The organism is Anaerostipes stercorihominis (genome assembly GCF_057535655.1).
Genome location: NZ_BAAJCL010000002.1, coordinates 226,959 through 284,629, shown reverse-complemented (window position 1 = coordinate 284,629; position 57,671 = coordinate 226,959). Strand labels below are relative to the sequence as shown.

General features: G+C 42.4%; 54 protein-coding genes (2 of these 54 cut by a window edge). 1 reads left to right on the top strand and 53 read right to left on the bottom strand.

What is annotated here, in order from left to right; genetic code table 11:
- The 51 genes from ptsP to glf form a co-directional block, all read right to left on the bottom strand.
- On the bottom strand, positions 1–1,663 hold the 5' portion of the coding sequence (gene ptsP / locus AC27EF_RS03470) for a phosphoenolpyruvate--protein phosphotransferase (protein ID WP_487108864.1). It extends 50 nt beyond the left edge of the window; 1,663 of the gene's 1,713 nt are visible here — the first part of the coding sequence; it begins with the start codon at positions 1,661–1,663; its stop codon lies beyond the left edge, outside the window.
- Between the two features lie 56 nt (positions 1,664–1,719).
- Complete coding sequence (locus tag AC27EF_RS03465; protein ID WP_006568975.1) at positions 1,720–1,983, bottom strand: HPr family phosphocarrier protein; 264 nt, start codon at positions 1,981–1,983, stop codon at positions 1,720–1,722.
- Between the two features lie 187 nt (positions 1,984–2,170).
- Positions 2,171–2,698, bottom strand: coding sequence for a CAT RNA binding domain-containing protein (locus tag AC27EF_RS03460; RefSeq protein WP_487108863.1), 528 nt, complete (start codon positions 2,696–2,698; stop codon positions 2,171–2,173).
- An 11-nt stretch (positions 2,699–2,709) separates the two neighbouring features.
- A complete protein-coding gene (hflX, locus tag AC27EF_RS03455) occupies positions 2,710–3,948 on the bottom strand; it encodes a GTPase HflX (RefSeq protein WP_487108862.1) in 1,239 nt (412 codons plus the stop codon).
- Positions 3,949–3,954: 6 nt separating this feature from the next.
- A complete protein-coding gene (locus AC27EF_RS03450) occupies positions 3,955–4,395 on the bottom strand; it encodes a hypothetical protein (protein ID WP_487108860.1) in 441 nt (146 codons plus the stop codon).
- Positions 4,396–4,634: 239 nt separating this feature from the next.
- The gene (locus AC27EF_RS03445) at positions 4,635–5,456 is read right to left on the bottom strand and encodes an aldo/keto reductase (RefSeq protein WP_487108859.1); all 822 of its coding nucleotides are present in this window, start codon (positions 5,454–5,456) and stop codon (positions 4,635–4,637) included.
- 78 nt (positions 5,457–5,534) lie between these two features.
- Complete coding sequence (locus AC27EF_RS03440; protein WP_487108858.1) at positions 5,535–6,350, bottom strand: SDR family oxidoreductase; 816 nt, start codon at positions 6,348–6,350, stop codon at positions 5,535–5,537.
- A gap of 225 nt (positions 6,351–6,575) precedes the next feature.
- Positions 6,576–7,424 carry a MurR/RpiR family transcriptional regulator gene (locus AC27EF_RS03435; RefSeq protein ID WP_487108856.1) on the bottom strand — a complete coding sequence of 283 codons (849 nt, stop codon included), beginning with the start codon at positions 7,422–7,424 and terminating at the stop codon, positions 6,576–6,578.
- Between the two features lie 14 nt (positions 7,425–7,438).
- Positions 7,439–8,695, bottom strand: a complete 1,257-nt coding sequence (locus AC27EF_RS03430; RefSeq protein ID WP_487108855.1) for a zinc-binding dehydrogenase — start codon at positions 8,693–8,695, stop codon at positions 7,439–7,441.
- Positions 8,696–8,709: 14 nt separating this feature from the next.
- On the bottom strand, positions 8,710–9,531 hold the full coding sequence (locus AC27EF_RS03425) for a PTS system mannose/fructose/sorbose family transporter subunit IID (protein WP_487108853.1): 822 nt from the start codon (positions 9,529–9,531) through the stop codon (positions 8,710–8,712).
- 14 nt (positions 9,532–9,545) lie between these two features.
- Positions 9,546–10,364 carry a PTS mannose/fructose/sorbose transporter subunit IIC gene (locus tag AC27EF_RS03420; RefSeq protein WP_487108852.1) on the bottom strand — a complete coding sequence of 273 codons (819 nt, stop codon included), beginning with the start codon at positions 10,362–10,364 and terminating at the stop codon, positions 9,546–9,548.
- Positions 10,365–10,387: 23 nt separating this feature from the next.
- Entirely contained in the window at positions 10,388–10,867 is a 480-nt protein-coding gene (locus AC27EF_RS03415; RefSeq protein ID WP_487108851.1) for a mannose/fructose/sorbose PTS transporter subunit IIB, read from the bottom strand.
- Complete coding sequence (locus AC27EF_RS03410) at positions 10,864–11,298, bottom strand: PTS sugar transporter subunit IIA (RefSeq protein ID WP_487108850.1); 435 nt, start codon at positions 11,296–11,298, stop codon at positions 10,864–10,866. Before AC27EF_RS03410 ends, AC27EF_RS03415 begins: the two co-directional genes overlap by 4 nt.
- Before the next feature lie 207 nt (positions 11,299–11,505).
- On the bottom strand, positions 11,506–12,162 hold the full coding sequence (locus tag AC27EF_RS03405) for a tetratricopeptide repeat protein (RefSeq protein WP_487108849.1): 657 nt from the start codon (positions 12,160–12,162) through the stop codon (positions 11,506–11,508).
- A gap of 139 nt (positions 12,163–12,301) precedes the next feature.
- Entirely contained in the window at positions 12,302–14,071 is a 1,770-nt protein-coding gene (locus tag AC27EF_RS03400) for a ComEC/Rec2 family competence protein (protein ID WP_487108847.1), read from the bottom strand.
- 250 nt (positions 14,072–14,321) lie between these two features.
- Positions 14,322–16,781 carry a glycogen/starch/alpha-glucan phosphorylase gene (locus tag AC27EF_RS03395; RefSeq protein ID WP_487108846.1) on the bottom strand — a complete coding sequence of 820 codons (2,460 nt, stop codon included), beginning with the start codon at positions 16,779–16,781 and terminating at the stop codon, positions 14,322–14,324.
- Positions 16,782–16,909: 128 nt separating this feature from the next.
- Complete coding sequence (locus AC27EF_RS03390; RefSeq protein ID WP_487108844.1) at positions 16,910–18,604, bottom strand: S8 family peptidase; 1,695 nt, start codon at positions 18,602–18,604, stop codon at positions 16,910–16,912.
- A gap of 28 nt (positions 18,605–18,632) precedes the next feature.
- Positions 18,633–19,088, bottom strand: a complete 456-nt coding sequence (locus AC27EF_RS03385) for a threonine/serine exporter family protein (protein ID WP_487108843.1) — start codon at positions 19,086–19,088, stop codon at positions 18,633–18,635.
- Entirely contained in the window at positions 19,085–19,846 is a 762-nt protein-coding gene (locus AC27EF_RS03380; RefSeq protein ID WP_487108842.1) for a threonine/serine exporter family protein, read from the bottom strand. The genes AC27EF_RS03385 and AC27EF_RS03380 overlap by 4 nt, the downstream gene beginning before the upstream one ends.
- Positions 19,847–19,965: 119 nt before the next feature.
- Positions 19,966–20,829: a DegV family protein gene (locus AC27EF_RS03375; protein ID WP_487108992.1), complete on the bottom strand. Its 864-nt coding sequence runs from the start codon at positions 20,827–20,829 to the stop codon at positions 19,966–19,968.
- A gap of 74 nt (positions 20,830–20,903) precedes the next feature.
- Positions 20,904–21,485, bottom strand: coding sequence for a nucleoside triphosphate pyrophosphatase (locus tag AC27EF_RS03370; protein WP_487108841.1), 582 nt, complete (start codon positions 21,483–21,485; stop codon positions 20,904–20,906).
- A 116-nt stretch (positions 21,486–21,601) separates the two neighbouring features.
- Complete coding sequence (locus tag AC27EF_RS03365; protein ID WP_487108840.1) at positions 21,602–23,692, bottom strand: polyribonucleotide nucleotidyltransferase; 2,091 nt, start codon at positions 23,690–23,692, stop codon at positions 21,602–21,604.
- Positions 23,693–23,913: 221 nt separating this feature from the next.
- A complete protein-coding gene (gene rpsO, locus AC27EF_RS03360; protein ID WP_487108839.1) occupies positions 23,914–24,180 on the bottom strand; it encodes a 30S ribosomal protein S15 in 267 nt (88 codons plus the stop codon).
- 129 nt (positions 24,181–24,309) lie between these two features.
- The gene (gene proC / locus AC27EF_RS03355; RefSeq protein WP_487108838.1) at positions 24,310–25,113 is read right to left on the bottom strand and encodes a pyrroline-5-carboxylate reductase; all 804 of its coding nucleotides are present in this window, start codon (positions 25,111–25,113) and stop codon (positions 24,310–24,312) included.
- A 15-nt stretch (positions 25,114–25,128) separates the two neighbouring features.
- Complete coding sequence (locus AC27EF_RS03350; protein WP_487108990.1) at positions 25,129–26,010, bottom strand: RluA family pseudouridine synthase; 882 nt, start codon at positions 26,008–26,010, stop codon at positions 25,129–25,131.
- 32 nt (positions 26,011–26,042) lie between these two features.
- Positions 26,043–26,540: a signal peptidase II gene (gene lspA / locus AC27EF_RS03345; protein WP_487108836.1), complete on the bottom strand. Its 498-nt coding sequence runs from the start codon at positions 26,538–26,540 to the stop codon at positions 26,043–26,045.
- A 4-nt stretch (positions 26,541–26,544) separates the two neighbouring features.
- Positions 26,545–27,630, bottom strand: a complete 1,086-nt coding sequence (gene aroB / locus AC27EF_RS03340) for a 3-dehydroquinate synthase (protein WP_487108988.1) — start codon at positions 27,628–27,630, stop codon at positions 26,545–26,547.
- Entirely contained in the window at positions 27,620–28,204 is a 585-nt protein-coding gene (locus tag AC27EF_RS03335) for a DivIVA domain-containing protein (RefSeq protein ID WP_487108835.1), read from the bottom strand. Before AC27EF_RS03335 ends, aroB begins: the two co-directional genes overlap by 11 nt.
- Positions 28,205–28,213: 9 nt before the next feature.
- Complete coding sequence (locus AC27EF_RS03330; RefSeq protein ID WP_487108834.1) at positions 28,214–28,969, bottom strand: YlmH/Sll1252 family protein; 756 nt, start codon at positions 28,967–28,969, stop codon at positions 28,214–28,216.
- Positions 28,970–28,977: 8 nt separating this feature from the next.
- Positions 28,978–29,517, bottom strand: coding sequence for a cell division protein SepF (locus tag AC27EF_RS03325; RefSeq protein ID WP_487108832.1), 540 nt, complete (start codon positions 29,515–29,517; stop codon positions 28,978–28,980).
- A gap of 13 nt (positions 29,518–29,530) precedes the next feature.
- Positions 29,531–30,226, bottom strand: a complete 696-nt coding sequence (locus AC27EF_RS03320; protein WP_487108830.1) for a YggS family pyridoxal phosphate-dependent enzyme — start codon at positions 30,224–30,226, stop codon at positions 29,531–29,533.
- 15 nt (positions 30,227–30,241) lie between these two features.
- Positions 30,242–31,615: a biotin/lipoyl attachment domain-containing protein gene (locus AC27EF_RS03315; RefSeq protein WP_487108829.1), complete on the bottom strand. Its 1,374-nt coding sequence runs from the start codon at positions 31,613–31,615 to the stop codon at positions 30,242–30,244.
- Entirely contained in the window at positions 31,616–32,560 is a 945-nt protein-coding gene (gene mnmL / locus AC27EF_RS03310) for a tRNA modification radical SAM protein MnmL/YtqA (protein ID WP_487108828.1), read from the bottom strand.
- A gap of 1 nt (position 32,561) precedes the next feature.
- Positions 32,562–33,539, bottom strand: a complete 978-nt coding sequence (locus tag AC27EF_RS03305; RefSeq protein WP_487108827.1) for a D-alanyl-D-alanine carboxypeptidase family protein — start codon at positions 33,537–33,539, stop codon at positions 32,562–32,564.
- Positions 33,540–33,573: 34 nt separating this feature from the next.
- A complete protein-coding gene (locus AC27EF_RS03300) occupies positions 33,574–33,966 on the bottom strand; it encodes a methylglyoxal synthase (protein ID WP_487108825.1) in 393 nt (130 codons plus the stop codon).
- A 13-nt stretch (positions 33,967–33,979) separates the two neighbouring features.
- Positions 33,980–35,095, bottom strand: coding sequence for an FtsW/RodA/SpoVE family cell cycle protein (locus tag AC27EF_RS03295; RefSeq protein ID WP_487108824.1), 1,116 nt, complete (start codon positions 35,093–35,095; stop codon positions 33,980–33,982).
- 13 nt (positions 35,096–35,108) lie between these two features.
- Entirely contained in the window at positions 35,109–35,369 is a 261-nt protein-coding gene (gene minE, locus AC27EF_RS03290) for a cell division topological specificity factor MinE (RefSeq protein WP_412233072.1), read from the bottom strand.
- 13 nt (positions 35,370–35,382) lie between these two features.
- Entirely contained in the window at positions 35,383–36,168 is a 786-nt protein-coding gene (gene minD / locus AC27EF_RS03285; RefSeq protein ID WP_487108822.1) for a septum site-determining protein MinD, read from the bottom strand.
- A 19-nt stretch (positions 36,169–36,187) separates the two neighbouring features.
- Positions 36,188–36,922, bottom strand: a complete 735-nt coding sequence (gene minC / locus AC27EF_RS03280; protein WP_487108821.1) for a septum site-determining protein MinC — start codon at positions 36,920–36,922, stop codon at positions 36,188–36,190.
- A 21-nt stretch (positions 36,923–36,943) separates the two neighbouring features.
- Positions 36,944–39,859, bottom strand: a complete 2,916-nt coding sequence (locus AC27EF_RS03275) for a penicillin-binding transpeptidase domain-containing protein (protein ID WP_487108820.1) — start codon at positions 39,857–39,859, stop codon at positions 36,944–36,946.
- On the bottom strand, positions 39,859–40,374 hold the full coding sequence (gene mreD, locus AC27EF_RS03270) for a rod shape-determining protein MreD (RefSeq protein ID WP_487108819.1): 516 nt from the start codon (positions 40,372–40,374) through the stop codon (positions 39,859–39,861). Before mreD ends, AC27EF_RS03275 begins: the two co-directional genes overlap by 1 nt.
- Positions 40,375–40,386: 12 nt before the next feature.
- The gene (gene mreC, locus AC27EF_RS03265; protein ID WP_487108818.1) at positions 40,387–41,253 is read right to left on the bottom strand and encodes a rod shape-determining protein MreC; all 867 of its coding nucleotides are present in this window, start codon (positions 41,251–41,253) and stop codon (positions 40,387–40,389) included.
- 10 nt (positions 41,254–41,263) lie between these two features.
- Positions 41,264–42,235, bottom strand: coding sequence for a rod shape-determining protein (locus AC27EF_RS03260; protein ID WP_487108816.1), 972 nt, complete (start codon positions 42,233–42,235; stop codon positions 41,264–41,266).
- Between the two features lie 10 nt (positions 42,236–42,245).
- Complete coding sequence (radC, locus tag AC27EF_RS03255; protein ID WP_487108815.1) at positions 42,246–42,944, bottom strand: RadC family protein; 699 nt, start codon at positions 42,942–42,944, stop codon at positions 42,246–42,248.
- A 118-nt stretch (positions 42,945–43,062) separates the two neighbouring features.
- Entirely contained in the window at positions 43,063–44,367 is a 1,305-nt protein-coding gene (locus AC27EF_RS03250; RefSeq protein ID WP_487108814.1) for a methionine gamma-lyase family protein, read from the bottom strand.
- Complete coding sequence (gene miaA / locus AC27EF_RS03245) at positions 44,342–45,304, bottom strand: tRNA (adenosine(37)-N6)-dimethylallyltransferase MiaA (RefSeq protein WP_487108986.1); 963 nt, start codon at positions 45,302–45,304, stop codon at positions 44,342–44,344. The genes AC27EF_RS03250 and miaA overlap by 26 nt, the downstream gene beginning before the upstream one ends.
- A gap of 3 nt (positions 45,305–45,307) precedes the next feature.
- A complete protein-coding gene (cdd, locus tag AC27EF_RS03240) occupies positions 45,308–45,679 on the bottom strand; it encodes a cytidine deaminase (RefSeq protein WP_487108813.1) in 372 nt (123 codons plus the stop codon).
- A gap of 9 nt (positions 45,680–45,688) precedes the next feature.
- On the bottom strand, positions 45,689–47,527 hold the full coding sequence (gene mutL, locus AC27EF_RS03235) for a DNA mismatch repair endonuclease MutL (protein ID WP_487108811.1): 1,839 nt from the start codon (positions 47,525–47,527) through the stop codon (positions 45,689–45,691).
- A gap of 3 nt (positions 47,528–47,530) precedes the next feature.
- The gene (gene mutS / locus AC27EF_RS03230) at positions 47,531–50,149 is read right to left on the bottom strand and encodes a DNA mismatch repair protein MutS (protein ID WP_487108809.1); all 2,619 of its coding nucleotides are present in this window, start codon (positions 50,147–50,149) and stop codon (positions 47,531–47,533) included.
- Positions 50,142–51,554, bottom strand: a complete 1,413-nt coding sequence (miaB, locus tag AC27EF_RS03225; RefSeq protein WP_487108808.1) for a tRNA (N6-isopentenyl adenosine(37)-C2)-methylthiotransferase MiaB — start codon at positions 51,552–51,554, stop codon at positions 50,142–50,144. The genes mutS and miaB overlap by 8 nt, the downstream gene beginning before the upstream one ends.
- A 135-nt stretch (positions 51,555–51,689) precedes the next feature.
- Positions 51,690–52,787, bottom strand: coding sequence for a UDP-galactopyranose mutase (glf, locus tag AC27EF_RS03220; protein WP_487108807.1), 1,098 nt, complete (start codon positions 52,785–52,787; stop codon positions 51,690–51,692).
- A 154-nt stretch (positions 52,788–52,941) separates the two neighbouring features.
- Between glf and AC27EF_RS03215 the strand changes: the two genes are divergently transcribed.
- Positions 52,942–54,600 (top strand): Na/Pi cotransporter family protein, encoded by a 1,659-nt coding sequence (locus AC27EF_RS03215; RefSeq protein ID WP_487108806.1) that lies wholly within the window; start codon positions 52,942–52,944, stop codon positions 54,598–54,600.
- A gap of 134 nt (positions 54,601–54,734) precedes the next feature.
- Here the strand turns inward: AC27EF_RS03215 and AC27EF_RS03210 are convergent, their stop codons facing one another.
- Both AC27EF_RS03210 and AC27EF_RS03205 read right to left on the bottom strand, forming a co-directional pair.
- Positions 54,735–56,702: a glycoside hydrolase family 13 protein gene (locus AC27EF_RS03210; protein WP_487108805.1), complete on the bottom strand. Its 1,968-nt coding sequence runs from the start codon at positions 56,700–56,702 to the stop codon at positions 54,735–54,737.
- 36 nt (positions 56,703–56,738) lie between these two features.
- A protein-coding gene (locus AC27EF_RS03205; protein ID WP_487108804.1) for a glycogen/starch/alpha-glucan phosphorylase crosses the window boundary here: on the bottom strand, positions 56,739–57,671 show its end. The gene runs 1,518 nt beyond the window's last position; the window shows 933 of its 2,451 coding nt (coding positions 1,519–2,451); the start codon falls outside the window, past its right edge — the gene reads right to left on this strand; the stop codon is at positions 56,739–56,741.

Below are 57,671 nucleotides of genomic sequence, written 5' to 3'. Positions count from 1 at the left end.
CCAGCTGCATAACTTCCTCTGCCAATGCCTGACACTCATCCATGGTCCATAAAGACATTACTTTTCTGGTTGCAAGGATTGCCGTAGCACTTACAGAAAACTCATTTAATCCAAATGCCAGTAATACCGGAACTAATAATGGATCACTTGCTGCTTCACCACACATACCTGCCATGATGCCCTCTTTGTTTGCAGCAGAGATAATATTTTTAATAGAACGAAGCACTGCCGGATTATATGCAGAATAAAGATATGCCACATCCGCATTTCCTCGATCTGCCGCCATCGTATATCCTGTCAGGTCGTTGGTTCCAATACTAAAGAAATCAGCTTCTTTTGCAAGAATATCGGCAATCAAGCTGGCTGCCGCTGTTTCCATCATAACTCCAACCTGAATATCTTTATCATAAGCAATTCCTTCTGCGTCTAATTCTGCTTTTAATTCTTCGATGATTGCTTTTACTGCACGAAGCTCATCCACACAGGTTACCAGAGGAACCATGATGCGGATCTTTCCAAATGCACTTGCGCGAAGAAGGGCGCGAAGCTGCGGTTTGTAAATATCATCCTGTCTCTTTAAGCAGAAACGAACTGCTCTGAATCCAAGGAACGGATTCTCTTCTGTCGGAAGCCCAAGATACGGAAGCGCTTTATCTCCTCCGATATCCAATGTACGAATAATGACAGGTTTGCCGTCCAATGTCTCGGCAACCTTTTTGTACGCTTCAAACTGAGCTTCTTCTGTCGGAATATCGTTGCTTTCCATAAATAAAAATTCAGATCGGAACAGTCCAACACCTTCTCCGTCACGTTCCAGAACTCCCTCTGCCTCATCCGGTCCTCCGATATTGGCAACCAATTCTACCACATGACCGTCTGCCGTCTGGGATTTCTGGCCGACAAACTTCTGGAGAGCTGCTTTTTCTTCTAAATATTTTGCTTTCTTCTCCTTAAATTCTTCCATCACAGAAGCTTCCGGATGAAGATAAGCCTCTCCTGTAGATCCGTCAATGATGACTTCATCTCCATCGTTTACAATGGAAACAATATTTTCAACGCTAAGTACCGCAGGAATTTCCATAGATCTGCAGATAATCGCAGAGTGAGAAGTCTTTCCTCCGATCTCTGTCAAAACACCTTCTACATTGGCAGGATTGATTCCTGCAGTCATAGATGGAGTCAAATCCTCTGCAACCAGAATGGTTCCTTCCGGAACAGCGCTGATATCTACTTCCTCAATACCAAGTAAAATCTTAATCAAACGAGTCTTAATGTCGCCTAAGTCAGATGCCCTTTGCTGTGTCAGCTCGTCCTCTGCCATAGCGAAAATCTGTGCAAAGAAATCACAGGCTTCTTCTACCGCAGCTTCCGCATTGATCTTTTCACCATCAATCTTTGCTTCAATCTGCTCTGTGATGGCAGGATCCTGAATCATCATAATGTGGCCTTCCAGAATTTCAGATTCCTGTTCTCCGGCTGTAATCTTCATTGCCTCCACCATCTTTGTGGTTTTCTCAATGAAAACTTCAATCGCATCACTTAAACGTTTCTTTTCTGCTTCTGCATCTTCAATGGAAGTTTTTGTGTAATTAAGTTCTTCTTCCTTGATTTTCACAATCTTACCAATTCCGATTCCAGCAGACGCTCCTATACCTTTATACATATTGCCACCCGTCCTTTATCAAATATTCGTTTCTAATCTGTTGTGAAAACCGGCTCTTACTCACCTAATCCAGACTCGATTAATTCTGTTGCATGTGCAAGCGCTGCTTCTTCATCAGGACCTTCACATACTAATTCGATTTCAGAACCACATTTGATACAAGCACCAATAATGTTTAATAAGCTTTTTGCATTGATTTTTTTATCTTCAAATACGATCGTTACGTCAGATTCAAACTTTGTAACCGCTTTCGCTAAAACTCCTGCCGGTCTCATGTGCAATCCCTGTTCGTTTTCAATGACAAATTTCTTTGATACCATAATTCTTCTCCTTCTTCAACATAAAATTATTAAAATAAAATATCTAAGATGTAAACCGGAAAGTATGCTTTCTTTGTCTATTTGTATGAAAAAGCATAAAAAAAGACCTATTAACAAATGCCTCCACTTATTAAATAGGTCTTGCCTGCCTTACCAGTCACAATCCATTCTCGATAGACTCATTCTATCAAATTTCCTGCGATAAGTCAACCTGATTTCGTCCGATTTGCCCGCTTTCCAAAATCAGTCTTTTTACGTAAATAATCAAATACATTTTCTCATCTGCCGATAATTTACAGTCATAATGCCCCTCAATATGTTCCACAATCTTCTGACTGCAAACATAGGCTTCGGGATATTTTTTCTGATTTCGCTCATAGAACTCCACATCAGCCTCTTCATCCTCATCCGGCACATGCTTTTTTGACAAAATCTCTGATTCCAAATATTCCAAATGTGTGGCAAATCTCTGATATGCCGGATGATCATGATTTAGGACAATCTCATAGAATTCCTGAATGATTGCCATAACTTCCTGCACAAAGGGAGATTTTTCTCTCTGATCCAACGTAAAAATCTTCTCAATCTTATTTTTATCCAGCTCATCACCCGCTTTTTTGCGAAATCCGATCCCCTTGCCCATTAAAATAACTTCCCTGCCATTGGCATCAAAAGTACTGACTACATTATTATTAATCACCTTTTGAATTATCATTCATGTTCCTCCTAAATACTCCCCAAAATTTCTTTCGGAATATACGCTTCTACATAAATACCTTCCTCCCGGTACTCTTCTTTCAGAAGCTGTCCATAGCTTCGGATGATCTGAATTTTTCCCGCTTCATCATATCCGTACAGTTTTTCCAAATATAATTTTTGTTTTTGCAAAAGATCTCCAATTGTGGAGAGAAGCACATCCACACCTTCTCCAGTCTTTCCCGAAATTCTAACCGACGCTTCTGCATGGGGATCTTTTAAAATTTCTTCTCCGGATAACCGGTCGATTTTATTAAAAGCCGTGATCACAGGGGATTCGTCAGCTTTTAATTGTCTGAGAGTTTCATACACCGCCTCCATTTGTTTTTCTCTTTGCGGGTTGGAAACATCCACCACATGAAGAATCAAATCACTGTACTTTGTCTCTTCCAACGTGCTGCGAAAAGCATCAATCAAGTGATGAGGAAGCTTTCGGATCAATCCTACCGTATCGGTAATTAAAATGGTTTGCCCTCCGTCAACTGTGAGACTCTTTGTTGTGGGATCAAGCGTTGCAAAGGGCTGATCCTCTTCCAGAACTCCGGCGTCTGTCAGGTAATTTAACAGTGTTGACTTGCCGGCATTGGTATATCCCACGATGCAGACCACCGGAAGATGATTTTTCCGACGCTGTTTTCTCTGGATTTCCCGATGCTTCACAACATCCCGAAGCTCCGCTTTCAGCTTGGAAATTCTTTGACGAATGAAACGACGGTCCATCTCAAGTTTCTTCTCTCCGGGTCCTCTTGTTCCGATTCCTCCTCCGAGTCTGGAAAACGCGGTTCCCTGCCCGGTAAGCTTCGACGCACGATATTTTAACTGCGCAAGCTCTACCTGAATCTTTCCCTCTCTCGTCAAAGCCCGCTTTGCAAAAATATCAAGAATGATTAACGTTCGGTCCATAACTTTTGTATTCAATTCTCGTTCCAGATTATGAATCTGCGCCGGTGAAAGTTCGTCGTCACAGACAATTCCCGTGGCATCTGTCCCAAGCAGTAAAGTCTCGATTTCCGCAGTCTTTCCTTTTCCCACATAGGTTCCCGGATGCGGAGCTTCTCTGACCTGTATGACCTTTGCCGCAACTTCAGCTCCTGCGGTTTTTACCAGCTCCTCCAGTTCCTCCAGAGACTCTTCTGTCTCCCGGATCTCCTGCTGTGCGACTGCCACTAAAATAACTTTCTCTTTTAATTCCTGTCTAATTTCTTCCATATTTTATTACTTTCCTGTCAATTGATTTAGAATTTGACCGACTGCCATGTCAAATGCACACTCTTTTGAATTTTTTGGCTCCAAAGCATTTCTCATCAAAAGATCCTGTTCCTTTTTTTCTTTTTCATGATCCACATATTTTTTCAGATCCATTCCGATATATTCTTCGCAGACGCGTCCTTCCAATTCCATTTCCCGATCTGTCACAGACCATGCATCCACAACTCTGTAATCCCTTCCAACCGCCAGCATTAAAACTATGGGCTTTGAAAAAAAATTAGTCTGGGCATATCCCAGAGCAGTTTTTGCCGTGTCTCTGTATTGTTCCTTAAACTCCCGGTACATGTTGGAAACATATTTCGATCTCTGATTTTGCATGTAAGAGTAACCAATGAATCCAAGAAGAGCAAGCACAAGCAATCCAATTCCAATAACCAAAATCATCATATTTTCTGTACCCTTTCTCTATCCTTTCCAAGGCTAACGTCATTATACAACGAATCTCTGATTCTGACCAGATCAAAAAACTGACAAGATATCAAAAATACCTTGTCAGCTTTCCATCATCCTTTTTTCAACCATCTGTAAATCTTTTTCATCAACCATAAAAAACCGGACTTTGGCTCATCGCTATCAAAAAAAGAATCTTTATAGAATTTCTACAAAGATTCTTTTTATTTCATCTCTTAATACTCATACTCTGCCGGATAGCCTCTTCCGGTTTTCTCTCTTCCATCCATAGAATACATCATTTCCATATCTTCCTGTGATAACTCAAAATCAAAAATATCCGCGTTTTGAATCATGCGCTCTTTGTGAACAGATTTCGGAAGACTTACGATCCCTCTTTGCAGATGCCAGCGAAGAATCACCTGCGCCGGTGTTTTTTCATACTTCTCGGCAAGCTTTACAATCTCCGGCTCCCCAAGCTGTCTTCCTTTTCCAAGAGGTCCCCAGGCTTCCACAACGATGTTCTGTCCCTGACAATATGCAACCGTTTCTTTTTGCGTTAAAAACGGACAAATTTCAATCTGATTGACCGCCGGTGCAATGTTGGCTGTAACTTCCAGTCTTTTCAGATGTTTTTCACGAAAATTACTAACGCCGATATTTTTTATAAGTCCCTGCTCATAATATTTTTCTAATACTTTCCAGGAACCTGCCACATCATTGATCGGCCAATGGAGAAGATACAGATCCACATAGTCAAGCCCCAGCTCTTTTAAGGTCTTCTCAAAAGCAGCCTCCTGCTTTCCTTCCACCATATCATCATACCAAATTTTACTTGTGACAAAAATTTCTTCCCGCTTGATGCCACTGTCTCTTATTGCAGCGCCGACTTGCGCCTCATTTTCATAATAGCTGGCCGTGTCCAGATGGCGGTATCCCACGTTTAACGCTTCCAGACATGCCTGATACCCTTCTTCTCCGCGGCTGTCCCAGCTTCCCATCGCCATCACCGGAATTTGATTCCCATTGTTCATCTGAAATGTTGATTGTAAATCCATATGGTAACCTCCTGTCTCTCCTGGTTTTCTGCTTCATTACCTATTATACAGCAGATCCGCGCTTTGTTCCAGCGCCGCCTATCCTCTTGTTTTTCCTCCGGCTACATTAATTGTCACGCCATGAACATAGGAAGCACGCCTGCTTGCCAGATATACGCACATATCTGCCACCTCAGACAATTTTCCGGATCTTCCCAGAGGAGTGGTGGATGTCTTTGCGTATCCTGCTCTTAGATCGTCCACTGTAATACCTCTTGTATAAGCCAGCGCTGATTCATAGGCCAAAGTGCGAAGCCCTGTTGCTTCCATAATTCCCGGTGCCACACCTACAACGCGAACCCCTTGTTTGCCCAGTTCCTTTGCCCAGGATCTTGTCAGGGAATTCACTGCATTTTTCGTTGCCGCATAAACACTCTGACCTTCTGATCCTTCCAGACCGCTCTCAGAAGACATGTTAATAATAACGCCCTCTCCTTTTTCTGCCAGGACTCTTCCTACCGCCTGCGCACAGAAAAAAACACCCTTTAAATTCACATTACAAACTTTATCCCACACAACCTCATCCAATTCATACTGTCCCTTCGGGTCCTTTGGATCAACCAAAAGTCTCGGAATGTTAATTCCCGCATTGTTAACCAGCACATCCACAGTTCCAAAAGTATCTTGGGCTTTTTCCACCATCGCTTCGACCTCGGAAGGTTTGGTCACATCCGTGGGAATATAAAGAAATCTCCCTGCTGTCTCACCCATTTCCGGCGCTTCCGGTGCCATATCTGAAATTACCACATTCGCGCCCACCTGCAAAAATTCCGCTGCCACGGCTTTGCCGATTCCTGACGCTCCGCCTGTTACAATTACCGTTTTACCTTTTAAACCTAACCAATCTGTATTCATCTGATTTCTCCTCTATTTCATATTTTTTCTTTTCCATCAGAGCATTTTCCTAGCAATCATCGGAAGTGCCAAAAGGCACATTCCGGGATTGTAAGCGGCCGCCAAGGTCTCGGGCAAGCCCGGACTTTGGCTCATCGCTATCACAAAAAAAGAAGCATCCGATCTTATGATGCTTCTTTCCTAATCTTTTCACATTCTTCCAAAGAATTTCCGATTGTGAAAACTTTATAGCTTTTCCTCTGCAACAGATCGCTCATGGACTTCCACATGTTCAAAGGAATCCCATTTTGTAGAGAACAGGAACAAGAACAGGGTGTCGATCACAGACATGGCAGCCATCCGCGTAAAACTCACCTGATCGTGAAAAATATGCTCTCTGGTGGCTGTCAGCAACACATAATCACACGCCTCCGCCAGAGGTGATTTCGCCTGATTGGTCACTGCCACCGATACAACTTCATTTTCTTTCACAATCTTTGCCATCTTCAGCAGACGTTTGGAAGCGCCGGAAGCGGAAATCGCAAAAAATACATCTCCCTTTTGCAGAGTTCTCGCAAAAGCTTCCTGTGTTTCCCAAATTGTGGAGCTGACAGCCCGAAGACCCAGCTGATTAAACTTGTAAGCCCCGTCCAAGGCCACCGGAATGGTATTTCCCATTGCCGCAAATTCTATCGTCTTGGCTTTTAAAATCAAATCAATGATTTTCTGAAGCTCATCAATCTTAAAATTGTGAAACGTGGCTTTGATTTCTTCCACCTTGCTGACCATAATATTATGAATGGACTGTTCCATGTTTTCTAAGTTGATTTCACTGGAAATCACCTGATCTTCCTGCTGACGCTGCTCTCCTGCCAGCTTAATCTTTAACTGATGAAATCCCTTGCATCCGATTTTTTTGCAAAAACGAACGATGGTTGCCTGGCTGGCGTCACATCTGGATGCCAGTTCTGATACCGACATCTCAATCGCTTCCGTCGGATGACTGATTAAATAATCTGCTACTTTCTTTTCCGCATCATATAAACTGTCATATGTTGAAAAAATTTGATCTCTGACTGATATATCGCTGCTCATTATGCTCCCTTCCTTTAGATTACAGGAGCATTCTGTAAGAAATACCTTTCTGCCTCATCACTCCATAAATCTCCATGACGTTGTAAGATTGGTTTCAATTCGTTAATAAATTTATTATCGCTTTTTTCTCCAATCTTGTCAACTTCTGTCAATGGGAATTTCTTATGTGTATAGACAATTTTCTTTCCTCCGCCGAGCTCCGGCAGAGCCTTTGTCACTTCCGCCACATGATCCAGTCCTAAAATATGGGTTGCAATTTTAGCTGCATTGACGATTTTTTTCTCAATCAATTCAATGGACTGCTTCATATCTTCTGTATTTCCGCCGCTGGTTCCGACAAAATGTGTCGAATCATAGTGAACATGATAAAAATTAACCTTAGCGGAAAACTCCTGATCCGCCGGACCCGAGAAGAAATTCAAACAGCCGTCATAAGCAAGCATCTTTGTTCCGTAGGTTACCATCTCTTCATTCGGCGCAAAAATCATCACGTCGTCAAAACCCTTTGGGGAATATTTGCGAAGCTCTGTGTTTACATCTTCCAAATCTCTTGTATTTACATAGACCAGACGCACTCCCTGTTTCTTTGCTTCTTCCGCCGTATAAAGTCTGGCCGCCATATCCAGTTTTTTCTGGGTTCTTCCGGTAACCACCAAGACTGATGGTTTTTTCGGACCGTGAATCGCAAAATCAATTGCCAGAAATCCCATTGGTCCGGTAGCTCCCAGAAGCGCCATAGCGCCGCCTTCTTTGATTCCCATGACATGCTCGTAACTATACATTTTCTTCATATGATACTGAGCATTGAAGGCTCCCACAACACAAGACAGTGGTTCCACCAAAGATCCCTCAAAAAATGAATCTCCATTATACTTCAATAAGGAACCGTTTTCCATCACCTGATTTGAAAAAATGATGGTTGTGGCATCTCCTCCCATATAGCGATAGGAATATCCCGGAGCATATCCTTTTTCATCTCCGATATTCGGCTGAATCACAAATTTATCCCCCTCTTGGTACTGGTGTTTCCATTTTTCTCCTACCTTTAAAATAACGCCGCAAAATTCATGTCCGAGGATAATTGGATGTTCTCCAATATCCTCCGGTACCTTTTTATGTTTCTGCGCCTGTGAGATTGCCTTGTAACTGGACATACAAAGACTGTCCGTTACAACTTTCGCCATAATCTCATCATCTTTCATTTCCGGCAGTTCAAATTCATCCAGTTCTAATTTCATTTCTCCATAAAGTCTTACTGCCTTTGTTTTCATGAGCTCCTCCTAACTTAGGCTAAAATTCCCAATCCATATCCTACAATTCCTACTGCAAATAAGATAAAGATAATTGCAATGGGACTGATATTTTTCTTTAATAATTTTGATACTGCCAAGGTTAAAATAAGCGCCAGCAATCCCGGAAGCAGTTGATCTAAAATATCCTGAACCGTTGTGACGGTTGTCTTTCCATTGGTTGTCACTTTTGAAACTACCAGAGGAACATTGATTGTGGTCCATTTGGATACCAGAGCACCCATCACAAACAATCCGAGAATGGAAGCTCCCTCTGTCACTTTCTGAAGCATATTTCCTGCCAGATGCTTCACAAAATCCAAGCCCTTTTTATAACCAAATTCCAGGCCGAAATAAAGTGCAGCCATACGAACAAGATTAAAAGCAAAGAAGAATAAGATCGGTCCTAACGCGCTTCCTCCCAGAGCAAGAGAAGCTCCGATTGCAGCGGTGATCGGACGCAGCGTTCCCCAGAAAATCGGATCGCCAACTCCGCAAAACGGTCCCATCAAACCAATTTTGATACTTCCGATGGTTCCCTCGTCAATATCAGCGCCATTTGCCTTAGATTCTTCTAACGCTGCCGTCACTCCAAGAACCGGTCCTACAGCGCCCGGTGTTACATTAAAGAAAGTCAGATGACGTTTTAATGCCGCAACCCGTTCCTCTTTTGTATCATATAATCGTTTGATTGCAGGAACCATATCAAATGCCATTCCAAGACCGTGCATTCTTTCATAGTTGAAAGATGCCTGCTGCAAATTGGTTCGCAAAAACATATTAATTCTATCGCCTTTTGTTAATTTCTTTTCACTCATTTTCTTTCCTCCTCTTAATCCAGCTCATCATCTAAATCATCGTCCAAGTCTACCGATGCCGTATCCGCAGCTGCAGCCGGTGCTGCTTTCACTTCCGCGAATTTCGGATTCAGCTGTACATAGATAATCGCAAATACTGCGCCCATAATTCCAAATGCTACCAGATTAAATTCTGTAAATGCAGCAATCACAAATCCAAGGAAGAAAAATGGCATCAGATATTTTGCACCCATCATATTGAGCACCATCGCATAACCTACAACGACGATCATTCCTCCGGCTACGGTAAGTCCTCCGGTAATCACTTTCGGAATGCTGTCAAGCAGTGTCTGAACTCCGCTCGGGCTGACTACCGCCGCTACTAAGAAGGTCGGAACCGCTACACGAAGCGCCTGAACAGCCAGCGCCGCTACATGGCAGATATCAATCATTCGGAAATTGGCATCTTCTGCATATTTATCTGCCGCATGCTGGAAGAAAATTGTTACGGTACGTGCAAAAACCGTTAAAACCTGTCCTGCCACAGCCACCGGAAGCGCGATGGCAATTCCATTGGCTACAGACTGATTTCCCACAATAACAAGAATTGTGGAAATAATACTTGCCATGGCAGAGTCCGGAGATTGCGCAGCGCCGATATTCATCCACCCAAGAGCAATCATTTCCAGAGTTCCCCCCAATAAAATTCCTGTCTTTACATCACCTAAAATCAGACCTACGATGGTACATGCGATTAGCGGTCGATGTGTCTGGAAAGAATCCAGAACACTTCCCATTCCGGCAATGCACCCAAAAATAACTAATAGAATAATTTGAACTGTTGATAAACCCATTTTTAAATCCTCCTTGGTTTTCCTTATTCGTCGATCTTACTCATAAGATCCACTTTTTTATCCGTTGCAACCGGACGAATTTCCAACTCAATTCCCATCTCATGAAGTTTCCGAAAGGCTGCCACATCGCTGTCATCTACGGAAACCGCTTTGGTAATTTGACGCTTTCCGGTCTTAAATGCCATTCCTCCGATATTTACGCTCTGAATCGGAACTCCTGCCTCTGCCATGCGCAGTACATCCTGAGGACATGTGTATAAGAAAAATACGGTATCCTTTTCATACTTCGGATTGTTATAAACACGAACCGCTTTCGCCACATCAATGACACTCACCTTAACTCCCGGAGGTCCCACCTGCAGCAGCAATGTCTTTCGGATCTGGTCTTTTGCCACTTCGTCGCTGCAAATAATAATTCTTTCTGCATTGGCTTCTTTCGCCCAAACAGTTGCCACCTGTCCGTGGATCAACCGGTCATCAATTCTTACTAAATTAATTTTCATAGCTCATCTTCCTCCTCTGTATCACACGTTGTATCCTCTAAGGTTTTCTTTAAAGATTTGATATAAGTTTCATCGGATAATTTGTCAAACACCTGACTGGCTTTGATGTGTTCTTCCATGGTCCTGATTCCCACAATATCAATCAGCATTGGCAGACTTAAGCCGGTAATGACATCCATTCGTTCCTGTGTCATAGCTGTTTCAAATGCCGCATTATAAGGACTTCCGCCAAACAAATCTACGAGAAATAAAATTTCACAGTCATCTGCATATCCGTCAATTAATTCCTTATATTTTGCTTTCAATGTTTCTGCATTTTCCCCTGGAACAAATGTTACCACATCCAAATCTTCGATCTGCCCAAACACCATTCCTGCGGAATTTACAACCTCTTTTGCCAGCATGCCATGAGCTGCTAAGATCAATTTCATTTTTGTTTCTCCTTTATACAAAACTTAGTTTCTCATTTTCTTTTCGCGCGAAATTTTATTTTGTATCTTTATCATACATTCAAAATATAATTTTGTCAATATTTTTTTTGTGAAATTTTATTTTTTATACAGTCGTCGTGTACATCCCGAAAAAAAAGGACAGAAACCTTTCTTCAAGGTTTCTGTCCGAATGGAATCTTATTTCTTTCATGATCTTGTTTCTAAAAAGGTCAGCTCCTGCTTCCCTTTTGAATCGTTGGGATACATTTTTACATATTCTTTTGCATACCGATATGCCTGATCAAAATCAAACATCGCCTCATAAGCGCTGATTCTGGCAAATAGTACCTCTTTTTTTTGCTGAAGGTTTTCCTGTTTTAAAGCTCCTTCTAAAATTTGCAATCCTTTTTCGTACTTTCCCTGTTTTGCGTAAATACCATACTTGGCGCTGTAAAGATCTCCGGCTTTTGGAAGCTCTTTGATTCCTTCATTGCACACAGACAACGCCTGCTTTGTGTTTCCCTGTCTCATAAGGCAGTATGCTTTCATTGCATAAGCCCGGCTCTCTCCCCGATTTGCCAATTTATCATAAATTTCTATCGCATCCTCATAACGCCCCATCTGATAAAGCGCTTCTCCTTCATAAAAAAGAACGTCGGTTTTCTGCTGAGTAAAAAGCAAAGTAAATTTTCCGGAAGCTTTATGAAACTGTTCATAGGCTTTTTGATATTCTTTCTGATTGATATACGAAATTCCCTTATTTGCCGTCATCTTTTGACTGATATACCCATAACCGCAAACTGCTGTCAATACAACAGCGATGGCAATCGCTGCCGCTAAAATACCTTTTAATCTACGATCCATTTTATTTCTCCTATTCTGCATGTTTTGCATCATTGATGTAAAAATATTTTTCGCATTGTATGAATCTTAGTATATCAAAATCTCTTTCATCACACAAGAAAGAATCCTGCTTTCGCAGAATTCTTCCTGTATTCTCAGTTTAATATTTCGTTAAATAAAATCCTTTGGTTTTTCTCGTTGTAATATTTCCGGATTTGTCAATCCAGCGCACATAAAGGCGTACTTTTTTATTGCGTTTTTTATAGGTTACGCTGTTTCCAGTCTTCCACTTATATTTTGTATTCTTTTTTCCCTTTGGAACAATTTTATACTGAATTTTTGACTTTCCACTGGTTCCATAAGAAGCGCTGAATTTAAATTTGACTGATTTGCATCTGCGCAGTCTTTTTGTATAGCTGTTTTTTGCCGAAGTCTTCACCGTCTTAATTCCGGATCGGCTTGCTTTAATTTTAACGCTGGTTGGCGCTTTCGTGTCAACGGTAAATCCCGGCAGTTTTAGATCGGTAGAACCAAACGGCGTATTGTATCTTACATAGATTCTTCCTACGTTTCCGTTTTTTACCGTGTAAGAGGTTCCGGTTTTATAAGGAACCGTTCGGTTATCCACGCCTTTTTTTACAAACTTATACTGAATGCCGGTCAACTTTGTAAACGGATTGGCAGTTCCGTAAAATCTAACCGTAATATTCTTCTTCTCATAGATTTTGTAGGAATTTGCCGCGCTGGTCAGTGTCGGCGCCAATTTTTTTGTATTATTTGAGGTTACGCTCATCTGCTTCATATAAGGAGAGGCTGTGGTTGTCTGACTGCCTTTATGACTCGGCGTTTTCCCGCCTTTTTCCGTGGACATGGTCAGGTAGGTTCCGTCAGAATTTACCACAATGGTTCCTTTGTCACTGGTCTGATAAACGTCCAGTTTGGATAAATCCTTCAGCACCGTTGCGTAAGGCACACCGCCTTTGCCTGCCACATTTTTATATCCGTTGCTGATAATTGCAATGTTCGCCTTACTCCGGTCAATGACATACTTATGATCCGAATAGTTCTGTCCTGAATTTATATCCTTCTGCGTTACATCATTGAACCCGTGATGGGGTTCCTTTAACACCTGAGCCGTCAGATCATAGCCTTTGGCAGCAATTTTTTCCATGGTTTCCTGCTGGGCATCTCCGGTCATTAAAAAAGAATTCTTCCCATAGGTGATTTTGCAGACAATGGAATATTTATTTTCCTGTCTTGTATCCAAATCCACTCTCCGCCCATATTGATAATCATTTTCCAGCGGACCGTAAAACGTTAACCTTGCTTCTCCCAGCTTCACCGGACTTCCGGCTTGGGGAATCTCATAGACCTCGTCCACATTTTTTCCGATCTTCTGACAGTATTCCTCTAATTTTCCTTGAAAGGTTTTAAATACCTCTGTATCCACCGTTGTCCAATGGGTCTCGGCAGTTTCCTGGGCTTCTCCCTCCACACCGGTCTCTAAATACTGCAAATTCAAATCATTTCCATAGATCTTTTTAATCTCAATCTCCTCATTGATCGCAGCATCTAAAATCTTCTCCATTCCTCCGATATGATCCTGATGCGGATGAGTGATCAATACAAACTCCAAACAGTCTATATTATGTTTCTTTAAATACTCATAAGCAGGAAATTCCTTTTTTGCATATGCAGGGTCTGATGTCTTATGGTAGGTACGCGCTCCCGCATCAATCAACGCATATTTTGCGCTACTTCCTTCTCCGTATTGCAACAACGCTGCGTCTGCCTGTCCCACGTCAATATAATGAATTTTAAAATTCACTGCCGCATCGACTGCTCTTGTTTTTCCGCCGGACAACCCCAATCCCCAGATCAGGCAAACCAGCAGAACACAAGAAATCAGCTTCCCCAAGTTCTTTTTCATAAGTCCACTCCATTTCTCTTCTGATTCACTTTCATAGCATTAAAAATTTAACATATTTTTAATATTTATGCAACTATTTTGCAATATTTTCTCAACTTTTTCCTCAAAAAAGAAAATCATTATCAGCCCAAAGCGGAAAAGTCCGCCTCAAACTCCCTGAATGCTTCAATCCTTTTACCATAAAAAACCAGAGAATTCCGGCATAGAACTCTCTGGTTTCCTACAGCACAATCTTAAATTGCTTTGATATTTACGGACGAACGCGATCCAGCTTCCAAATATCGTCTACATACTCCTGAATTGTACGATCTGACGAAAATTTGCCGCATCCTGCAGTATTTGTCATCGCCATCTTCGCCCATCTTCTGGTATCACGATATGCTTCTTCCACTTTTTTCTGTGCCTGCGCATAGGAACGGAAATCTTTCAAAATAAAATACATATCCGCCTGACTTCCGGTGTCTCCAAACAGCAGACTCTGATACAAATCCTTATAAAGCTCCGGATCTCCGTCGGAATACGTCCCATCCACCAATTGATCTAAAACTTTATGGATTTCTTCATCCTGCTGATAAATCTCATATGGATGATAGCCGCCGTAATTTTCATAATTGATCACTTCCTCAGAACTCATGCCGAAGATAAAGGCATTCTCTTTTCCAACCTCATCTACGATCTCCACATTGGCTCCATCCATAGTTCCGAGAGTTGGTGCACCATTTAACATAAACTTCATGTTTCCGGTTCCTGAAGCCTCCTTGGATGCAGTGGAAATCTGTTCGCTGACATCTGCTGCCGCAAAGATCAGCTCTGCATTCGAAACGCGATAGTCTTCAATAAATACTACTTTTAACTTTCCTTTAATGGAAGCGTCATTGTTTACTTTATCAGCTACGGCATTAATCAGCTTAATCGTCTGTTTCGCTCTCAAATATCCTGCTGCCGCTTTTGCTCCAAAAATAAAGGTTCTCGGATAAAACTTCATATTTGGATTCTTCTTTAGCTGATTGTAAAGATACATCACATGCAGAATATTCATTAGCTGACGTTTGTACTCATGGAGACGTTTTACCTGCACATCAAAAATTGAAGTCGGATCTACTTTTATTCCATTATGCTTTAAGATATAATCTGCCAGACGTTTTTTATTCTGAAGTTTAATGTCCATAAATTCTTTCTGTGACTTTGGATCAGAAACATATTTTTTCAGTCCGGACATCAGAGACAAATCCATCGCCCACATATCAGTACCCAGTTTCTTTGTCACCCAGTCTGCCAACAGTGGATTTCCATGCATCAGGAAACGTCTCTGTGTAATTCCGTTGGTTTTATTGTTGAATTTCTCCGGCATCATCTGGTAGAAATCTTTTAATTCCTGTTTCTTTAAAATCTCTGTATGCAGCTTTGCAACACCGTTGACGGAATATCCTGCTGCAATTGCCATATGTGCCATTCGAACCTGACCATCCCAGAGAATTGCCATCTTGCGAACCTTTTCTTCATTTCCCGGATAAGTACTGCGAATCCGTTCTACAAACCGGCGATCAATTTCTTCCACAATCTGATACACGCGGGGAAGCAGCCTTGAGAACAAATCAATCGGCCATTTCTCCAGCGCTTCTGCCATAATCGTATGGTTGGTGTATGCACAGGTCTTTGTCGTTACTTCCCATGCTTCATCCCATCCGAGGCCTTCTTCGTCCATGAGAATTCGCATCAATTCCGCAACGGATACTGTCGGATGCGTATCATTCATCTGAATTGCAACCTTTTCATATAACCTGGTAATATCGTCATGTTGTTTCTTATATTTTTCCACGGCTGCCTGAAGGCTGGCTGATACAAAGAAATACTGCTGTTTTAGGCGCAGTTCTTTTCCTTCATAGTGATTATCATTTGGATAAAGAACTTCTACAATATTCTTTGCAAGATTCTTCTGTTCTACTGCCTTATCATATTCTCCCTTGTCAAAAGAATCCAGCTGGAAGTCTGTGATCGGCTCAGCATCCCAGATTCGCAGTGTATTGACAACATGATTTCCATATCCCACAATCGGATAATCATATGGTACTGCCAATACAGACTGATAATCTTTCTGTACAAAATTCATTCTTCCGGTCGCTTCCTCATAAACAGTCTCAATATGACCGCCAAAACGAACCTCTTTTGCATATTCCGGACGCTTCAGTTCAAAAGGATTTCCATCTTTCAGCCATGTGTCCGGCACTTCCACCTGATATCCGTTCTCAATTTTTTGTTTGAACATTCCATACTGATAACGAATTCCGCATCCATATGCGGCATATCCTAAAGAAGCCAGGGAATCGAGAAAGCATGCCGCCAGACGCCCCAATCCTCCGTTTCCCAACGCAGGATCCGGCTCCTGATCTTCTACCATATTCAGATCTACGCCTAATTCTTCCAGCGCCTCTTTCACTTCCTCGTATACGGACATATTAATCATGTTGTTTCCAAGAGCTCTCCCCATCAGGAATTCCATGGACATGTAGTATAAAATCTTCGGGTCTTTTTCATCATATGCTCTCTGTGTATCCATCCAGTCTTCGATCATCCATTCCTTAATGGCATAAGCAACTGCCTGATAAATCTGCTGCTCAGATGCTTTGTCAAGCTCTACGCGGAACTGAGTCTTTAAGTTGTTCAGCACTTCCTGCTTGAACAGTTTCTTTTCAAATCTTCTTTTTTTCATTCTAATATTGCCTCTTCCTTTCGTATTTCCTAACATATAAAGTTTAACATATAATTTAAGAATTTAATAGGATTATTGTCAATGTATTGTGTATTTTTTTTAAGTCAGAATCGTTTTTCTTCTCTGTCCTACGGAAGACTTTCCCTAGCGCACAGACGCCCGTAGCCCACCTGATTGTTGGGGTATTCCGAAAATCCTTCCAACCTTCTTGCTCCTCGGTGCAGATATGCCCGAATCCTTTCCCCATAGAAATAGGGGTCATTTCCTTTCACAATTCCCCATTCCATAAAAAGCGCCGATGCTCCCGTTACAAAGGGAGTTGCCATAGAGGTTCCTGACATCACGGTCTCGCCTCCTCCAGGCGCCGCTCCAGCAATTCCCACTCCGGGAGCCACAAGATCCGGTTTCGGAGGGCACAAAAATTCCTCTCCCCTCCCGGAAAATTCCGCGTAAGACTGATATGTCAAATGATACGCTCCCACCGCAACGATTTTATCTGCAGTCGACGGAATTGTCAGCGTAAACGCTTTGCTCGGCTCCAAAAACCTCGTCTCAGAATTGGTACCTGCCGATACCGGAAGCCACATTTCATATCTTCCACTGACAATCACTCCCGGCGTCAGCCGCAGTCTCCATTGTCCGCTTTCAATCATCGTTTCCTGTGGAACAAAGGAAAAGTAAATTTCCTGTCTTACATTGTAGGGCGGCGGTGTTCCATAATAAACAAAGACACTGGTTGCTCCATACTGATATGCTGACGTACCCGGCTGATTTAAAATCCTGTGACTTCTTCCCGATGGAGAAACCAATTCTATCTCAAAATCATCTGCAAAGTTTTTCCAGATCTGCAGATTCATATTGGGTTCAAAGGGAGCGATGTCAAACAAAATTTCCTCTGTGTCATTCTTTAATTTCCCGTGTCTGTGCCGTCCGGTGTCTCCCTCATTGCCCGTGCCGATACAAATCACATTTTTCCATTGATCCGACATCCTTGTCAAAAACGTTTCCAGAAGAGAGTTTCCCCGATGATCTCCATAATTATGCCCATAGCTTATGTTAATTGCCAGAGGTTTCCCCGCCTGTTTTGCCGCATCCATCACAAACTGGACAGCCATCATTAATTGCGTCGTTCTTGGAAATCCCCGCTCCCTTGCAGCCGCAAGCTTGACAATCAACAATTCAGATTGCGGCGCCACCCCTCTGGTTCCCGCGCAAATGGATGCCACATGCGTTCCATGTCCGGATGTATCTCTGCTGGGAACGATCGAACTTCCGTCTTCACTGCGGATTGCCAGGTTGATCTGTTCCCTGTTATAAACCGTTCCCATCGTAAATGGTTCCGGCGGATTTCCCGGAATTGACTGATCCCACAGGACCGCAATTCTTGTGTTTCCCTGATCGTCACGAAAATCGGGATGAAAAATGTCAATTCCGGTATCAATGACCGCAATAAAAACTCCTTCTCCCGAAAGCCCCAGAGGCGGCGCCTGAACTGACAAAATGCAGGAGGCAGCAATCCCGGCTCGTTGTTCTAACAGCATTGCCTTGGGCTTTTCCATAAAAATCACCTGAGGAATCCTTGAAAACGCCGCAATCACCTCCTCCCGCAAATATGCAATGGCATACCCTCCGCTCAGAGGCTCAATTTCCACACCTTCCGGAAATAAAATCTCATCAAGGGAACCTGCATATTGAAAGATAATTTCCCATTTTCCACTTTCTTCCTCATAGCCTACGTTTAAGTCCATTGCTTTTTCCCGCTCTTCCTCCGGTATTTCCAGTGCAAGATTCAATTGACTGTCAATCTTTTCATCCCCGTCCATCCCATCTTTCCCTTCTCTTTTTCTTCCTTCATCTTATGTGATATTTCCGGTAATAATGCAAAAAAGCGGAACAGAACCCGTAAATGGAAGATGCGGCAATGATTCCTGCTGCAATGGAAATGGCTGTCAGCAGCGTCTGCTGTCCATAATAGGAAAAGAACCCCCATTCTTTTGCAATCGCATAATTCATCGTATAGTACAGCCCTCCGCCGGGAACTAACGGGATGATTCCGGTAATCAAAAATACAGTAACCGGCGTTTTTAAAACCCTCGCCATAACTTCTGCATAAACCGTTGCCGCTGCTGCGGCTGCCAGGTTGGCAGTAAAGACGTCCGGGATTTGATGCCATACTGCCAGATACGTCATCCACGAAACCATTCCTGCAAGACCTGCCATCAGCAATTTTTTCCCCCGAAGATTATAAAGAAGCGCAAATCCCAAACTTCCGATAAAACTTGCAGCAATCTGAATCAATTCTCTCAAGACCATACACCTCCCCAAAAAAACAGGGCGAGAAAGGATCCTCCCGCTAAAAAAACAGCAAGAACTACGGACTCACACAATCTTAGAATCCCAGACATCATGTCTCCCCCGATCATATCCCGAAGCGAATTCACAAAAGCAACTCCCGGTACTAACAGCATCAGATTTCCAATAATTATCGTTCCGTAATCTGAAGTGATTCCGACTTTTGCCGCCAAATATGCTCCCGATGCCACAAAAAAGGATAAAAGGAAATTAAAAACCATGGAGTTGGGCGCAAAAACTTTCAGATATTTTGAAATCACGGTCATAATCCCTCCAATACAAAAACCCAGCATTCCCTCTATCACCCCGCCGCCGAAAAATAATGTAAATGCGGCTGCAATCACCGCCGATGTCATATTTTCCATCACAGGAGAAACAGTCTTCCCCTGCTGAATCTGGCGGATTCGCTCCTCTACTTCTTTTTCTTCCGGCAGGCATCGGCACATATAGCGCGACAGCTGATTTAATTGATCCAGTTTCCAAAAATCTGTGCGATAGCTGCGAATTCTCTTGGTCTGGGTCCAGACCTCTCCCTGGAAGTCTGTAATAGATGTGACAATACTGGAAGTAATCGAAAAAACTTCTGTCTCCTGCGCTCCATATGCCTGGCAAATCCTTGTGATCGTATCCTCCACTCTTGAAACTCCGGCGCCGGAAACCAGCATGCTCTCTCCGATTTCCATTGCAAAGGCAAGTACTTTCTTTAACTCCATCTTATCCTCCTTTCCTCTATATCTTTTTCACTGTGAAGGTATTTTAGCACAAAGAAAATCCCTGTGCCACAAGCACACAGGGATTTCACTTAAATTTCATATTCTCTTTACATCATTTTTCAAATTTTATGGGTCCATGCAGCGGCAATCGCTCCCGCTCCGATATGACATGCCACACTTAAGGACAGCGGATCCATATGAAGTTCCATTTCCGGAAATTCCTCTCTCAGCTCCTCTTCCCACTGCTTTGCAGCTTCCTCATCCTTTGTATAGGCAGCCTGAAGATACGCATGTTCTCCGTAATTGCCATCTGGAAACCGTTCTTCCAATTCTTTTCTAATCGCTCCGATCATCTTTTTCTTTGCCAGCTTTACGCCTCTTGTCTTCGCAAAAGCATCCAGCTTTTCTCCGTGAATCTGCAGCACCGGTTTAATCCCAAGAACCGTTCCGATGGCAGCTCCCGCCGCAGTTACTCTGCCGCCTTTCTTCAAATATTTCAAAGTGTCGACCATAATATAAATACCGGAATCCAGTTTTTCTTTCTCTAATATCTCCCGGATTTCCCGGGCACTCTTCCCTTCCTTTGAGAGACTGACCGCATCCATTACAGACTGTCTCTGTGTTACAGAAATTCTCTGATTATTGACAACCTGAACCTTCCCATCGTAATCCTGCGCCAGCATCGCCGCAGTCTCACAAGAACTGCTTAATCCACTGGACATTGGAATATGAACAATTTCATCATGTGTTTCCAGAAGACGATCCCAAAGATCCAGCACATCTCCCGGTGCCGGCTGAGAAGTTTTAATGTCTCCGTCCTCCTGAAGTTTCTCATAAAACTCTTCCTGTGAAAGTGTAATATCCTCAAAATATAATTTTTCATTAATATAAAACGGCATCGGAATTACTGAAATTCCAAGTTCTTCTCCCTGCTTCTGAGTAATTCCGCTGTTACTGTCCGTTACAATCGCAATCTTGCTCATTTTGTAAATCCCTTTCTTTTCTGAATCCTTGACCCTGCCGTGTATCATCTTAAATTTTCCTTCACATTTTAACATCATACCAGATGATTCGCCTGTTCGTCAAAGATTTTTATCATTTCCTGATAAAACCTTGAAATCGGAAAGCCAACGACATTATAATAATCTCCCCGAATCTCCCGAATAAAAATCGCCGCTTTTCCCTGAATTCCATATGCTCCCGCCTTATCCATGGGTTCCTCTGTGTCAACATAGGCGTCTATTTCCTCCGGTGACATTGGATAAAACAAAACTTCTGTTTTCTCGTAAAAAATATGTTCTGTTCCTTCGCGGATCACCGCAACTCCTGTATATACCTGATGGGCGGACCCGCTTAACATCGAAAGCATCCGAACCGCATCCTTTTTACTTTTCGGCTTTCCAAGAATTTCTCCGTGATAGGAGACTACGGTATCTGCCCCGACCACCGCTGTATTTTTTCCTGTTTTTTCCCAGACATCTCTGGCTTTCTGTGCCGCCAGCTCCATTACAACCTCTTGGGGAAGTTTTTTCGTTATCACTTCTTCCACATTGCTTGGGCAAACTTCAAAGGAAATTCCGACAAGCTCCAGAAGCTCCTTTCGTCTTGGAGAGCCAGAAGCTAAAATTATATGTTCCATACTATTTTCCCTCCCGCGCGAATGCAGCGCAGCTTTTCATATACTTTCGGATATGATAAAACAGCTTTTCATATACTTCCGCATACAAAAAGCTGCTTCGTTATGGCTTCTTTTTCTTAATCTTCGATTTTCTCTTCTAATTTCAAATTAATGCGGCCCATCTTATCTATTTCCAGTACTTTTACTGCCACTTTATCTCCAATATTGAGAACATCCTCGACCTTTTCCACTCTTTCCTTGGAAAGCTTGGAAATGTGGATCATTCCGTCTTTATTCGGGGACAACTGTACAAAAGCGCCGAAATTCATAATTCTTACGACTTCTCCCTCATAGATATCTCCTACGTTTAACGGCTCCACAATGGATTTGATAATACGGATGGCTTTATCAATCATTTCCTGATCTTCACTTAAAATATCCACACGACCGCTTTCATCAATATCAATTTTCACACCGGTCTCATCAATGATGCCATTGATGGTTTTGCCCTGTTTTCCGATGACTTCTGAAATTTTTTCAGGATCAATGGTATATTGTGAAATTTTCGGAGCATATTTTCCCACATGATCTCTTGCCTGTCCGATCACAGGATTCATGACTTCATGAAGGATATAAGTTCTTGCTTCTTTTGTTCTTGCAATCGCCTCTCTTATAATCTGCTCCGTCAGTCCATGAATCTTAATGTCCATCTGGATTGCTGTGATACCTTTGTCTGTACCTGCTACTTTAAAATCCATGTCACCGAAAAAGTCTTCCAGTCCCTGGATATCCGTAAGAATGATGTAATCATCATCGGATTCTCCTGTCACCAATCCCACAGAAATTCCCGCTACCGGCGCTTTTGTCGGCACTCCTGCCGCCATCAGAGACAAAGAGGAAGCGCAAATACTTCCCTGAGATGTGGAACCATTGGATTCCATAATCTCAGATACAGTACGAATCGCATACGGAAACTCCGCTTCTGTCGGAAGTACCGGTACTAAGGCACGCTCCGCTAAAGCTCCGTGTCCGATTTCACGACGTCCCGGACCTCTGCTTGGTCTTGTCTCTCCTACAGAGTAAGACGGGAAATTGTAATGATGCATGTAGCGTTTTCCTGTCTCTGCCACATCAATTCCATCCAGTCTCTGAGCTTCGGATAAAGAGCCTAAAGTCGTGACTGTCATAACCTGTGTCTGTCCTCTCTGGAACAAAGCAGAGCCATGAACCCTCGGCAGACAGTCAATCTCTGCATGAAGGTGACGAATTTCTTTGATATCGCGGCCATCCGGACGCTTTTGATCCTTTAGAATCATTTTTCTTACGGTCTTCTTCTGGAATGCATAGACAGCCTCTCCAATCTGAGCCAGCCACTCTTCGTTATCTGCATAACGTTCTTCTAATTTCTCTTCAATCCCACGGATATTCGCTTCTCTTGTCTGCTTGTCATCAGTAAATACAGCCTCTTCCATAGCTTCCGGTGTAATGAACGCTACCATATCATCGTACATTTCCTGATCTACCACATGATGTTCATAATCATGCTTTTCTTTTCCGCATTCTGCAACAATGGTATCAATAAACTTGATAACTTCCTGATTTACCTCATGTGCCTTAAAAATCGCCTCCAACATCACATCTTCAGGAATTTCATTGGCTCCCGCCTCAATCATAATGACTTTCTCTCTGGTAGATGCCACCGTCAGCGCCAGATCTGAAACATCTTTTTGATCAGCAGTCGGATTTATTACAAATTCTCCATCCACCAATCCTACCATTGTCGATGCTGTCGGTCCATCAAACGGAATATCCGAAATTGCCGTTGCAATAGCCGAACCAAGCATTGCAGTCAGCTCAGGACTGCAATCAGGATCTACAGACATTACCAGGTTGTTTAAAGCCACATCATTGCGGTAATCTTTCGGAAACAGCGGGCGCATCGGACGGTCAATCACACGGTCTGTCAAAATTGCATTTTCAGACGGCTTGCCCTCTCTTTTTAAATAGCCCCCCGGAATCTTTCCAACTGCATATAATTTCTCTTCATACTCTACACTTAATGGAAAAAAGTCAATTCCATCCCTTGGTTTTTCAGAGGCAGTTGCTGTGGATAATACAACCGTATCTCCATAGTGCATCAATGCCGCACCATTTGCCTGTGCTGCAACACGTCCCACCTCAACCATCAGGGTGCGTCCTGCAAGTTCCATACTAAACTGTTTTGTCATAGTTTCGTCTCCTTTTTATTTTCTGTCTTAAGGCGCCGAAACAACTGAAAAACCGGCTGCGCACACTCTTCCAGCCGACTTTTCAGTAGTCTCGGGAAACGCCTCAATAACTTAGTCAGTATAACATAATTTTCTTTCCATGACCAGTAATTTCACCAGATCCAAAAGAAAAAAACACTTATGCTGCATAAAAATACAGCAAAAGTGTTTTCAACCTTTGATTATTTTCTTAATCCTAATTTTTCAATCAGAGCACGATATCTTTCCACATCTTTGCTCTTTAAGTAAGCTAATAAATTACGTCTCTTACCAACCATTTTCAGAAGTCCTCTTCTTGAATGATGGTCTTTCGGATGCATATTGAAATGCTCCTGAAGTTCCTGAATTCTTGCTGTTAAGATGGCAATCTGAACCTCCGGTGAACCTGTGTCATTGGCATCTTTTCCGTACTTTGCTACAATCTCTGCTTTTTTTTCTGATGAAATCATCTGTTTTTCCTCCTTAAATCTTTTGATACCGCCATATACCAAGAAAGGGTCGGAGTGCCCAAATCCGGGTATCGGCTTTCTAACTTTTTCAGTATAACATATTCATTTTTACTTTGTAAAGAAGTATCTCTATTTTTTTCCCAATTTGTGATTCACTTCCGCCGCCGCATTCACTGCCTCCATCACAGCGCTTCTCATTCCCTTTTTTTCAAGGACTCTGACTGCCTCAATGGTTGTTCCTGCCGGTGAGCAGACTGCGTCTTTTAATTCTCCCGGATGTTTTCCGGTTTCCAAAACCATCTTCGCACTTCCCAACACTGCCTGGGCGGCAAAGGTATACGCCTGAGCTCTTGGTAACCCCTGCTGTACGGCAGCATCTGCCATTGCCTCAATAAACATATACACATAGGCCGGAGAGCTTCCGCTGACTCCCACTACGGCATCCATTAAATTTTCTGTAATTTTTTCTGCTTTTCCAAAACTCTCAAAAATATGTAATACCTGATCAAATTCTTCGGGCTTTACATATTCATTACAGCAAAGTCCGGACATTCCCTCTCCAACCAATGCCGGCGTATTCGGCATAACGCGGACAATTTTAACCTCCTGTCCAAATTGACGCTCTGTTTTCGCCATAGAAACCCCGGCGGCAATGGTGACAATCAGCTGCTTCTTGCGAATGTCCTCTTTGATCTCTTTAATCACAGCCGGATACACCTGTGGTTTTACAGATAATACCAGAATCTCTGCCTCTTCTGCAACTTTATGATTCTCTGTTGTGGCTTCGATTCCGAACTCTTTTTTCATCTTTGCAACCTGTTCCTGTCTCGGATCAGAGACGATCAGTTCTTCTTTCTTATACACTTTCTGTTCCAAAATTCCGGTGATCATGGCCTGCGCCATATTCCCGCATCCGATAAACCCAAGTTTCATGGTTTCTTCCTCCTGTCATTGGTCTAATTTCTCTATAAGTTCTTCAAAATATGCCGGAAGCGGAACTTCAAATTCCAGATACTCTCCGGTTCTTGGATGCACAAATCCCAAAACCTTGGCATGAAGGCACTGTCCTTCCAGCATATATTTTGATTTTTGGGGACCATACACCGCATCACCCAAAAGAGGATGACGGATGGATGCCATATGGACCCGAATTTGATGCGTCCTTCCTGTCTCCAACTGACATTCAATGTATGTAAATCCCTTTTTCAGCCGCCGCAGTACCCGATAATGGGTCACCGCATGCTTTCCGCCCGGAACAATGGCCATCTTTTTGCGATCCTTGGAACTTCTCCCAATAGGTGCATTGATTGTTCCTTCCTCTTCCTTGATGTTATCATAAACAATCGCATGATATTTTCTTGTAATCGAATGATCGTAAAGCTGCTTTGCAATGGATTGATGCGCCTCATCATTTTTGCATATAATCAAAATTCCCGTAGTATCTTTATCAATCCTATGGACGATTCCCGGTCTTTGCACACCGTTGATTCCGGACAAGTCATCCTTACAGTGCGCCATCAGACCATTCACCAACGTTCCGCTTTGATGTCCTGCCGCCGGGTGAACCACCATCCCCTTTGGTTTATTAATCAAAATGACATCCGAATCCTCATACACAATCTCAAGTTCCATTGGCTCCGGCAGAATCTCAAGCTCCTCCGGAAGCGGAACCTCCAGAGTAATATGATCTCCCTCTTTGCATTTCTTATTTCCTTTGGAAATCCGACCATTCACTTTTGCCATGCCTTCTTTACAAAGTTTGGAAATATAGCTTCTGGTCAGGTCCTGACTTTCCTCTGCCAAAATCACATCCAGACGTTTTCCGTCCATATCTCCGATTACTGTAAATTCTACGTTCTCTTTCACGAAGCTTTCCTCCTGCCAAACACTGCAAGATCTTCCTCTTTATAATAGAACAGCAGCAAAATTAAAAGAACCGCTGCCGTAACTGTTACATAAATATCTGCCACATTAAAAATCGGAAAATCAATGAGACGAAAATAAAGAAAATCAACTACATATCCCCGAACCATACGATCTATCAGATTCCCGACGGCTCCCGCCATCAATCCCACATAACACCATCGAAGGGGAAGATATTTCTTTTGAAATGGCATCTTCCTGTAAAAGTAGGTCAAAAGTATAAAAACGATCAATGTCATGGCCAAAAACAGACGCTGATGATTTTGCAGAATTCCAAATGCAGCTCCCCTGTTTTCCAAATATTGCAGTTCAAAAACTCCCGGGACCAGAGAAATCCCTGTTGTCGGCTGCAAATATTCCAGAGCCCAGAATTTTGTCGCCTGATCCAGCGCTAAAAGTATTAAGATCATGAAAAAAATATGAATCTGTCTCTTCATTGTTCTAATCCCACTGCTCCAATGCTGTCATCATTTCTTCTTCCGCCACCTCCAGGTCAAGATATGCCTCGCCCACAGATCGCAGCAAAACAAACTTTATCCGATCTCCTACCATTTTTTTGTCTGATTTGGTCGTCTCGATGATCTCCCTGGAATCCAGATCTTTTAACGATTTCCAAAGCCCGAATTCCCGGAAACTTTCTTGAATTTCCTTCTTTTCCCCGGCTGTAATGTTTCCTTTGATCACAGAAATCTCCGCTGCAAGCTGACAGCCCACCGCTACACATTCCCCATGCAGCCATTGAAAATTCATCTGTTTCTCAATGGCGTGTCCGAGCGTATGTCCGAAATTCAATAAAGCTCTCTCTCCCTTTTCCTTCGGATCGCGCTCCACGACACCACCTTTGATCTGACAGCTTCGACAGATCATCTGCCCAAGCGCCTTATGATCCCGGTGTTTAATCTCGGAGCTGTGATCCCGAATCCATTGCCAGTAGTCCCGGTCTTTGATCAGTCCGTGCTTGATTACCTCTCCCATTCCTGAAAAATATTCTCTCTCCGGCAAAGATCTTAAGGTTTCTGTATTGATATATACCAGTTTGGGCTGATGAAAGGCTCCAACCATATTTTTATACTGTAAAAAATCAACGCCGGTCTTTCCTCCGATACTGCTGTCCACCTGTGACAGCAGGGTGGTAGGCACCTGAACAAAATCAATTCCTCTGAGGTACGTTGCCGCTGCAAACCCTGTCATATCTCCTACAACTCCGCCGCCCAATGCAATCAATAGATCCTGACGGTCAAAATGATGCTTGATCAAATGTTCATATAGAGTTTCTATGGTTTTTAACTGTTTATTTTCCTCTCCGGCAGTAAAACTAAACGTTATGGTCTTTGCCGCCCGCCCGGAAATCAGCGCATAAACCTCCCTTAGATAAAAGGGCGCCACATTGCTCTCTGTCACAATACATACTTTCTTTTTGTCCGGTTCCAAAAAGTCCATGGCTTTCACAAAATCGTCAAAGGAATCTCTGAGCAAAATATCATAGAGTTTTTTTCCCTCACTGCGAATTTCAATGTTACTGCTCATTTCCAAACTTTTCATAAGCTTCATCCTGCTCCTCTTTTTCTTCTTTCCCTGCAATCTGGAATTCCATTTCATACACAGGGTTTTTTAAAATATCCATCTGCCCGCCGATAAACTGCATCATTCTGGATTTATAGCTGTGATAGTCGCTTTCAAGCTTCCCGATTAACTTTTTGTAATTCTCAATCTCTGCCATCTGCTTAGCTTTCTCTGCTTCAAAATCCTCTTTGGCACTGACTGTAATCTGCTCCGCTTCCCGCTCTGCCTGACGCACAAGCTCCGTTGCGTTTCTGGAAGCCTCTTCTTCCATAGACTGTGCCGTCTTATTTGCATTTTCAATGGTCTCCTTAGAAGTTTCCTCCGCCAGAACCAAAGCCCGTTTCAAAGACTCTTCAATGGTCCGGTAATGGTTTAAATTTTCTGTCAGGGCAGATACCTTTTCGCGCAGCTCGTTATTTTCTTTATAAACCTTCTCATAATCTCTTGCAAGGTTCTCTAAAAACTCGTCCACCTCCACGGCTTTATATCCAAATCCTCTTTTTAGTTCCTTTCCCAATACTTCAACTGGTGTAATCATACTATCCTCCTATTGAAACACCGCCAGTGTTACGAACTGACGCCCTTTCTTCGACTGTTTTCCTAAATTTTCTACCAGAAATTTCCCATAACCTCTCACTGATATGACATCCCTCTGTTTTATCTTTTGTCCTCCGGAAATACAAAGTTTTCCATTGCAAAATACTTTTTGTCCTTTCAAAAGCCGATCGCTTGCGGTTCTTGAAACACCAAACGCCATGGAAATGAGAACATCCAAACGCATAGAAGCCGCAAATCCTTCCTTTTTCAGATACTTTTGCACAAAGCCCGTATCCTTAAAGATCACTGGTTCAGCATGGACGCTGGTGTGACGAACTTTTAAAAGCTGCTCCTTTAAGATTTTCCCAATATGCGAAAAACAAAAAACATAGGCATCTGCCCCATCTACCAAAATATCTCCAATCTGATGCCGCTCAATGCCCAGATTCATCATAGCGCCAAGATAATCTCTGTGAGTCAGATGTTCCGCATATTTTTCAAAAACAGGTGAGACTTTGGCACATGCCAACACCGTCTCACCTGGATACCCAAATAAATTTTCAGATCCAAACATCACAAAAGCTCTCGTAAAATGCTCATGCCCTCCCACCAGAGAAGGCTCGGCATAGGAAAGCTCCCGTTTCATCCCTCTATAGAGACTCTGCTCATATTCATTGAGAAAATGCGTATATGTATATACATTTTGACTGTAAGCTTTCTCTGCCAGCTCCCCGAGCCGCTTCTTTAACAACTCTTCTTCCTTCATAGCTCTTCTTACTTTAATTGAGGTGAGATCGTATTCTTGTTCATAATCTCATTCTTTAAATCCCCGTTGATTTCAATACTGTCCGGTGCCGCAATAAAAATATTATTGGATACCGCCTGAAGCGTTCCGTTGATGGCATAGGTTGCCCCGCCGATAAAATCAATACTTCTCTGCGCAATGGTAAGCTCTACCCCTTCCAGATTAATCACAACCGTTCTTCCTTCTCTCAGAAAATCCGCTGCGGTCTGTGCCTCTGCAAAATCCTGAGGCTTAATTACATAAACTTTGACTCCTCTTCCGTTCATAGAAACCACCTTACTGCTTCCTGTGCTGGCAAACTTACGTTTTCTCGCTTCTCTGCTTGTATCGAAAGGCTGGCTGACAACATTTGTCTCTTCCTCTATTGGTTGTTCCTTTTTCTTAAAAAACGAAAATCCGGAGCGTTCTTCTTCCTCCTCTTCGTCTTCATATTCTTCAAACTCTTCATCGTATTCTTCATCTTCTGTAAGTTTCATAAAGTTCAGCAATTTGTCAACTGTACCCTTCATTGATCTTCCTCCGCTAAATGCTATAATTGCGCTCTCCAAAAATCGCCGTTCCAACTCGAATCATTGTGGCGCCTTCCTCCACTGCAATCTCGTAGTCGTTGGTCATCCCCATGGAGAGGATACTCATATCTACATTATCAAAGTTTTTCCCGTTGATGTCAACAGATAATTGTTTCATTGCCCGAAAATACTTCCTGTTCTCCTCAGGATTCTCTGTAAACGGAGCAATTTGCATCAGTCCTTTGATTTTTACATGTTCCAGCTTCGATATTTCTTCGATCAGCTTCACGGCTTCCCCGGGAGTACAGCCGAATTTGCTCTCCTCCTGAGCAAAATTCACCTGAATCAGTACGGGAACCTCTCTCATCTGATGCTTCTGCGCCTCACGGTCAATCATCTGCGCAAGTTTGAAGGAATCCACAGAATGAATCAATGCCGCCTTATCTACAATATATTTGATCTTGTTGGTCTGGAGATGTCCGATCAAATGCCATCGAACCGGCCAGCTGATTCTCTCATATTTATCTTTTAATTCCTGAACCTTATTCTCCCCAAAATCCAGCACCTTATGCTTTCGCAGTTCTTCCACCATCTCCAGAGGCTTCGTCTTGCTTACGGCGATAATTGTCACCTCTTTTGGGTCACGTCCTACGCGCTCACACGCCTCTTCCACATGCTTTTTTACTTCCTGATAACGATCCATCAGCATATTTTCACTTCCTTTTTAATAAATCATTTGATTTTCTTTTATCGTGGTACTGTCAAGAACTACAAAGTCATAACGCCCGATTCCATACTCTGTGTCGCCTTTAATGATCGAGTAATCATCCTTTTTTGTAAGAATTTCAATGGGACGGAAATCTGCATACCCCTGATTTGTACAGTAGACCCCATTCAGGCTTTTTGTCGTTTCCACCAAAAATGTCCGATCGGAATCCATGGACTGCAATACAACATTTTCCCCCACTTCTTCCGGATCCAGATAACAGTAGTTCTTGGTCTTTTTATATATTTTATAATTTTTTTGTTCTACAGTGATTTCTCCGTCTTCATTGGTCGTGCGGACACTGAATCCCTCTTTGGCATTGTTGTTTCCCTTCGATAGAAAGCTGACCGGAACCTGATAAAATCTTTTCTTGGCAATGGCTGTATTGGGAATTTTCAAGCCTTTATAAGAATCCAGCGTAAGATCAATTTCCAGAAAACGCTCGCTGCTGTAACGGACTGCATAATCGTCAAAGCTTAAATATGCAAAATAATGCTGTCCTTTCTTTTCCACCTCCACTGCAGCACTGGCTTTTGTCTCATCTTCCGCAAACCTTACAGACACCTGATTTTTATCTTTCAGCATTCGATATTCTTCTGCACTGACCGGAACGACAACCGTCCAGTTCTCATCCTGAATAATTCTGGCAACAACCTCACCCTTTTTCACTTTATGAGAAGAGTTATACTGTGAAATTCGATATTTTGTCTGATCAAAATCCGAAAATTTAATATCCTGTGCCGTCTTTTGGTCAAAATGATCCGAATAGAAAACAGCGATTCCGCTTGCTGGGCTTTCGACAGTCTGAAAGCTTTCCATTCCCATCTGCTGTTCCACCGCACGAATTACGGTTTTCATGGACTTCTCATTTAAATTCAAAATAACATTTTTCAAGTCGTATTTCAAATTGTAGACATCCGAGAAATTATGGTCGCTGTAAATGGATTGGTACTCTGCAATTTTTTGCCGCACTGCCTGATCGTCTGTCACCTTGCCCCTGCGCTCCAATTCCTCCACCTGTTCTGCAAAAGCCTCCTGTACTTTCTTGTCTTTATCCAAAGTAAACAAAGTTCCTGTTTTCTTAACACGCTTCCCCTCTTCCACATAATAAGTAATATATCCGCTCTGCGGTGCTTTCACAAGCTTTTCCTCTCTGAATGCAATGCCGGTCAGAGACAGGGTATTGGTTATCTTATCTTCCTCAACCCGATATACGGTCAATTTCTTTTTTCCCAAAAATATCACCACATTGATCAGCAAATAAACAAAAATTACGGCAAAGATCACCAGCCCGACATTCCAATGTATTTTTTTTCTTCTTCTTTTTGCCATCTATGTGATCCTCCATTTTCTGAGGGCTGCTCCGTTTAAATAATCTGCTTTGCATCCCTGCCGCCATCCACCTGCCGCCATTCTCTGCTCAAACTCGTCTCTGAGCTTCCACCAGCTGATTCCCCAGTTGGAAAAGGAAGCATCCTCCTTCGGCACACGGCTGAATAAGCGCTCAATGACCATATCCTCTCGAGTATAACAAATAAACTCGCAAAGCCTTTGCAGATATTCGTCTGCGGAACATAATTCTATCTTACCATGTTCAAAATCCTCATACAACTGAGAGCCTTTTGGAATGTAAAGAGAATGGAGTTTTACAATCTGTACCGGAAGCGCCGAGAGAATCTTTGCCGTCTCAACAGTATCCTCCATTGTATCTCCCGGTAAGTTCAAAATCACATGAGTACAAATATCAAACCCATATGGAGCGGTCATTAAAACCGCGTCTAAATACTCTGCCAGAGTATGCCCCCGGCTGATCTGACACAGGGTTCGATAGTTGGCTGTCTGAAGACCATACTCTACTGTCATTTGAAGATGGAACTCCTCGGCAACCTGCCGCATCACATCCAGATATTCTCTCGTGATACAGTCCGGTCTTGTGGAAACCGAAATTCCAACAATATCTTCGGTCTGCGCCGCTTCCAAAAGATAGGACCGAAACCTGGAAATCGGAAGAAATGTGTTTGTATAATTTTGAAAATATGCCAGAAATTTTTCTGCTTTATAGCGTTTGGATATTTTTTCTTTTGTGGCAATCAGCTGCTCTCTTACAGAATTTCGGGAATCCATTGCCTCAAATCCTGTCCCGGCACCGCCGCAGAAGCTGCATCCGTTTCCGTCCATTCGGTTGGGACAGGTTACCGGAAGATTCACCGGAAGCTTATATACCTTCTTTCCATATATTTCTTTTAGATACTCACTGTAAGTCCTATATCGTTCCATTCTAGTTTTCCTTTGATAAAAGATCCGTCATTGTATGATACAGCGCCGATTTTGTTTCCCCTTTTAAAACCACAGAAATAAATTCTTCTCCCTCTTCATTTTTTGTCAGCAAAATCAGACAGGACCCGGCTTCTGTGGTCGTACCGGTTTTTCCTCCGATCATATAAACCTGCTGAGGGAGATTATACTCTCCTGCAATATACTGATTGGTCGTGGACATATCATATCGTTTCACCTGTCCATCGGAACCTGTATATTCAATGGAGCTGCTGGATTTCTTCGCAATATCAAAAAATTCATTGTGTTTGGTCAGCTCCCTGAAAATCAAATACAAATCATAGGCAGTCGTATAATGGTCGCTGAGGTGCAGACCATTGGGATTGGCAAAATGAGTCTTTGTCGCCCCAAGCTGTTTTGCTCTCTGGTTCATCATCTTTACAAAAGCTTTCTCACTGCCTGCAATTTCTTCTCCCAACGCTACCGCCGCATCATTGGCTGACATGACAATCAATGCGTTTAATAAAGCTTCAATGGTAATTTTGTCTCCCTTTTTTAGGTGAATCGAAACTGCCGCTGCATCTTCAAAGGTAATATCATGTCGGATTGTTACTGTTTTTTGGAGATCACAATGCTCCAAAGTTAATAACGCTGTCATAATCTTTGTGGTACTGGCAGGATACGCCCGATCAAATACCTTCTGGCTGACCAGTGTCTCATTGGTCGTATTGTTGACCAGCAAAACTTCCTTTGCACTCTTATAATCGTGATTTTCCGCCCGATGCTTTGAAATGACAGCAACCTCAGAACCCTTGGACTGCCAGCGGTCGGAAAGCGCAGCATTTTTAATTTTTTCTTCTGTTTTTGTATAATGGCTGTCATAACTGGTTGTCAAGCCCAATGCCCGGTCTGTAAACTGACATCCCGGAAGAAACACCAGAAGACTCGCCATGATCAAACAAACAATTTTTTTCTTCATCATTCTAATCTGTAAAAAAAGACCGTCCCGTGACAGCCTATTTGTACATATTCCTCCAATCTAAATCTCCTCGATCCAACGCCAAAATCAATACTTCTGCAGTTGGCAGATTTGTAGCGCACGGAATATTATACTGGTCACAGAGATTCAAAACATTATAAAAATCCGGGGTTCTTTTTTTATTGGAAGGATCCTGCAAAAAAATCAAAAGATCCATTTCATTGTTGGAGATTTTAGACCCCATTTGCTGCATACCGCCAAAATGTCCTGCGAGTAATTTATGAATTTTTAAATTTGCAACGTCCTCTATCATCTGCCCAGTCGTGCTGGTTGCATAAAGCTCATGTCTTTTCAGAATATCCTGATACGCAATACATAAATTCTGCATCAGATTTTTTTTCCCATCGTGAGCAACTAATCCTACATTCATATCCCTAGACCTCCTAGTGTCGTTTTCTTTGCAAATGAATATTCAACAGCAGCCCGATTGCAATCGAGGCCGACATCAATGAACTAATTCCATAACTGATAAATGGCAATGGCTGCCCTGTATTGGGCATTGTTCCGGTTGCCACTGCAATATTAATGAAGGATTGAAATCCCATATATCCCGCAACCCCCGCAGCAACATAGCATCCAATCAGATTTCCTGCCTTTTTCGCTGTCTGAATACACTGATAAACAAGCAGCGCCAAAACCCCAATGACAATCAGGCAGCCTACAAATCCGAATTCCTCACCGACAACTGAAAATATAAAGTCCGTCTGACTCTCTGACACCAGATTGACATCACTGGCGGATATATCTGAAATCGTGTTGCTGCCGAATCCTTTTCCAAACAGTCCGCCGGAACCAATTGCCATAATGGAATTATTGGTTTGCAGGGCAGTGGAATCCGCATAGTTTTCCGGATGCAGAAACGACATAATACGAGCCACCTGGTGGGGTTTTAACAAAATCTGTCCGGGGGTCTGCACATACCAGAGGAAAACCGCCAAAAGCGGGATTCCGATGACCAGACACCGCACAATCAGCTTTGAAGAAAGCCCTGCCACTAACAGCATTCCTAAAATAATAAAACAAATATCCAGTGCGGAGGACAGACTTGGCTGATCTAAGATCAGATAAAGAGGAGGAGCGCACAACAGCGCCAGCTTCCCAAGAGTTTTTGGCTCATTTAAATCATCCTGATGCATGACCAAAAAATCAGCCACCACAATGATCATAATTACCTTACTAAATTCCGATGGCTGCAAAGTCCCAAAGGGTCCCAGAGAAAACCATCGTTTGGCATTATTCACACTCTTTCCAAACAATTTCACCCCGATTAACAGTACCAGATTTATGATATATAAAATTCTCGAGCTTCCGGTAAAAACCTGAAAGTCAATCACAGATACGACTACCATGACACAAAAGCCCAGAATAATTCCAAGAGCCTGCTTTGTCACAAAGGATGGATTCGCACTATGAATAAATACAAGCCCCATTGCTGCTAAAACCAGTACATTAAAAATCATCTTAAAATTGTAGTTTTTCAGTCGGTAATTTCTAAACATTTTTCACTCCATATTATTTGCGAAGTTCACGAATCGGGATATTCGCATACAATGCAGGTCCCTCAGATTCTTCGCTATTTTGTGTAATCTGAATATCCAGTCCTTCTGCATCAATTTCCATATATTTGGAAATCACCTTAATAATATCATTTTTTATCAGCTCCATCGTCTCCGGAGAGCAATTGGAACGATCGGAAACCAGCAAAAGCTTCAAGCGGTCTTTTGCAACTTCCCCCGAACTTTTCTTCTTAAAAAAATTATCAAATAAACCCATCCTTCATTCCTCCTTACTTTTTAAATACACTTGCAAGTCTCTGGAAGAACGTCGGTCCGGTGATTTCCATAAACGGCACCTCTTTTCCCATAACGCGGGAACAAATATTTTCATAAGCTTTTCCTGCCGGTGTATCGCTGCCAACCAGCGGTTCTCCCTGATTGGTAGAAATCACAATATTTTCATCGTCCGGAACAATTCCAATCAAATCCACAGCCAGAATATCCAGCACATCTTCTTTTGACAGCATATCCCCCCGATTTACCATATCCATTCGGATTCGGTTAATTACAAGATCAATCTTATGTATTTCGTTGGCCTCCAAAAGCCCGATAATCCGGTCCGCATCCCGAATTGCAGACACCTCCGGTGTTGTGACAATCAGCGCGCGGTCTGCACCGGAAATTGCATTTTTAAATCCCTGTTCAATTCCCGCCGGACAGTCCAAAATAATATAATCAAATTCTTCTTTTAATTCCTCAACCAGCTTCTTCATTTGCTCCGGTGTGACCGAAGTCTTGTCTCTTGTCTGTGCAGATGGAAGAAGAAATAAATTCGGATATTTCTTATCTTTGATCATCGCCTGCTTCATTCGGCAGTTTCCTTCTACCACATCGACCAAATTATAGACAATTCGATTTTCAAGCCCCATCACTACATCCAGATTACGCAGTCCGATATCTGTATCAATCAATACAACCTTTTTCCCTTCCTTCGCCAATCCAGTTCCCACATTGGCTGTGGTCGTTGTCTTTCCGACACCGCCTTTTCCGGATGTAATTACAATAACTTCACTCATTTTTTTCTTCCTCCATTCACTAAATTATGATTTCATTTAAGAGCGCTTTCGATATGGGCTCGATATATATATTTTCATCTTCTACAAATGCAATTTGCGCCTCCATCGGCTGATGATCATTTCCCTTGGCTCTCTTAAATCGTTTTTTCTTTTTTTCTCGGTCACTGTCAGAACATCTGGCAAGACGGCTTCCGATCCGAATTTGCATCGGCTGCATGTCCAGAGCCGCCACAAACGAACGTTCATCTCCATCGCTTCCTGCACAGAGATATCCCTTGGCGCATCCCAAAACTACAACATTTCCTTTGGCAGTTACCGATGCTCCCGGATTAACATCTCCGATGACGACAACACTTGCATCGGAGGTCAGACTCTGTCCGGAGCGAAGCGTCCCTCGATAAAATTGACCAGAGGCTTTTTTTCTCATGTCAATGGACCGGTCCTCACTCTCCGGTTGAAAGACTTTCCTCGCAGCCTCCGCAAACGAAGTTTCCATCATTTTGTCATCTTCGATGACATAAGCAATGAGCAGAGAGCTCTTTTCCGAGATCAGATCTATCAATTCTTTTGTCTCCTGAGAATCCAATTTCCTTCCTTCGATTTTCACCGCAATCTGTTTTTGATTATTGAAGAAATCTTTTGCCTGTTCAAATTTTTTCGCTGCCGCCGTCTTAAGATCTTCAAAGTCAATCTCAGGGTCCAGCACAATGGTCAATCCAAAACTATTTCCTTTTAACAATATTGGATCTTTCATATAATCCCTCTCTTCTAAAATCTAATCTCCTGCCGCTCCGTAATTGGATGCTGATGCAGTGTGATTGCTTTTTTCTAATTTTTTCTTTGTCTTGTCATTTGCAAAATAATACTCATATATATCTTTCGCTGTGGATGCAGCATTGGATGAGGTATATCCAAACGGAATTACAACCGTGGTTGTGATCTCAGGTTTTTCATAAGGACCATAGGAAATAAATAACGCGTGATTCGGTCGCTTCTTATCTTCCTGGGCAGTTCCTGTCTTTCCGGCAATATTGACCTTCATTCCCTTAAAAATCTGGCTGACAGAGCTGTCGGCTCCGCTCACAACTCCTCGCATTCCGGTTTGCACTGCATCCCAATATTTGCTGTCATAATGCAGCTGATTTTTTTTCTTCACTCCGTATCTTTTGACTGTTTTGCCATTGTCGCTGGTAATTTTATCTAAAATGCTCAAATCATAAACGGTCCCTCGATTGGAAAGGGTCGTCACATAATTGGAAATCTGGCTTGGCGTAAAACTGTTTCGGCCTTGCCCAATGGCAGAACGAACGGAAGTTTCATCCGATACCTGAGGTAAGGCTTCATCCAGCTCAATGCCCGATTTTTTATTTAATCCCAGCTCCGTCGCATATTGTTCCAAATATTTCAGACCTTCCTGACTGCTGTAAGACCCAGATTTATTCCCTAAACGATATCCTACCTCATAAAAGAAATAATTACAAGATGCCTCAATTCCGGTCGTGACCGTTCTGGCCCCATGACTGCTTGGATATTTCCAGCATTTTGCCGGCGGCGTAATCTTATCATAAAGTCCTGTACAATCAATGACGGTTCCCGTGGTAATCACCTTTTCATTCAGTCCCGCCAAAGCAGCCAGCGGTTTAAAGGTTGAACCCGGCGCGGTTTTATGGTTCAAAACCTGATTATACAGCGGTGTGGATGTAGAATTTACTAATTGGCGGTAATACCCGGAATCTGTTCCATTGGACAGACGATTGCTGTCATATCCCGGATAACTGACCATTGCCTTCACCTTTCCGGTATTCGGATCGGTAATAACCACAGACCCGGAACATGGGTCCAATCCCAGCTGTGCCGGTGTAATTTCTAAATTCTTAAGCTTCTTATAAATAAAGTCGTAACTGCTCATAGATCCGTTTTTCAGCGCCGTGTAATCACTGTCCCCTTTTTTCTTTAAAATGTCCTGTTCATAAAGAAGAAGACAGACTTCCCTGCCGGACAGTTTTCCACTTAAAATCTTCTGTTCACAGACGGTCATGTCAAAATCATCTGCTTCAATCAGCTGATTTTCCACATAATCCGCAAGAGATCGCATAATTTCTTCCGTATCGTTGTATTTGCCGTCAATCTTCAAAGAAGAAATATCAATCCATTCCTTGTTAATCGCATATCTTAAAAATTCCCCCAGTCCGATTTTTTCATCTTTCCAGCGCTGATACGTCTGATCGGAAGTATCAATCGAACTGCTTAACAGCACCTTGCGTTCTGATAACATGCTGTAAATATAAGAAGCATATGCCTGTTTTTCGTCGCTTTCGTCTTTATAAGCCTTTGTGCTGTTCAGCATCATACTCTTTGACATGGAAATCGCCGAATCTTCCAGCTTTTGAATTTTGCGGTACATGGATTTCTCATAGGACGTAGCAGTCTCCCCATTGAGATTTTCCAAATCAATAATTCCATTCCCGATCAGGGCATAATACGCCTCTTTGATCGGAATCCGAATATCGTCGCTGCTCTCTCCCTTGCTGTCGGCAGTGGTAAGCTTTGATAATACAATTCCCGCGATTTTCTTCTCCAATAAATTATAAACATATTCTTGAAGCTCACTGTCTATGGACAGCGTCACATTGTTTCCGGTTCCTGCCTTGACTGTTTTTGTCGTTTGAATCACCTTTCCGATGTTATTTACAATCATGGTTTTGCTTCCGCTGTCCCCGTGAAGATCACTTTCCAGCTCTTTTTCAATTCCGGATTTTCCCACCGTCTCATCGGAAGAGTAGTAATCTTTATCATCTTCCTTCTTTCCCTTGTTATAGGTTTCCAGCTCATCGGTACTTACGGTTCCCGTATATCCGATAATATGAGACATCGCTTCACTTTTATTATAAACACGAATGGATTTTGTATCAATATCAATTCCGGGAAGCTCTGAACTTCTCTCTTTGATCTCGGCAATACTTCGGCTGCTGATCTCTGTGGCAATGGTTACTTTCATGTATTGAGAATACCGGCTCAGGAACGCACTGTATCGAACCGACATAATTTTTAAAGCATCTTCCTTAGAATATTTTTTATCAATCTCAAACATCTTTCCGGTTCCCGCAGAACCCATTGTTCCGTTGCGAAGATATTCAAAAACCTGTTCTGCCGAAGCATTCAGCTGTTTTTGCCGAAGCTCCTTCTCTGCGGCAGACAAATCTGATGTGTCATTTCCAATTCCAAAAACGTCTCTTTTAAATTTTTTCAGCTTTGATCCGGTTTCCGTAAAACGAAATTTTCCGCTTCCGGTATATTCAATGGGAATCTCATTGATAAACGAATCTCCATTCTTCTCTAAAATTTGAATGGTCTCGTAGATCACTTTGTTTTTCTCATAATTTTGCGTTGTTTTATTTTTTTGTGCCAATGTCTGAAATTCATTATCATTTTGAAACGTCACTGTGTATACCAGCTTATTGTATGCCAGAAGCTTGCCGTTGACGTCATAAATATTTCCTCGCGTGCCGGATGTCTTCACTGTTTTTTGCACTTTATATGTAAAATCTTCCTTATGAGATTCTCCCTGTACAATTTGAAGGACAAATACACGATAGATCAAGACGCAGAATAACACCGACATGAGAGCCGACATGACCAGCAGACGGTTTTCCAGTAATTTTTCGGCTTTTTCGTAAATTTTTCGTAACACTAAAACATACTCCTTTTCTCTCCATCGCTGATTCTTAAATTAATTTCCAATAATATTTTATATAAAATTAACGCGGTAATCCCTGTATAAACAGCTTCCGGAATCATAATCTTTAGCAAATAAGAAAAGAATTGCATTCTCCCCCTCATAGCAAAAAAGAAGAAAAAAACGACAAAACTATATGCCAAAGAGTTGGCTGTCAGCAGCCCGATCGGAAGCAAAATATCATCCTCATAAAAATATGTGTGGAACTGACCGTTCACATATCCAAACAAAAGATAAAGAACCGCATATTGCCCGAGAACGTCTCCGGAAAAAATATCAATCAGCAGTCCACACGAAAATCCAATGATAATCCCTACTTTTTTTCCTCGAATAAATCCCATTGTAACCGTAAGAATTAAAAGAATATTCGGCATCACCCCTGCCAATTTTAAAAATTCAAAAACCGAGGTCTGTAAAAGAAAACAAAAAACCACGGAAACAACATAAAACACCACCCGTTTTGCTTTCATAACGATCACCTGCTATTCCTTTGTATTCTCATCCAGATTTTCTGTTTTCTTCAAATCTGTAATCACCAGAACTTCCTTTAGATGCTCAAAATCCACAATCGGAGTTACCCTCGCTGTTTTTGTAAGCTTTGTGGAATCCAGCTTAATATCAGAAACTGTTCCAATGGTGATTCCCTCATTGAATTTGGAACTGACATGTGACGTCACCAGCTCATCTCCGTCTTTTACTTTTGCATCCTTGCTGATATAAACAACTTCCAGATATCCATCCTCCATTGTATCAAGACTTCCATTTACAATACAGGAATCGTTGGTTTTTAAAAACATCGCGCTGACCATACTGGTATCATTAATAATGGTGCGAACCTTGGCGGTGTGCGCTGTTACATCATACACAATTCCCACCAGTCCATTTCCTGCAATGACGTTCATATCCTTTTTTATGCCGTCCTTGCTTCCTTTATCAATCAGAAAAATATCAAACCAATTGCTGGAGCCTTTGCTGATCACTCGCGCTCCCACCGTATGATATTTCTTATATTTTTTCTTTAATTTCAAAAGATCCTGAAGCCGCTCAAGCTCCACCTGATTTTGCTCCAACATTCGATTTTGCATCTTCATGGCATCTACTTTTTCCTGAAGTCTTTCATTCTCCGCCCTTAATTCTTTTTTTGTTTTCGTATTTTCATTCCATGAGAATACAGAATTCCCCACAGAATTAATTCCTTTCTGCATCGGTGAAAGTACAGCGAAAAATACATTCTTCACCGGTGTTAACACGCCTCCCGCAAATACGCTGACACCAATCAAAAGCCCGCAAATCAAAAGAAAGACTGCAAGCAAATGATTTGAATTAAATTTTTTCTTTTGCAACTTCATAAAAACATCCTCATTTCCCGTCTTTTTTATCAAGATAAAAACTCAGTCCGCGAATTACCGTATCCTCCGGCTGCTGTACCGTATAAACAGAAATCCCCAACTCTTCTTCCAGCCACATCCCCGCTTTGGGAAATGACGCGCTGCCTCCGGATATAAAAATTCCCTGAACCATAATATCTGCCGCCAGCTCCGGCGGAACGGTTTCCAGAACGGCTCTTGCCTCCATCGCGACTTCTTTCATATAACTTTTCACTTTTTCTTCTGCCAATGAGACCGGCACCGTGATTTTTCCCGGCAGCCCGCTTAACAAATCTCTGCCTTTCATCACCACCTGCTTCTCATCTTCATTTTTTGAATACTGCAGTTTCAGCCGCTCTGCACTTCTTCTTCCAATATCAATATTGTAAAGCCTCCGGACTTTATGAACAATCCACTGGTCAATCTGATCTCCGCCAAACTTTAACAATCTGCTTTTTACAATTCCGCCAAGGGAGATCACAGAAATCTCTGTGGTTCCCGCCCCGAAATCAATAATCATATTCCCGCAGGGGGCATTGACGTCCAGTCCACTTCCAATTGCGGCAAGCATAGGTTTCGAAACCAGCCGTACATCCCGAAGTCTTCTTCCCGATTCCCATACCAAATCATAAAACGCACGCTTCTCAACGCCCGTAATGTCGGACGGCGCTGCCACATCCACGGTACATTTCCTAAAATATCGAAAATATTTCCGAAGCACCGCCGCCAGCAAAAGTCTCATATTCGTATAATCTCCAATGACGCCACTGGTGATCGGAGCAATCATCTGAATATTCGACGGTTCTTTTTCATACATCCGAAACGCTTCATTTCCGACCGCCCGAATATTTGCCTCCCCGTCTATGGCAATCATATTTTTGATTCGGACATACTGTTCTTTCTCTCTCGTACAGACTCTAATATGTTTTGTCCCAAGCTCAATTCCAATCTGACCTTTTTTCATAGTTTGCTCCTTACATTATCTCTTCTTCGCGAAAACTCACATATCTATGGTCTCCGATGATAATGTGGTCAGACAATGGAATCCCCAAAACCTCTCCTGCCTCCTGAATCCTTTTGGTTGTCAGAATGTCCTGCCTGCTGGGCGTGGGATCTCCGGATGGATGGTTATGGATCATAATTACAGAAACTGCTTCACACCGAAGCGCCTCCAGAAACATCTCCCGGGGAGATGCCACCGTCTGATTCACTGTGCCAACGGAAACCGTCAGTTCTTTAATGACTTTATTCTTCCCATTAAAAAAAATTAAAATCATTTCTTCTCGATTCAGGTGCCGCATCTTTTCCATATAGTAGTCCGCGATGGATGCAGGACAATGAAAACTGATTTTATCTTTCACTTTTGATTCCGCTAAACGTTTGGACAACTCGGCAACGCATAAAATTTGTATCGCCTTGACCCTTCCGATGCCCGGAAGCTTTTTTAATTCTTCCAGCGACGTATGACAGATTCCAAGAATTCCCTGATAATAGGGATGAACAGACAGAATCTTGCGTGCAAGCTCCGTTGCGGTTTGATTGCGGGTTCCGGTTCTTAAGATAATGGACAAAAGCTCGGCGTCTGAGAGCATCTTCGCTCCGTATTTTTCACATTTTTCATAAGGTCTCTCGGAAATTGGAATTTCCTTTAATGTTTGATGCTTTTTTTCCATCTGTGATCCTTTCCTGCCGAAAAAATCCCTCCGGTCAAAAACATTTCTCATCTATAAATCTTACCATAACTTTGGAACAATGTATAGAAAACAACCATGTGTTTTCCTTAAAATTTTCTTAGTTTTTCTTCGTATTTTGTCGAATTTCCACTAATCCTTTCTCTCTCATTCTCTGAAGAGACATGATAATTCCATATTTGGCATGAGGATATGTGAGCCCTCCCTGGAAATAAGCCGCATAAGGTTCTTTCATCGGACCATCTGCACTCAGCTCAATGGACGCACCGGACACAAAGGTTCCCGCCGCCATAATCACCTGGCTGTCATACCCCGGCATATCCCACGGAATCGGCGTTACATGGCTGTCAATAGGAGATGCCATCTGAATCCCCTCACAAAATGCAATCAATTTCTCCGGATCATGAAATTCCACTGCCTGAATAATATCATGGCGCTCCTCCTGTCCTCCCGGAATCACAGAGAATCCTAAAGTTTCATAAAGATTTGCCGCAAACACCGCTCCCTTTACCGCTGCACTGACCACAGTCGGAGCAAGAAACAGTCCCTGAATAAACTGGCGGTTTACTCCCAGGGTTGCCCCCACTTCTTTTCCCAGCCCCGGTGTTGTCAGACGAAATGCACATTGTTCAATGAGATCCGCCTTTCCGCAAATATAACCTCCGATCGGCGCCAGTCCGCCTCCCGGATTTTTAATCAGCGATCCCACCACAAGATCTGCTCCCACCTGGGACGGTTCCCTATCTTCCACAAATTCACCATAGCAGTTATCAACCATTACAATCACATTCGAACAAATTTTTTTTACAAACGCAATGGCCTCTCCGATCTGATCCACCGACAGCGTCCGGCGAGAAGCATAGCCTTTTGATCTCTGAATGTGAATTAATTTTGTCCTTTCATTCATTGCTGCTTTGATCTTCGGATAATCAAAACTTCCATCCGGCAAAAGATCTGCCTGCGCATAAGTAATCCCATATTCTGCTAAAGATCCCTTGGAAGCCCGGATTCCAATAACCTCCTCCAATGTATCATACGGTTTCCCGGAAATTGCAAGAATCTCATCTCCCGGTCTTAGATTTGCCCCGAGCGCAATTCCCAGCGCATGGGTTCCGCATGTAATCTGCGGCCGCACTAAGGCATCTTCCGTACCAAACACATCCGCATAAAGCCCTTCAATGGCCTCCCTCCCGGCGTCGTTATATCCATATCCGGTCGTTCCGCCTAAGTGCATCTCGGCTATTTGCCGTTTCTGCATCGCTTTTAGAATCCTAATCTGATGAAATTCCGCCATGGCATCCAACGCCGTGAAACGTTCTTTCAGTTTTGTCTCAATTTCCTGCGCGTAGTCGTAAACCTCTCCGCTTACGCCCATTTGCCTATAATATTCCTTCAAATGATCCATGATAGATCCCTTTCTTTTTTAAAATTTGCAGCATTTCATTTAAAACGGCTGTTTCGGTCTCAAATTTTGACTTATCCACCATACAAACGTCTTTTTCTCTGCCAAACCATGTGAGCTGTCGTTTTGCAAAATGTCTGGTATCCTTTTTAATGTTCTCAATGGTTTCCTCCAGAGAAGTATTTCCCTCCAGATATTCAAAAACCTGCCGATATCCGATCCCCTGCATCGACACCATGTTTTTTTGATATCCTTCCTTTTGGAGCTTCCTTACCTCCTCGATGAGCCCTTCTTTCATCATAAGATCCACTCTTTGGTTAATTCTTTCATAGAGGACCTCTCTGTTTTGATTCAGCACAAAATACACAAAGTGATACGGCGATTCTTTTTTTGCCTCGGCTTCATTGTGCTGGGAAATCGGATATCCATTGAATTTATAAAATTCCAGTGCCCGGATGACACGCTTTCGATTGTTGGGATGAATTTTTTCTGCGGATACCGGATCTATCCCGCGAAGCATCTGAAACAATGTTTCGTTTCCCTCCTTGTCTGCCTTTTCTTCCAAAGATTTACGATAAGACAAATCTCCTTTTTCTTCTGTAAAATCAATGTCATACAACAGACTTTGAATATAAAATCCGGTTCCCCCCACGATCAAAGGGATTTTTCTTCTGGCATAGATCTCATCCAGAGCTTCTTTTGCCATTTTCTGAAATTTTGCCACATGAAATTCCTCTGCGGGGTCCAGACAATCTATCAAATGATGGACAATTCCCCCCATTTCCTCCGGCCGTATTTTGGCAGTTCCAATGTCCATTTTCCGATATACCTGCATGGAATCTGCGGAAATAATCTCTGCATCCAGCGCCCTTGCAAGCTCAATGGAAAGTTCTGTTTTTCCCACTGCCGTCGGTCCCGTTAAAATTACCATTGGTTTCATCATCTAAAATCCTTTCGGCATAAGTTCTGATAGTCGATAGGTTTCATAGCCGTCTTCTGACTGACAAATGACTCGCATGTCCGGATGGAATTCATGAAGCACCTGCCGGCAGATTCCACAGGGATACACCGTAGCCTCCCCGCTTGATGCAATGGCAATCGCATCAAAGTCCCGGAAACCGCAGCTGACCGCATGAGAAACCGCAGAACGTTCTGCACAAATTGCAGCTCCATAAGACGAATTTTCCACATTGCACCCGGTAAAGACCTTTCCCTCTCTGGTTAGAAGCGCCGCTCCCACCCGAAAGTTTGAGTAAGGCGCATAGGCATTCTCTTTTGCCCGGTCGGCAATCTCCAATAATTCTTCATCCCTCATCTTGTCCTCCTATACAATTCTCTTAAATTTTTTATCCAGCTCATATTTTGACATCTTAATGATGGTAGGCCGTCCATGAGGGCACTGATATGGCTGTTCAAGCTCCATTAGTTCATCCAGCAAGTGCTCCACCTCCATCCTGGAGATCGTCTGATTCCCCTTAACGGACATCTTACATGCCATAGACGCAAGTTTTGATGCAATCATCTCCGTACTCAATACTCCGTGTTCCTGGCTGATGGAATCCAAAAGCTCCACCAGCAGTTCTTTTTCACCGATGCCGTAAAGATTGGCAGGAACCTCTCGAATGCAGTACTCATTGCCCCCAAAAGACTCAATGACAAATCCAAAATTTTCAAACACATTTTTATATTCTTTTAGCGCTTGTGCCTCTGCCATAGATGCCGTCAGAACCATCGGAGGCAGAAGCTGCTGACGATAGATTTCTTTTTCATGAAAATTTTTCAGAAGCCGTTCATAATTTACCTTCTCATGGGCAGCATGCTGATCCATAATGAATAATTGATCCTCATATTCAATTAACCAATAAGTCTTAAATAATTGCCCCAATACCGTCCGGTCCGGTTTCGCTTCCCTGGCAAATACAGGATTTTCATGTAACGTCATCTGCTCTCCCGCAGACTCCCCGCGATGATCTTCTGAAAAAGAGCTTGGATTCCTGTCATAATTCCTTCCCGCAAAAACAGGCGACTTTGTCAAAGCTTCGTTTGTTCTTCTTATCTGCTCAAACGGTTCCGGTGTTTTTACTGGCTTCAAAACCTCCTGATCGGCCTGCTCATTTTCCTTTTTCTCCGGTTTCTGTTCCTTTTTTTGTGCCACAGAAACATTCGGCACCAAATCCTTCCTCATCAGCGCATTCCGAATCTGAGCAGAAAGCAGATCATAGATCTCACTGCCGTTGCGAAAACGAATTTCCATTTTGGTCGGATGTACATTCACATCCAGCAGCTGAGGATTGATCTTTAATTCCAGACACACAAAAGGATAACGGTGGGTCATAGTAAAAGTACGATACCCTTCTTCAATGGCTTTATAGATCAGAGAGCTTTTAATATACCGCCCATTAATAAAATAACTTTCATAATTTCGATTTCCTCTGGACACAAACGGTTTTGCTGCAAATCCCGTCACCTTTACATTTTCAGTCTCTGCACTCAGCTCAATTAAAGCTCCTGCCACATCTCTTCCGTAAATATGATAGATGATGTCTTTCACATTTCCGTTTCCCGAAGTATAAATTTTATTCTTATTGTTATGGATAAATTTTAAAGAGATTTCTGGATGACTTAGCGCCATATGGATCATCATTTGTTCCACGTATCCCGCTTCTGTCGCCGGACTTTTTAAAAATTTTCTTCGTGCCGGAGTATTGTAAAACAAATTTTTTACTAAGAACGTCGTGCCATCCGGCGCGCCGATTTCCTCAAAGGCTTCCTCTTCTCCTCCGCAGATTTTATAAGAAACGCCGGAAAAGCTCTCGGAAGTCTTTGTCACAAGCTCTACCTGTGCCACCGCACTGATGCTGGAAAGTGCTTCGCCTCGAAATCCCAGAGACGATACGGTTAACAGATCCTCCACAGATCGGATTTTACTGGTAGCATGACGCAAAAAAGCAGTTCGTACCTGATCCTTCGGAATCCCACACCCATTATCGGTTACGCGAATCAACGTCATTCCGCCGTCCTTAATCTCCACTGTAACCGCGCTGGCTTTTGCATCAATGGCATTCTCCACCAGCTCTTTTACCACAGATGCCGGCCGTTCAATGACTTCTCCCGCCGCAATATTATCAATTGTTTTCTGATCCAATAGCTGTATCTTCGCCATATATTACTCCTCATTTTTTAGCTTATTCTGCAAAACATACAGGTAATTTAAAGCCTCCAGCGGCGTCATATCCGACAAATCCTTCTCTCTGAGCTCTGCCATAAACGGATGCTCCATGGTGGGCTCCTCACTCTGTCTGAAAAAGCAAAGCTGTTCTGCCTCTCCATAGGTCTTGATTTCCTTGGCCTTTGCAGTCAACTCATGCTCTTCCAATTCCCGGGCAATTTCTTTGGCTCGCTGAATCACAACATCCGGAACTCCGGCAAGCTTTGCCACCTGAACTCCATAGCTTTTATCTGCCCCTCCTCTGATAATTTTTCTTAAAAATACAATATTGTCTCCCTGTTCCTTTACAGCAATGCAGTAATTGTTCACACTGTCAAGCTTCCCTTCCAGTTCGGTTAATTCATGATAATGGGTTGCAAACAGGGTTTTCGCTCCCAGAAACTTCGCATTGCTGATATATTCAACCACAGCCCAGGCGATGGAAAGTCCGTCAAAGGTACTGGTCCCTCTTCCAATCTCATCTAAAATTAATAAACTGTTCTTTGTTGCATTTCTTAAAATATTGGCAACTTCACTCATTTCCACCATAAAAGTACTCTGACCGGAGGCAAGATCATCGGATGCCCCTACTCTGGTAAAAATCCGGTCTACAATGCCGATATTTGCCTTGGATGCCGGCACAAAGGATCCCACCTGCGCCATCAAAACAATCAGAGCTGCCTGCCGCATATATGTAGATTTTCCTGCCATATTCGGTCCGGTGATGATTGCAACTCGATTCTTTCGATTGTCCAGATAGGTATCATTTGCAATAAACATATCATTTTGAATCATTTGTTCCACCACCGGATGCCGCCCGTCTTTAATGTCAATGATTCCCCTGCTGTTCAGCTTCGGACGAACATAATGATTTCTCTCCGCCACAAACGCCAGCGACGCCAGAACATCAATTTGCGCAATGATATGCGCAGTCTTGGAAATGCGCTCCATTTCTGCCGCCAGAGTTTCTCGGATTGCAACAAACGTTTCGTATTCTAAAGCGTACAGACGGTCTTCCGAACCAAGAATCGTATCTGCCAGCTGATTTAATTCCTCTGTGGTATAACGCTCCGAATTTGCCAGTGTCTGTTTTCGTATGTAGTGTTCCGGCACCAGCTCTTTGTAGGAGTTGGTAACATCCAGATAATAGCCGAATACTTTATTGAATTTTACTTTTAAATTTTTAATTCCCGTGGCCTGTCTTTCCCGCTCTTCCAATTCCATCAGCCACTGTTTTCCTTCTGTTTTTGCCCTTTTCAGCCGGTCAATGTCTTCTTTAAATCCATCCTTGATGATTCCGCCCTCTTTTACTGCCAAAGGCGGCTCTTCCACAATAGAATCTTCCAGCAATTGATGAAGATCCGAGAGAACATCCAGTTCCTTTTGAAGAGAAGACAGCAGGGGATCGTTACATTCCAGCAAAATGGTTTTCATCGGAGGAAGCCATGCCAGAGAACTCTTGAAGGCAATCAGATCTCTTGGATTCGCTGTCTTATAACTGACTTTTGTCATCAAACGTTCCAAATCATAAATGGGATTTAAATACTCCCTTAATTCTTCCCGGACAATCGCCTGTTCCGTCAGTGAGGAAACTGCGTCATAGCGCTCCTGAATTTTTTCCATGTCAACCAGAGGCTGTTCTACCATACTCCGAAGCATTCTGGCTCCCATGGCAGTTTTCGTCTTATCCAAAACCCAAAGAAGAGATCCCTTTTTTTGCTTATCCCGCAAGGTTTCACACAGCTCCAGATTTCTTCTGCTGGAACTGTCAATCACCATAAACTCACTGGTCTCATACGGCGTTATATGCATCAAATGATCCAGCGAGCTTTTTTGTGTTTCATGGAGATATCCAAGCAAAGCCCCGGTGGCAATGATTGCCATTGGATGGTCCGTAAGCCCCAGTCCCTCCAAATTTCCCACCTTAAACTGACGCTTGATTCTTTCTATTCCCTGATCTTCATCAAAATAATAGGCTTCAATTCCGGAAACCACAAGATTCATCTTATCTCTCAGAGATTCAAAATCCATGCCGCTGATAAAAAATGCATCATTGCATATAATTTCTGCGGGGGCAAATTTAAAAATCTCATCCCTGACTTTGGACAGACGATCCACAGAGGTCGTCCTGAAATCTCCCGTTGTCACATCCACCAGCGAAATGCCGTAGCTTCCGTCACTGGAAAAAATGCACATTAAATAATTATTTTTTTCATCCTCCAAACTCTGTTGTGAAATGTTCGTTCCTGGTGTTACGATTCTGACAATTTCGCGTTTTACAATCCCCTTGGCCTGACTGGGGTCCTCCACCTGTTCACAGATTCCAACCTTATAACCTTTTTCCACCAGTTTATTTAAATAAGAATCCGCGGCGTGATAGGGAACGCCGCACATCGGCGCCCGTTCTTCCAAACCGCAATTTTTTCCTGTCAATGTAATTTCCAATTCTTTTGATGCAGTCAGCGCGTCCTCAAAAAACATCTCATAAAAATCTCCCAGGCGGTAAAATAAAATGCAATCCTTATTTTCCTCTTTGATTTTCATGTACTGCTGCATCATTGGCGTTAATTTAGACATGCATTTGTTCTCCCATATAATAAAACCCTTTTTCTTCTGTTAATTTCACATCCACCATCGTTCCAATCTGTTCCCTGCATCCTTTAAAATGCACCAGAAGATTGTTTTCCAGCCTACCTGTCAGCATTCCCTGTTCATGTGTATTTTCTTCCTCTACCAGAACCGTTTCCACAAGACCGATTTTTTTCTTGCAGTTTTCAGCAGAAGTCTCTTTTAACAAGGCAAGCAAACGGTCAAACCGCCTCTTGATCACATCTTTGTCTACTTGATTTTCCATAGAAGCAGCCGGAGTTCCGGTACGCTTTGAATAAACATAGGTATAAGCGCTGTCAAATCCAACCTGCCGCACCACGTCTAAGGTTTCCTCAAAATCTTCCTCTGTCTCTCCCGGAAATCCTACAATAATATCCGTGGTAAAAGACACCCCCGGAATTCTTTCCTTAATCTTTTGCGCCAATGCAAGATACTGTTCTTTTGTATAATGACGGTTCATTAACTTTAACAGCCGGCTGCTTCCTGACTGCATCGGAAGGTGCATATGACTGCATATTTTTTCAGAACCTGCCATCGCTTCAATCAGCTCATCCGAAAGATCCTTCGGATGAGGCGTCATAAAACGAATTCTCTCAAGTCCTTCTACCTTCTCTACCTCTTTGAGCAGCTCGGCAAAGGTCATGGGATTTTCTAACGTTTTTCCATAGGAATTGACATTTTGTCCCAAAAGCATGACCTCTTTGACGCCCTCGGACACCACCTTCTGGACTTCTTTGACAATGTCCTCCGGTTTTCTGCTTCTTTCTCTGCCCCTCACATACGGAACAATGCAATAGCTGCAAAAATTATTGCAGCCATACATAATATTCACACCGCATTTAAAAGAAAACTTTCGGTCGCTGGGAAGATCCTCCACAATCTGATCTGTATCTTTCCAGATATCCACAATCATACTGTCCGAATCCACCTTTGCCTTCATAAGCTCTGCCAATTTAAAAATATTATGGGTTCCGAAAACCAAATCCACAAACCGATAGCTTGATCGAATCTTTTCAATCACATGCGATTCCTGCATCATACATCCGCAGAGCCCAATCATCATATGAGGATTTTTTTCCTTCATTTTCTTTACTTGCCCCAGATGTCCGTACAACTTTGTATTGGCATTCTCACGGACGGTGCAGGTGTTAAAAAGCAGAAAATCCGCTTCTTCCGTTTCCACTTCCTGATAACCGATGGTCTCTAAAATTCCGAGAAGTTTCTCCGAATCTTTTTCATTCATCTGACATCCAAACGTCGTACAATGACATGTCAGCGGCCGCCCAAGCTCTTTGGATTTTCTCTCCACCCATGTCTTCATCTGCTGCATATAATCATATTGTTTTTCTGACTCATTTCTAAATTCCTGCATTCTATATTCTCCCAAATAAATATCTTTTTCTTTTCTTTGCATTTGGATTTTATTATACATGATTGACGAAAATTCGTCTAGTACAGAAGAACCTAAGAAAATGGGTTTCATTTTCTTAGGTTCTTCCCTGCAGATTTACAGTTTTTCTTTTACAAATTTTAATGCTGATGCAATGACTTTATCCATATCATAATATTTATACTCACCCAGACGTCCGCCAAACAGTACTTTTTCTTCTTTTTGCGAAAGCTTTTTATATTTTTCAAATAATACGCTGTTCTTTTCATCATTGACCGGATAATACGGCTCCATTCCATCTTCCCATTCCGCAGAATACTCTTTTGTAACCACTGTCTTTTCCTGTGTTCCAAATTCAAAATGCTTATGCTCGATCTTTCTTGTAAACGGTGTTTCAGGATCTGTATAGTTCATCACCGCCACTCCCTGATGATTCTTTTCTTCCAGCAGTTTATGTTCAAACCGCAAACTCCGGTATTCCAGTTTCCCATAACAATAATCATAATAAGAATCAATGGTTCCCGTATATACAATCCGATCTGACATCGCCGTATAGGTTTCGCGATCCTGCAAAAAATCTGTTCCGACCAAAATATCGCATCCTTCATACAGTTTTTCAATCAGCACATTATAGCCGCCCTTTGGAATTCCCTGATAGGGATCATTAAAATAATTGTTATCATACGTATACCGAACAGGAAGTCTTTTAATAATTGACGGCGGAAGATCTTTGCACTCTCGTCCCCATTGTTTCATTGTATATCCTTGAATTAATTTTTTATAAACATCAATTCCTACCAGACGAATTGCCTGCTCTTCCAAATTTTTCGGTTCCTCCGATACAGCCTGCCTTTGTTCTTCAATAATTTTTTTTGCCTCCTCCGGCTTTGAGATCCCCCACATCTTACTGAATGTGTTCATATTAAAAGGGAGATTATAAGTCTCTCCATAATAATTTGCAATCGGAGAATTGATATAATGGTTAAATTCTGCCAGTTCATTGACATAATTCCAGACTTCTTCATCACTTGTATGAAAAATATGTGCCCCATATTCATGGACCATAATCCCTTCTACCTCTCGGCAATAAAGATTTCCGCCTAAGACCGTCCGCTTTTCCACTACAAGACAACTCTTGTTTTGCTTTTTCATCTCATTTGCAACAATTCCATTGAATAATCCGCCTCCGACCAGCACCACATCATATTTTTTCATAGCTTCCTCCAAACGATCGTTTCTTTTAACTTTGATTGATTAAGATTATACTGGATTCCAGAAAAAATGACAATCTTTTTCTTGTCATGCTGTCTTGCGTAAAGTAAAATATAAGTAAAGTTTATGTAAAATTATTGTAAAGGAGTCATGCTTTATGGACTACACTATCATACTCTCCCTGATCGGAGGCCTTGGTTTATTTCTATATGGAATGAAACTTATGAGCGATGGACTGGAAAAAGCAGCAGGCGCCAGACTTCGCCGAATCCTGGAAGTCTTTACCGCCAATCGTCTTGCCGGCGTCATTGTGGGAATTATTTTTACAGGAATCATCCAGTCTTCCAGCGCAACTACGGTTATGGTCGTAAGTTTCGTAAACGCCGGACTTATGAATCTGTCACAGGCCGCCGGCGTCATCCTGGGAGCAAATATTGGAACGACGGTTACCTCCCAGCTTGTATCCTTCCATCTTTCAGACATCGCTCCTGTTTTTTTAATGGCGGGAGTCATTATGGTACTGTTTTTGGACAATCCTGCCATTAAAAAAGTGGGAGAGGTGATCCTCGGATTCGGCGTTCTCTTTATGGGACTCACTTCTATGTCCGATGCTATGTCTGTTTTAAGAGAATCTCCGATGATTACACAATTGCTGCAGAGTCTTGACAACCATTTGCTGGGAATTTTATTTGGTTTTATCATTACCGCAATCCTTCAAAGTTCCTCCGTGACTGTCAGTATTGTTCTGCTTATGGCATCCCAACATTTATTGTCGCTGCCGATCTGCTTCTTTATCATTCTCGGCTGTAATATGGGTTCCTGCGTATCAGCCCTTCTTGCCAGCTTAAGCGGAAATAAAAATGCAAAAAGAGCTGCAATGATTCATTTTCTTTTTAACATCTTCGGCAGTGCCATTATCTTTACCGGCCTGTCTTTGGCGCTTCCTTCGATTACAGATTTCTTCCTGCAGATTTCCGGCGGAAATCTCGGACGAAGTGTTGCAAATGCGCATACGACCTTTAAAATTATTGAAGTTTTGTTTATGTTTCCTTGTGCACCTTTGGTTGTCAGACTGACAGAAAAAATAATCTCAGGTACAGAAATCAAACCTCAGCGCAACGAGCTTCAATTTATCAGTGACTCGTCCATGAACTCCCCTGCCACCGTCATCCCTCTGGCAAAAAATGAACTGGGACGACTGGCAGCCATGGCAAAAGAAAATCTTATTCTTTCCATTCAGGGGTTTTTAGAAAAAAATGATCAGGATCTGAAAAAAATCTATGCACAGGAAGAAGATATCAATTTCATCAGCCATGCCGTCACCAATTATCTGGTCAAATCCAATCAGATGACGCTTCCGGTATCTGACCAAAAAATCCTCGGCTCTATGTTCAATATCGTTCATGATATTGAACGAATCGGTGACCTTGCTGAGAATTTTGCCGATTTTACAAAAACAGAAATCAAGTACAAAACCGGATTAACCGAAGATGCAAAAGAAGAAATTCGTACCATGTCACGCTCTGTTTTTCAGATTCTGGATCAATCCATTGACTGTTTCATGGAACAAAACGGTGAAATCCCTTCAGAAGAAAGCCTCATGAATATTTCGTCTCTGGAACATGCCATTGACAAAATGGAACGCAAATATCAAAAGCATCATGTAAAACGCCTTGCCAAAGGAACCTGTGAACCTCGGGCAGGTCTGCTGTTTTCCGATATGCTCTCCTCCCTGGAGCGAATCGCCGATCACTGTGTAAACATTGCCTACTCCCTGATCGAAGAGGAAGAAGATGATTTTCTCTCCGAACGATAAAGGTTTTATGTCCGATGTACATCGAAACATAAAATCGTTTCTATCACATGAAAGGAGACAGAAATTGATCCGCCGGATCTTTTCTGTCTCCTCTCTTTATAATCCTGGAATGTGCCTTTGGACACTTGCGGTGATTATTTTTTTAAAGAAATTGCACCGGAAGTTTCCTCTGCCTTCCTGTTTAATTCCAACACCTTATAATCCATCGGCTCTAAAGCTGCATTGACAATTGGCGTTTCCAGCTGATGCATCAAAGCCTGATGAATCGCTTCCCCAATTCCTTCTTTTTTCTCTCGGAGATCCAAACGCACCGTCTCTTTTTGATTTCCTGAATTTACAAGAAGAAGCAATGCTTTGTTTTCACATGTCTCGCCAAAAACATTTTTTCTGTCTGAAATGAACCGAAGAATCCCCAAAACCTTTTCATTCACTGCAAAAAATAATGCATGCCCGGTTTTCAGCACGGTTTCTTTGGATCTTAACGTTGTTATCTTTTTCATTTCATGGTAAACGGTTTCGTCATTTTTAAAAAAGGCTCCTCGATTCAGGGGGTCCATAAATCCGTGCATGCCATACTCATCTCCATAGTAAATGCACGGCATCCCCGGAACAAAAAACTGAACCGCCATGGCAAGCCGCGTAAGAGCCGCTCCTTTTTTATCCATCTCTGACGTTATCACATACTCAATTTGTTTTTCTCTGGACGGCAGAGTTTCGTTCATCCCCGCCGCAAGGGTCGTTCTGATCCGTGGAATATCGTGAGATGACAACAAATTCATTGCCGCATAATAAAACGGTTTTGGATAATTGCACTGCTGCCCCAATAAAAATTCCTGCATATCATAAGCATTTTTATATCCCAGAAGATAATCGGCAAGATATACTTTCAACGGATAGTTCATTGTACTGTCCAATCCTTTTCCCAACGCATACTTCCGCTTTACTCCATAGCTTTCCTTCGTTGTGACATCCTCCCATACTTCCCCGATCAAAGCATAATCCCTGCACTGTTCCTTCAATATCTTGCGCAGCATAAAAATAAACTCATCCGGCAGCTCATCTGCAACATCCAGACGAAAGCCGTACGCTCCCAGAGAAAGCCAGTGCTTAATGACTGAATCTTCTCCTGTAATCACATAGTTCAAAAATTTCTCATTGAGCTCATTGACTTCCGGCAAAGACTGAAATCCCCACCAGCTCTCATAATTTCCTTGTTCATCAAAAGAATACCAGTCATAAAACTCAGACTCCGGTCCCTGGAATGCTCCAAGAGTTTTATAGTTTCCTTTTTTATTAAAATATACACTGTCATCTCCGGTGTGAGAATAGACCCCGTCTAAAAGAATGCGAATCTGTTTTTCCTGTGCAAACCGGCACAGTCTCTGAAAATCTTCATTACTTCCCAAAAATGGATCTACCCTTTTATAATCCGACGTATTATATCGGTGATTGGACGCTGCTTCACCGATGGGATTTAAATAAATACAGGTCACTCCAAGCTGTCTCAATTCATCCAGCTTCGATATGATTCCTTCCAAATCTCCTCCAAAATAATCACAGGGATCATAGAATTGTTTTCCCGGCAGCGGTCCAAACAGCGGCTGCTCCTCCCAGCTCTCATGAAGATAGACCTCTCTGCCCATTCCCTCATGATAGCGTCTCCCTTTTTCCATATTTTTTTGATTGCCTCTGCAAAAACGATCCGGAAAAATCTGATACATAATCCCCTCTGCCATCCATCTGGGCGTATCAAAATCACTCTCGTAAACTGTAATTTGGAAATTAAACGGCATATCACTGACGATCATGCCTTCCCCTTGCGTCAGACCCGGTTTGGCGCCATAGAAATACGCAGTTCCATTTTCCCATATTCTGAAATAATACCAGACAACACAGGCAGATAACGGCATCGAAATCGTTTTTTCAAAACAGTCTCCGTTTCCTGCCATTTCATATTCCCAATGAAGATGTTCGGAAAACAAAACCACCTCGATCTTTTGAGCTTCCTTCGGAATCCCAAACAACCGAAGCGTCACATCCTCTCCCTTTTTTACAGCTCCCAAAGGAGTTCTAAATTTTTCTATTGAAGCATTATGAATCATAATCTCAATCCTATCTTTCTTTGATTTATTTGGGTACTATCGAACCTTTGTTAAATTCCAAATCTTTTCATTGTATTGCTCAACGGTCCGGTCTGAGGAAAACATTCCTGACTTCGCGGTATTGATCACGGCTTTTTTTACCCATTGCTCATGGTGATTTTCATACAAATCGTAAGCCTTCCAAAAAGTTTCAATATAAGATGGCAAATCATAAAGTACGAAATATTGATCGGGCTGTCCATACTCTCCAAACAGCAGCGACTGATAAATGTCGGAATATTTTCTTTTTCCATATAGAAACAGCTCACCGTCCACCAGACAGTTGCACACATCCCGAATATTCGGACTCTCTTCAAAAATGGTTCCCGGATTATACGTATGATACCGTTTCATATTCTGAATTTCCTCTGCCTTTGCACCAAACATAAAAATTTGATCTTCACCCACCTGCCTTAAGATCTCCAGATTTGCACCGTCTCTTGTTCCTATGGTCAAAGCTCCGTTCATCATAAATTTCATATTTCCGGTACCGGATGCTTCAAATCCCGCCGTCGATAATTGTTCGCTGATATCCGCTGCAGGAATCAATATTTCCGCCACGGAAACCCCGTAGTTTTCTACGAACACAATCTGCAGTTTCTCTTTTGTTGCCGGATCTCGATTGACCATCTCTCCAATGGAATGAATCAGCCTTATAATATCTTTTGCCCGAGTATATCCCGGCGCCGCTTTTGCTCCAAAGATAAAAGTAATCGGTGTTGAAATGATATCCGGATGTTTCTTAAGCTGCTGATACAGATAAATAATATGGAGACATTTCAGCAGTTGTCTTTTATACTCATGAAGCCGTTTACATTGTACATCAAAGATGGAATTGGGATTGACATCAATTCCCTGTTTTTCCTTGATATATTTTACAAACCTTCTTTTATTCTCCTGCTTTACTTTGTCATATTTTCTGCCAAAATC

Bases quoted from the DNA above. Each gene is read 5' to 3' on its own strand.
- AC27EF_RS03465 (WP_006568975.1), bottom strand. From the start codon at position 1,983: ATGGTATCAAAGAAATTTGTCATTGAAAACGAACAGGGATTGCACATG.
- AC27EF_RS03460 (WP_487108863.1), bottom strand. From the start codon at position 2,698: ATGATAATTCAAAAGGTGATTAATAATAATGTAGTCAGTACTTTTGAT.
- hflX (WP_487108862.1), bottom strand. From the start codon at position 3,948: ATGGAAGAAATTAGACAGGAATTAAAAGAGAAAGTTATTTTAGTGGCA.
- AC27EF_RS03450 (WP_487108860.1), bottom strand. From the start codon at position 4,395: ATGATGATTTTGGTTATTGGAATTGGATTGCTTGTGCTTGCTCTTCTT.
- AC27EF_RS03445 (WP_487108859.1), bottom strand. From the start codon at position 5,456: ATGGATTTACAATCAACATTTCAGATGAACAATGGGAATCAAATTCCG.
- AC27EF_RS03440 (WP_487108858.1), bottom strand. From the start codon at position 6,350: ATGAATACAGATTGGTTAGGTTTAAAAGGTAAAACGGTAATTGTAACA.
- AC27EF_RS03435 (WP_487108856.1), bottom strand. From the start codon at position 7,424: ATGAGCAGCGATATATCAGTCAGAGATCAAATTTTTTCAACATATGAC.
- AC27EF_RS03430 (WP_487108855.1), bottom strand. From the start codon at position 8,695: ATGAAAACAAAGGCAGTAAGACTTTATGGAGAAATGAAATTAGAACTG.
- AC27EF_RS03425 (WP_487108853.1), bottom strand. From the start codon at position 9,531: ATGAGTGAAAAGAAATTAACAAAAGGCGATAGAATTAATATGTTTTTG.
- AC27EF_RS03420 (WP_487108852.1), bottom strand. From the start codon at position 10,364: ATGGGTTTATCAACAGTTCAAATTATTCTATTAGTTATTTTTGGGTGC.
- AC27EF_RS03415 (WP_487108851.1), bottom strand. From the start codon at position 10,867: ATGAAAATTAATTTAGTAAGAATTGATGACCGGTTGATCCACGGACAG.
- AC27EF_RS03410 (WP_487108850.1), bottom strand. From the start codon at position 11,298: ATGAAATTGATCTTAGCAGCTCATGGCATGCTGGCAAAAGAGGTTGTA.
- AC27EF_RS03405 (WP_487108849.1), bottom strand. From the start codon at position 12,162: ATGGATCGTAGATTAAAAGGTATTTTAGCGGCAGCGATTGCCATCGCT.
- AC27EF_RS03400 (WP_487108847.1), bottom strand. From the start codon at position 14,071: ATGAAAAAGAACTTGGGGAAGCTGATTTCTTGTGTTCTGCTGGTTTGC.
- AC27EF_RS03395 (WP_487108846.1), bottom strand. From the start codon at position 16,781: ATGAAAAAAAGAAGATTTGAAAAGAAACTGTTCAAGCAGGAAGTGCTG.
- AC27EF_RS03390 (WP_487108844.1), bottom strand. From the start codon at position 18,604: ATGGACGGGGATGAAAAGATTGACAGTCAATTGAATCTTGCACTGGAA.
- AC27EF_RS03380 (WP_487108842.1), bottom strand. From the start codon at position 19,846: ATGGAGTTAAAGAAAGTACTTGCCTTTGCAATGGAAATCGGAGAGAGC.
- AC27EF_RS03375 (WP_487108992.1), bottom strand. From the start codon at position 20,829: ATGAGCAAGATTGCGATTGTAACGGACAGTAACAGCGGAATTACTCAG.
- AC27EF_RS03370 (WP_487108841.1), bottom strand. From the start codon at position 21,485: ATGGAACATATAATTTTAGCTTCTGGCTCTCCAAGACGAAAGGAGCTT.
- AC27EF_RS03365 (WP_487108840.1), bottom strand. From the start codon at position 23,692: ATGACAAAACAGTTTAGTATGGAACTTGCAGGACGCACCCTGATGGTT.
- rpsO (WP_487108839.1), bottom strand. From the start codon at position 24,180: ATGATTTCATCAGAAAAAAAAGCAGAGATTGTAGCAAAGTACGGAAAA.
- proC (WP_487108838.1), bottom strand. From the start codon at position 25,113: ATGAAACTTGGGTTTATCGGATGCGGGAATATGGCGCAGGCCATGATC.
- AC27EF_RS03350 (WP_487108990.1), bottom strand. From the start codon at position 26,010: ATGGACGGAAAACGTCTGGATGTGATTTTGGCAGAGGAAAGTCAGGAC.
- lspA (WP_487108836.1), bottom strand. From the start codon at position 26,540: ATGAAGAGACAGATTCATATTTTTTTCATGATCTTAATACTTTTAGCG.
- aroB (WP_487108988.1), bottom strand. From the start codon at position 27,630: ATGAGCAGTAACATTGAAATTCGCAGTGAGGGAAAAAAACTCTATGAT.
- AC27EF_RS03335 (WP_487108835.1), bottom strand. From the start codon at position 28,204: ATGATTACACCAGTTGAAGTATTGGGAAAGGAACTAAAAAGAGGATTT.
- AC27EF_RS03330 (WP_487108834.1), bottom strand. From the start codon at position 28,969: ATGAAGGAAGAAGAGTTGTTAAAGAAGCGGCTCGGGGAGCTGGCAGAG.
- AC27EF_RS03325 (WP_487108832.1), bottom strand. From the start codon at position 29,517: ATGAAGGGTACAGTTGACAAATTGCTGAACTTTATGAAACTTACAGAA.
- AC27EF_RS03320 (WP_487108830.1), bottom strand. From the start codon at position 30,226: ATGCTGATGGATCGTTATCAGGAAGTAAAAAAGCATGTGGAAGAGGCG.
- AC27EF_RS03315 (WP_487108829.1), bottom strand. From the start codon at position 31,615: ATGGCAAAAAGAAGAAGAAAAAAAATACATTGGAATGTCGGGCTGGTG.
- mnmL (WP_487108828.1), bottom strand. From the start codon at position 32,560: ATGGAACGATATAGGACTTACAGTGAGTATCTAAAAGAAATATATGGA.
- AC27EF_RS03305 (WP_487108827.1), bottom strand. From the start codon at position 33,539: ATGATGAAGAAAAAAATTGTTTGTTTGATCATGGCGAGTCTTCTGGTG.
- AC27EF_RS03300 (WP_487108825.1), bottom strand. From the start codon at position 33,966: ATGAATGTAGGATTAGTTGCTCACGATGGGAAAAAAAATCTGATGCAG.
- AC27EF_RS03295 (WP_487108824.1), bottom strand. From the start codon at position 35,095: ATGTTTAGAAATTACCGACTGAAAAACTACAATTTTAAGATGATTTTT.
- minE (WP_412233072.1), bottom strand. From the start codon at position 35,369: ATGGGTTTATTTGATAATTTTTTTAAGAAGAAAAGTTCGGGGGAAGTT.
- minD (WP_487108822.1), bottom strand. From the start codon at position 36,168: ATGAGTGAAGTTATTGTAATTACATCCGGAAAAGGCGGTGTCGGAAAG.
- minC (WP_487108821.1), bottom strand. From the start codon at position 36,922: ATGAAAGATCCAATATTGTTAAAAGGAAATAGTTTTGGATTGACCATT.
- mreD (WP_487108819.1), bottom strand. From the start codon at position 40,374: ATGAAAGCAAAACGGGTGGTGTTTTATGTTGTTTCCGTGGTTTTTTGT.
- mreC (WP_487108818.1), bottom strand. From the start codon at position 41,253: ATGAAGTTGCAAAAGAAAAAATTTAATTCAAATCATTTGCTTGCAGTC.
- AC27EF_RS03260 (WP_487108816.1), bottom strand. From the start codon at position 42,235: ATGAAAAAAGGTCAGATTGGAATTGAGCTTGGGACAAAACATATTAGA.
- radC (WP_487108815.1), bottom strand. From the start codon at position 42,944: ATGGAAAAAAAGCATCAAACATTAAAGGAAATTCCAATTTCCGAGAGA.
- AC27EF_RS03250 (WP_487108814.1), bottom strand. From the start codon at position 44,367: ATGGATCATTTGAAGGAATATTATAGGCAAATGGGCGTAAGCGGAGAG.
- miaA (WP_487108986.1), bottom strand. From the start codon at position 45,304: ATGAAACCAATGGTAATTTTAACGGGACCGACGGCAGTGGGAAAAACA.
- cdd (WP_487108813.1), bottom strand. From the start codon at position 45,679: ATGAGGGATGAAGAATTATTGGAGATTGCCGACCGGGCAAAAGAGAAT.
- mutL (WP_487108811.1), bottom strand. From the start codon at position 47,527: ATGGCGAAGATACAGCTATTGGATCAGAAAACAATTGATAATATTGCG.
- mutS (WP_487108809.1), bottom strand. From the start codon at position 50,149: ATGTCTAAATTAACGCCAATGATGCAGCAGTACATGAAAATCAAAGAG.
- miaB (WP_487108808.1), bottom strand. From the start codon at position 51,554: ATGCAGGAATTTAGAAATGAGTCAGAAAAACAATATGATTATATGCAG.
- glf (WP_487108807.1), bottom strand. From the start codon at position 52,787: ATGAAAAAATATGATGTGGTGCTGGTCGGAGGCGGATTATTCAATGGA.
- AC27EF_RS03215 (WP_487108806.1), top strand. From the start codon at position 52,942: ATGGACTACACTATCATACTCTCCCTGATCGGAGGCCTTGGTTTATTT.
- AC27EF_RS03210 (WP_487108805.1), bottom strand. From the start codon at position 56,702: ATGATTCATAATGCTTCAATAGAAAAATTTAGAACTCCTTTGGGAGCT.